General features: G+C 57.4%; 43 protein-coding genes. 6 read left to right on the top strand and 37 right to left on the bottom strand.

Annotation, left to right across the window (positions count from 1 at the left end; genetic code table 11):
* On the top strand, positions 1-653 hold a 653-nt coding region (locus LPA37_RS16145; RefSeq protein WP_229013094.1), incomplete at its 5' end, for an SIS domain-containing protein.
* 228 nt (positions 654-881) lie between these two features.
* Here LPA37_RS16145 and LPA37_RS16140 read toward each other — a convergent pair.
* From LPA37_RS16140 to rfbB, 19 genes are all read right to left on the bottom strand, one after another.
* Positions 882-1,868, bottom strand: a complete 987-nt coding sequence (locus LPA37_RS16140) for an MraY family glycosyltransferase (protein WP_229013093.1) — start codon at positions 1,866-1,868, stop codon at positions 882-884.
* A 1-nt stretch (position 1,869) separates the two neighbouring features.
* Positions 1,870-2,823: an NAD-dependent epimerase/dehydratase family protein gene (locus LPA37_RS16135; RefSeq protein WP_229013092.1), complete on the bottom strand. Its 954-nt coding sequence runs from the start codon at positions 2,821-2,823 to the stop codon at positions 1,870-1,872.
* Positions 2,824-3,350: 527 nt separating this feature from the next.
* On the bottom strand, positions 3,351-5,240 hold the full coding sequence (locus LPA37_RS16130) for a polysaccharide biosynthesis protein (protein ID WP_229013099.1): 1,890 nt from the start codon (positions 5,238-5,240) through the stop codon (positions 3,351-3,353).
* 612 nt (positions 5,241-5,852) lie between these two features.
* Positions 5,853-6,857, bottom strand: coding sequence for an acyltransferase (locus LPA37_RS16125; RefSeq protein WP_229013091.1), 1,005 nt, complete (start codon positions 6,855-6,857; stop codon positions 5,853-5,855).
* Positions 6,812-7,078, bottom strand: coding sequence for a hypothetical protein (locus tag LPA37_RS16120; RefSeq protein WP_229013100.1), 267 nt, complete (start codon positions 7,076-7,078; stop codon positions 6,812-6,814). The genes LPA37_RS16125 and LPA37_RS16120 overlap by 46 nt, the downstream gene beginning before the upstream one ends.
* A gap of 326 nt (positions 7,079-7,404) precedes the next feature.
* On the bottom strand, positions 7,405-8,421 hold the full coding sequence (locus LPA37_RS16115) for a polysaccharide biosynthesis protein (RefSeq protein WP_229013090.1): 1,017 nt from the start codon (positions 8,419-8,421) through the stop codon (positions 7,405-7,407).
* 224 nt (positions 8,422-8,645) lie between these two features.
* Entirely contained in the window at positions 8,646-9,872 is a 1,227-nt protein-coding gene (locus tag LPA37_RS16110; RefSeq protein WP_229013089.1) for a glycosyltransferase family 4 protein, read from the bottom strand.
* Between the two features lie 766 nt (positions 9,873-10,638).
* Positions 10,639-11,277 carry a glycosyltransferase gene (locus LPA37_RS16105; protein WP_229013088.1) on the bottom strand — a complete coding sequence of 213 codons (639 nt, stop codon included), beginning with the start codon at positions 11,275-11,277 and terminating at the stop codon, positions 10,639-10,641.
* A gap of 411 nt (positions 11,278-11,688) precedes the next feature.
* The gene (locus LPA37_RS16100; RefSeq protein WP_229013087.1) at positions 11,689-12,963 is read right to left on the bottom strand and encodes a glycosyltransferase family protein; all 1,275 of its coding nucleotides are present in this window, start codon (positions 12,961-12,963) and stop codon (positions 11,689-11,691) included.
* A 629-nt stretch (positions 12,964-13,592) separates the two neighbouring features.
* The gene (locus tag LPA37_RS16095) at positions 13,593-14,819 is read right to left on the bottom strand and encodes a glycosyltransferase family 4 protein (RefSeq protein ID WP_229013086.1); all 1,227 of its coding nucleotides are present in this window, start codon (positions 14,817-14,819) and stop codon (positions 13,593-13,595) included.
* 145 nt (positions 14,820-14,964) lie between these two features.
* Positions 14,965-16,881, bottom strand: a complete 1,917-nt coding sequence (locus tag LPA37_RS16090; RefSeq protein ID WP_229013085.1) for a methyltransferase — start codon at positions 16,879-16,881, stop codon at positions 14,965-14,967.
* Between the two features lie 271 nt (positions 16,882-17,152).
* The gene (locus LPA37_RS16085) at positions 17,153-18,532 is read right to left on the bottom strand and encodes an ABC transporter ATP-binding protein (protein WP_229013084.1); all 1,380 of its coding nucleotides are present in this window, start codon (positions 18,530-18,532) and stop codon (positions 17,153-17,155) included.
* On the bottom strand, positions 18,522-19,352 hold the full coding sequence (locus tag LPA37_RS16080) for an ABC transporter permease (RefSeq protein ID WP_229013083.1): 831 nt from the start codon (positions 19,350-19,352) through the stop codon (positions 18,522-18,524). The genes LPA37_RS16085 and LPA37_RS16080 overlap by 11 nt, the downstream gene beginning before the upstream one ends.
* Complete coding sequence (wecB, locus tag LPA37_RS16075) at positions 19,349-20,473, bottom strand: non-hydrolyzing UDP-N-acetylglucosamine 2-epimerase (protein WP_229013082.1); 1,125 nt, start codon at positions 20,471-20,473, stop codon at positions 19,349-19,351. The genes LPA37_RS16080 and wecB overlap by 4 nt, the downstream gene beginning before the upstream one ends.
* Positions 20,474-20,853: 380 nt before the next feature.
* Positions 20,854-21,708 (bottom strand): dTDP-4-dehydrorhamnose reductase family protein, encoded by an 855-nt coding sequence (locus tag LPA37_RS16070; protein WP_229013081.1) that lies wholly within the window; start codon positions 21,706-21,708, stop codon positions 20,854-20,856.
* Positions 21,709-22,613: 905 nt separating this feature from the next.
* Positions 22,614-23,513 (bottom strand): dTDP-4-dehydrorhamnose reductase, encoded by a 900-nt coding sequence (gene rfbD / locus LPA37_RS16065; RefSeq protein ID WP_229013080.1) that lies wholly within the window; start codon positions 23,511-23,513, stop codon positions 22,614-22,616.
* A gap of 42 nt (positions 23,514-23,555) precedes the next feature.
* Positions 23,556-24,104, bottom strand: coding sequence for a dTDP-4-dehydrorhamnose 3,5-epimerase (rfbC, locus tag LPA37_RS16060; RefSeq protein WP_229013079.1), 549 nt, complete (start codon positions 24,102-24,104; stop codon positions 23,556-23,558).
* The gene (rfbA, locus tag LPA37_RS16055) at positions 24,101-24,982 is read right to left on the bottom strand and encodes a glucose-1-phosphate thymidylyltransferase RfbA (RefSeq protein ID WP_229013078.1); all 882 of its coding nucleotides are present in this window, start codon (positions 24,980-24,982) and stop codon (positions 24,101-24,103) included. The genes rfbC and rfbA overlap by 4 nt, the downstream gene beginning before the upstream one ends.
* 10 nt (positions 24,983-24,992) lie before the next feature.
* Positions 24,993-26,054 carry a dTDP-glucose 4,6-dehydratase gene (gene rfbB / locus LPA37_RS16050; protein WP_229013077.1) on the bottom strand — a complete coding sequence of 354 codons (1,062 nt, stop codon included), beginning with the start codon at positions 26,052-26,054 and terminating at the stop codon, positions 24,993-24,995.
* Between the two features lie 379 nt (positions 26,055-26,433).
* Here rfbB and LPA37_RS16045 point away from each other — a divergent pair, with 379 nt between their 5' ends.
* On the top strand, positions 26,434-27,276 hold the full coding sequence (locus LPA37_RS16045; RefSeq protein ID WP_229013076.1) for a symmetrical bis(5'-nucleosyl)-tetraphosphatase: 843 nt from the start codon (positions 26,434-26,436) through the stop codon (positions 27,274-27,276).
* Positions 27,277-27,282: 6 nt separating this feature from the next.
* On the opposite strand, the gene LPA37_RS16040 is transcribed toward LPA37_RS16045, so the two are convergent.
* The 10 genes from LPA37_RS16040 to LPA37_RS15995 form a co-directional block, all read right to left on the bottom strand.
* A complete protein-coding gene (locus LPA37_RS16040; protein WP_407672538.1) occupies positions 27,283-28,188 on the bottom strand; it encodes a GDP-mannose 4,6-dehydratase in 906 nt (301 codons plus the stop codon).
* A complete protein-coding gene (gene gmd, locus LPA37_RS16035) occupies positions 28,172-29,206 on the bottom strand; it encodes a GDP-mannose 4,6-dehydratase (RefSeq protein WP_229013074.1) in 1,035 nt (344 codons plus the stop codon). Before gmd ends, LPA37_RS16040 begins: the two co-directional genes overlap by 17 nt.
* Before the next feature lie 88 nt (positions 29,207-29,294).
* Positions 29,295-30,083 (bottom strand): lysophospholipid acyltransferase family protein, encoded by a 789-nt coding sequence (locus LPA37_RS16030; protein ID WP_229013073.1) that lies wholly within the window; start codon positions 30,081-30,083, stop codon positions 29,295-29,297.
* Between the two features lie 45 nt (positions 30,084-30,128).
* The gene (locus tag LPA37_RS16025) at positions 30,129-31,406 is read right to left on the bottom strand and encodes a dihydroorotase (RefSeq protein WP_229013072.1); all 1,278 of its coding nucleotides are present in this window, start codon (positions 31,404-31,406) and stop codon (positions 30,129-30,131) included.
* A 66-nt stretch (positions 31,407-31,472) separates the two neighbouring features.
* Entirely contained in the window at positions 31,473-32,495 is a 1,023-nt protein-coding gene (locus tag LPA37_RS16020; RefSeq protein WP_229013071.1) for an aspartate carbamoyltransferase catalytic subunit, read from the bottom strand.
* A gap of 117 nt (positions 32,496-32,612) precedes the next feature.
* Entirely contained in the window at positions 32,613-33,146 is a 534-nt protein-coding gene (gene pyrR / locus LPA37_RS16015) for a bifunctional pyr operon transcriptional regulator/uracil phosphoribosyltransferase PyrR (protein ID WP_229013070.1), read from the bottom strand.
* Positions 33,133-33,573 (bottom strand): Holliday junction resolvase RuvX, encoded by a 441-nt coding sequence (gene ruvX, locus LPA37_RS16010; protein ID WP_228973606.1) that lies wholly within the window; start codon positions 33,571-33,573, stop codon positions 33,133-33,135. The genes pyrR and ruvX overlap by 14 nt, the downstream gene beginning before the upstream one ends.
* Positions 33,570-34,148: a YqgE/AlgH family protein gene (locus tag LPA37_RS16005; protein ID WP_090532060.1), complete on the bottom strand. Its 579-nt coding sequence runs from the start codon at positions 34,146-34,148 to the stop codon at positions 33,570-33,572. Before LPA37_RS16005 ends, ruvX begins: the two co-directional genes overlap by 4 nt.
* A gap of 326 nt (positions 34,149-34,474) precedes the next feature.
* Positions 34,475-35,908, bottom strand: a complete 1,434-nt coding sequence (locus LPA37_RS16000; protein WP_229013069.1) for a hypothetical protein — start codon at positions 35,906-35,908, stop codon at positions 34,475-34,477.
* A gap of 269 nt (positions 35,909-36,177) precedes the next feature.
* Complete coding sequence (locus LPA37_RS15995) at positions 36,178-36,348, bottom strand: rubredoxin (RefSeq protein WP_013338354.1); 171 nt, start codon at positions 36,346-36,348, stop codon at positions 36,178-36,180.
* Positions 36,349-36,583: 235 nt separating this feature from the next.
* On the opposite strand from LPA37_RS15995, the gene LPA37_RS15990 reads away from it, so the two are divergent.
* Entirely contained in the window at positions 36,584-37,447 is an 864-nt protein-coding gene (locus LPA37_RS15990; protein ID WP_228973603.1) for a hydroxymethylpyrimidine/phosphomethylpyrimidine kinase, read from the top strand.
* Positions 37,448-37,608: 161 nt separating this feature from the next.
* On the opposite strand, the gene groL is transcribed toward LPA37_RS15990, so the two are convergent.
* The 3 genes from groL to LPA37_RS15975 all read right to left on the bottom strand — a co-directional run bounded on the left by groL (position 37,609) and on the right by LPA37_RS15975 (position 40,241).
* Complete coding sequence (gene groL / locus LPA37_RS15985; RefSeq protein ID WP_229013068.1) at positions 37,609-39,249, bottom strand: chaperonin GroEL; 1,641 nt, start codon at positions 39,247-39,249, stop codon at positions 37,609-37,611.
* Between the two features lie 54 nt (positions 39,250-39,303).
* Positions 39,304-39,594, bottom strand: a complete 291-nt coding sequence (groES, locus tag LPA37_RS15980) for a co-chaperone GroES (protein WP_007178996.1) — start codon at positions 39,592-39,594, stop codon at positions 39,304-39,306.
* Between the two features lie 503 nt (positions 39,595-40,097).
* Positions 40,098-40,241, bottom strand: coding sequence for a hypothetical protein (locus LPA37_RS15975; RefSeq protein ID WP_229013067.1), 144 nt, complete (start codon positions 40,239-40,241; stop codon positions 40,098-40,100).
* A gap of 439 nt (positions 40,242-40,680) precedes the next feature.
* Here LPA37_RS15975 and LPA37_RS15970 point away from each other — a divergent pair, with 439 nt between their 5' ends.
* Complete coding sequence (locus LPA37_RS15970) at positions 40,681-41,736, top strand: Dyp-type peroxidase (RefSeq protein ID WP_229013066.1); 1,056 nt, start codon at positions 40,681-40,683, stop codon at positions 41,734-41,736.
* The gene (locus LPA37_RS15965) at positions 41,729-42,532 is read left to right on the top strand and encodes a family 1 encapsulin nanocompartment shell protein (protein ID WP_229013065.1); all 804 of its coding nucleotides are present in this window, start codon (positions 41,729-41,731) and stop codon (positions 42,530-42,532) included. Before LPA37_RS15970 ends, LPA37_RS15965 begins: the two co-directional genes overlap by 8 nt.
* A 41-nt stretch (positions 42,533-42,573) precedes the next feature.
* Here LPA37_RS15965 and LPA37_RS15960 read toward each other — a convergent pair whose 3' ends face one another.
* Positions 42,574-43,563 (bottom strand): LysR family transcriptional regulator, encoded by a 990-nt coding sequence (locus tag LPA37_RS15960; protein ID WP_229013064.1) that lies wholly within the window; start codon positions 43,561-43,563, stop codon positions 42,574-42,576.
* Positions 43,564-43,903: 340 nt separating this feature from the next.
* Here LPA37_RS15960 and LPA37_RS15955 point away from each other — a divergent pair, with 340 nt between their 5' ends.
* On the top strand, positions 43,904-45,331 hold the full coding sequence (locus tag LPA37_RS15955) for an aminotransferase-like domain-containing protein (RefSeq protein WP_229013063.1): 1,428 nt from the start codon (positions 43,904-43,906) through the stop codon (positions 45,329-45,331).
* A 39-nt stretch (positions 45,332-45,370) separates the two neighbouring features.
* On the opposite strand, the gene LPA37_RS15950 is transcribed toward LPA37_RS15955, so the two are convergent.
* From LPA37_RS15950 to LPA37_RS15935, 4 genes are all read right to left on the bottom strand, one after another.
* Positions 45,371-46,282, bottom strand: coding sequence for a bestrophin family protein (locus tag LPA37_RS15950; RefSeq protein WP_229013062.1), 912 nt, complete (start codon positions 46,280-46,282; stop codon positions 45,371-45,373).
* Between the two features lie 68 nt (positions 46,283-46,350).
* Positions 46,351-47,358, bottom strand: a complete 1,008-nt coding sequence (cydB, locus tag LPA37_RS15945) for a cytochrome d ubiquinol oxidase subunit II (RefSeq protein ID WP_229013061.1) — start codon at positions 47,356-47,358, stop codon at positions 46,351-46,353.
* Positions 47,359-47,362: 4 nt separating this feature from the next.
* Positions 47,363-48,751, bottom strand: a complete 1,389-nt coding sequence (locus LPA37_RS15940) for a cytochrome ubiquinol oxidase subunit I (protein WP_229013060.1) — start codon at positions 48,749-48,751, stop codon at positions 47,363-47,365.
* A 269-nt stretch (positions 48,752-49,020) separates the two neighbouring features.
* On the bottom strand, positions 49,021-51,303 hold the full coding sequence (locus tag LPA37_RS15935) for an FdhF/YdeP family oxidoreductase (protein ID WP_229013059.1): 2,283 nt from the start codon (positions 51,301-51,303) through the stop codon (positions 49,021-49,023).
* Positions 51,304-51,421: the final 118 nt, after the last annotated feature.

Raw genomic sequence — 51,421 nt, 5'->3', positions numbered from 1 at the left:
CGGGGCGCGAGATTGGCGTGGCGTCGACCAAGGCGTTCACGACGCAGCTCGTCGCGCTGTTCGTGCTGGCCGCGACGCTCGGCAAACTGCGCGGGCATGTCGATGCCTCGCTTGAAGCGCAATACGTGCGCCAGTTGCGCCATCTGCCGGCAGCACTCAACAGTGTGCTGGCGCTGGAGCCGCAGATCATCGCGTGGTCGGAAGATTTCTCGCGCAAGGAAAACGCGCTGTTCCTCGGGCGTGGCCTGCATTACCCGATCGCACTGGAAGGCGCGCTGAAGCTCAAGGAAATTTCGTACATCCACGCGGAAGCGTATCCGGCGGGGGAGCTCAAGCACGGGCCGCTCGCGCTGGTGACCGAAGCGATGCCCGTCGTGACGGTTGCGCCGAACGATGCGCTGCTTGAGAAGCTGAAGTCGAACATGCAGGAAGTGCGTGCGCGCGGCGGTGAGCTGTATGTCTTCGCCGACTCGGACACGCGCATCGTCAGCGAAGAGGGGCTGCATGTGATCCGGATGCCGGAGCACTATGGGCTGCTGTCGCCGATCCTGCACGTCGTGCCGCTGCAGTTGCTCGCGTATCACACGGCGTGCTCGCGGGGCACGGATGTGGATAAGCCGAGGAATTTGGCGAAGTCGGTTACTGTGGAGTGAAGGGCCGTAAGATTCTAGACGACATAGCAACTTCGAATAGTTTCACTTAACGCGTTCGGAAACGCTTCACTTAATACCACTCGATTCCTCGCAAATCGAAGCGAGGCGTGGTTTCGACAATAACTGGTGCGAAAACAGATACGTACCATCGCCGTCGGTCGCGAGCGAGGCCAGTGCTGACGGCGCATCTCTCCAAGACGCGCACAAACACGCGTGGCGATTTTCGTTCTAGACCCCATTAAATCGCCGCCAGCGTTGATCGATCTGCAGGCCGATCACCGCCAGCACCACATACCAAGTCACGAGTATCGCCCATTGAAGTATGACCGGCACCTGCAAGGCGAGCAGTGCAACGAAACCACCAACCAGCATCAGCCAATAGTAAATCAGCGCAACATAAACGTGCCCACCGGTCATCTGCACGAGTCGCTGATAGTAGTGCTCTCGATGCGCCTGCCAGGGCGTCTCGCCGCGCGCGATTCGACGCAACAGCGTAACGGTGGAATCGGCGATAAACGGTGCGAACACGAGGGCTGGGAACCACAATGGCCACGCGCCGTGTTGCCACCCCCAGAAGCCTAACGCACCGGCAAGAAAGCCAAGTGGAATAGAGCCAACGTCACCCAGAAAAACCTTTGCTTGCGGAAAGTTCAGAACGAGAAATCCGACAGCCGCACCCGCCACGGCGGCAGCGGTGAGGGCGAGTGATGGCTGCGACTCCGCAGCAGCGATGGCATACGTGCCGAAGCCGAACACCGCCATACCACCTGCAAGACCGTTTGAGCCATCCATAAAGTTGTACAGATTCACCACCCATACTATCGAAACACCGATAAGAATCGCGAACCACCATGCAACGTCGACCGCGCTGACGACAACCACCACCGCGACCACAATAAGGTGTGCTGCAAAGCGAACGCGCGCGGACAACCCACGACGGTCGTCGATTTGAGACACAATCCCGAGTACCGCAGCGCCCGCCGCGATAGCCCACAACGGCGACGCAAACAGCGCGACGATCAACAGAACGGCCGGCACGATACCCCAGCCGCCGATTCGCGGCACAGGCCTGTCATGCAGTGAGCGATGGTTCGGGATATCGACGGCGATGTCCCACGCCCAGCCGGTACGTAACAAGATCAACAGGATCGCGAAGCAAAGGATGGCCGCAATCACCGCCGCTGCGGGGAGCGGCAAAGAATGAATCGACGTCATGTCAGCGCGCCGCCTTGAAAGCACGAGCCGTTTCGGCGAGCCCTTGTAAGACGGACCATGGCGGAGTCCAGCCGAGCTCACGGCGCAACCGGCTGCTGTCGACTCGCAACGAGCTCGTCAGCCTGTCGACTTGCGCAGTCCTTCTTGTCAACCGCCCGATGCCACGCAACCACAAGACCGGTACGGGAAGTAGGCGCAGGGGCCGGCCGAGCGCGCGAGCCAGCGCCTCAACCATATCGGCCACCGTCAGATCATCGCCATCGGTGACGTGGTAGATGCCTTCGACCGGTTCCAGCCGCGTAGCGACCGTCCGGATCGCATCGGCCAGATTGCCGACATACACCATGCTGCGGCGCGCGTCGATCGCGCCGAGCGGCAGCGGAATGCCGCGATCCACCGCGCGCATGAGCCCGTGGAAATTGGCGCGCACGCCGGGCCCATACACGAGCGGCGGCCTGATGACGACGACCTCAATACCATTCGTGCGCCCAAACGCGAATAGCGCCTGTTCGGCTTCGAACTTCGAGATCCCGTACGGATCGACGGGCGCTGGTATGTCGTCTTCGCGCCATGGGCGACCGGGCTCCCGATCCCCGAGCGCCTTCACGCTGCTCACGAACACGATCCGCCGCGCCCCTGCGCGTCGTGCTGCTGCCGCTGCGTTGAGCGTGCCGTCGACGTTCGCAGCGCGATAGGCCATAAGCGGATCGACGGCATCGTCCTGCATCATGTGCACGCGCGCCGCGAGATGCACGAACACGTCACAATGCTTCAGTTCCGGCTGGCCGGCCGCGATACTCGCGAAGTTGTCGTCTGGAATTACGCATTCGCGCGCGCGCGCAACACCTACGCCGGCACGCCGCACAAGCGCGTTTACATCATGCCCCGCGTCGCACAGCAGTGCGCATAGCACCCGGCCAACAAACCCATTTGCACCACTGATTGCTATCTGCATAGTCTCGTTCCTTGCTGCCGGACGCGTGACACGGACGATGTCCCCAACGTGCATGCCGGCCTGTGTCATGTGCGCTCACCCGCCTATCACCCGGGAAACATTGCATGTTTTTCTACGGTTATATCCCACGTCAAACTGGCCGCGCGGCGCAGGCCTTTCTCTGCCCGACAGATTACGCACGGCGCGCAACGCCATTGCAGTGATCAGTGATTCCGTCTCAAAACAAGGAAACTTTGCCAAGCGCCGCGCCATAGGACATTAACGCGATCAGGCTCTCTCGTTTGTACACGTCCGATCGACCCAGGCCCCGACATCGTCGACGTCGCTCTGCTCCCGCAAACGCTGGGAGCAATACTCGACGCCGCTTTTGGCCGGCCGGAGGGAGCTCCGGTCGAAGAGGATTCTCATGCAGCAGTCGATTGGGACAAGGTATCGATCAGTATGCGCTTCGCAGAAGCGCCGATGGCAGCGAAAGCCGCCATCGTAAGGGAATCACGGATGGGTTTCGCAGCGCGCTGTGCACCGGTTTATCGGCCGTTAATCTGCGACTGCCTGATCGGTGCGACGCTCTTTAGCGACGGCGTGCTTGTCGGCTGATATTCCGGCACCCAGCGGCGCAGATCGCGGCGCACCTCGTCGTCTGCCAGCACGCGGTGTTGCATAAGCCACGGCAGCAACTGATCGAGCAGATCGTTGGGCACTTCGCGCGCCTGAGCGATACGCAGCTTCGGATGCGGTGTGCGTGTCGTCGTTTCATCGTCAGCGAGCAATTCTTCGTACAGCTTCTCGCCAGGACGCAGGCCCGAAAAAACGATGCGGATCTGATCTTCGGTGAACCCGTAGAGACGGATGAGGTCGCGCGCGAGGTCGACGATCTTGACCGGCTGCCCCATGTCCAGGATGAAAATCTCGCCGCCGCGGCCCATGCTCGATGCCTGCAAAACCAGTTGCGACGCCTCAGGAATGGTCATGAAAAAGCGAGTGATTTCCGGATGCGTCACCGTAACAGGACCACCCTTCGCGATCTGCTGCTGGAACTTCGGAATCACGCTGCCCGCGCTGCCAAGTACATTGCCGAAACGTACCGTTTCGAACTGCGTGCGCGGGCTGGTTTGCTGTAATGCCTGACACGCCATCTCCGCGAGCCGCTTGCTCGCGCCCATCACGTTGGTAGGATTGACCGCCTTGTCCGTCGAGATCAGCACGAAGTGCCTAACGTCCCGACGTATCGCCGCACGCGCGACGCGGTATGTGCCCAGTACATTGTTGCGCACCGCCTGCCATGCATTCAGTTCTTCCATCAGCGGCACGTGCTTGTACGCGGCCGCGTGAAAGACAATGTGCGGCGTGTGACGCGACATCACCTGATCAAGCAGCAACGAGTCTTTCGCATCGCCGATCACGGGAATGACGGAAACATCGGGGAAGCGCTCGTGCAACTCTTCCGTCAGCCGGTACATCGCGTATTCGGACAGGTCATATGCAATCAGTTGCGCCGGTTCGAACCGCAGAATCTGTCGACACAGTTCGGAACCGATCGAGCCACCCGCACCGGTGACCATCACCATGCGCCCGCGCAGCAACGTCTCTACATGTGGCGTGTCGATCTTGATCGCGTCGCGGCCCAGAAGATCTTCCAGGTCGATCTGGCGCACTCGAGACAGGAATGCCTGCCCTTGCGTAAGCGTGGTGAGCGCGGGCAGCACCATCGCGCGTACACCTGCACGCACGCACAGTGTAGCAACGCGACGCTGCGCTTCAACCGACGCCGACGGAATCGCAATAATCGCGGAATCCGCTTTCAGTTCGGCGGCGATGCGCGGCAATTCATTGATCGAGCCCAGTACCTTGTAGCCATAAACTTCGCGGCCCTGTTTGGCGGGATCATCGTCGAGCAGGCCGATGAGACGCCATTCGCTTGATCGCGACAGTTCGCGGGCAAGACTCGCTCCGGCGGCGCCCGCGCCCAGGACGATCACCGGCTTGCCTTGCGCGACAAGCCCACCGTATAAATAGAACTCTTTGGCCGTGCGATAGAGCGCGCGCGAGCCGCCCATCGCAAGGAACAGCAGCAGCGGCGAGACGACCAGCACCGAACGTGGAATGACCGGCAACGGCTGCAGCATGACGGCGCAGATCATCACGATAACCGCGCCCGCCGCCACCGCCTTCGAAATGCGTACGAGGTCGGGCAGGCTCGCGAAGGCCCACATTCCACGATATAGACCGAAGATGCGAAACATGGCCGCGTAGGCAACGACAACCCATGCCAGCGCATGAAGGCCGCCGTGCCAGTATTCGAGTGGCACAATTCCGTTGAAACGAATCGTGTACGCCACCAGCCACGCTGTGGCCACCGCACACGAATCGAATGCGAAGGCGCTCAACGATAGTCGAGACGACTTGAAGCGGATCATTTTCATTACACCTCGGAACGGCTCAATCTACTTTGAGATGGCACAGCCGGTACCCCTTTAATAATTGTAAAAAACAGGGGTGCATGATACTGGCGCAGTCTAAATTGCCGACGCATGTTGAAATCAGGAAAAATCGCCCGATTGCATAACATGCGCCGCTGAGGAAGCGCGCTTATTATGCCGATACTCGGAGGCAAACACCATGCTTGACTGACGCGAGCCGACCATGATGAACCGGCTGAGGTCCCCGCGCGGCGGGCGCCAGTCCGATTGCAGAAGATCCTTCCGTATTTTGAGACTGATGCGCGCCGACAACAAGAAAACCACCATTCGCGTCATTTCCGCATCACATCCGCATCAAGCAACGGATTCGTCTACGACTCCTGCAGCATCTCCATACACATTGCTGCTCGCGATCAGGTCATTTCGAGTACAGCATCGATCGCCACAAGGTAAGCGCTCCGTGGGACGGGTTTCATCGATCATGCACCGGTGGCGCGTGTCACATCGTGTGTGCACAAACTCAAATCATAGAGCGCCGCTTGAGATTGCCAGCCATCAACCTATCCATGCAGCACCCTTAACGTTAGCTCCGATTGATAGTGCGGTCGCTTAACTAACAAATCTTCCGATTTTTGTCAGACGCACACCATAAACCAATACCATCGATATTAGAAAGCCACCAATTGCCATAAGTGGTGCCGTCAGCCAGACGTCCCGTCCCTCTGCACCAAATCCCATTCTCGGAAATATTCCTCCGATAATCAACACATGGAGACAATACGTCCCCAACGTGCAGTCGGCAACTCGCGCTACGAACGCGGATGGTGCCTTGGGTTTCGTGGAAAGAAACATAGAGAAAAAGCCTATAGAGGCTAAGATTATAAATGGCGAAGTATATTCGTAAAACGCTTGGCAAACGGATCCGATCCTGGCTGTTTGCCAACAGGTCGCTAGTAGCGCCAGCAGGGAGCCAGCTACGAACATAATCATGCCTGCGCGACCGCTAATTTTGAACTCATTGAGCATCGCGCCGAGAAGCAGAAAGCCGGCATAGCTTCCAAAGACGCTCAGTTGGTAGATGCCAATCCACGTGGCTGGGAAAGTGGACATGCAAGTATCCGGCGAGAGCGCTTTGGAGACTGCAGGCCAAGCAGATCCCACAGCCAACCATAAGGAAAGCGCCCACAGCTTCTCCGCTCGCGTCGCGCCTTGATAGAACCTTCGCATCACTGGCACCAGTGCATACAACCCTATGACGGCATACAGATACCATAGGTGATACATCGTAGGTCCCTTGAGAATCGCGAGAAACCAATTGCTAGTCTCAATGCCATTGTAGGAAAGCCAGGCGAGGTAGACGCACGACCAAAACACTAGTGGAGGCACAATTCGTATAAGCCTCTTTCTTACAAAAACAAGGAGCGGCTCGCTTTTTGTCAGCAGGGATACTCCCGATATCATCAGAAATATTGGTACACAAACGTGCGAGGACGCATTGTAAATATTGGCAATCAACCATCCTGGACCAACATGCACCGCCTGCTCCCCAGAGACATGAAGCAGGACAATCAGAAAGCATGCAGTAATTCGAAGCCACGATATTCGAGCGTCCATCTGAGTTCCTTCAGTTTTGATCGAATGATTATATTTTTGCCTCCTGCGACTTTCGCAATGCGGCTACGAACCGATGCGATCAGCGCCGGCAAGAACAGTTCGATCACAAGTCGGAATGAGAGCACCGGAGAAATGCGTACGATGTCGTCTGCGATCACTGCGCAAGCGCGATATCCATAAACAACCGTTGGAATGAATGGAGCGGCAACTACTTTACTCACGCCGCCTGTGCAGGATAAACGACGTTCGGATGATCGAAAGGATCAGTTGCAATCCCGCCCTAGGTTACGGAGTCATCTCCGATTGATGCGGCATGCGACGACTTAGTTACGCCGTCGCCGGCGGCGAGCCCTAGAACTTCTATATATTCGATGTCAATCTGACAAGGAAATTGTTCATAAGAGCAAAGCATGTCGCGATCGGATAAATCCAGAAACGGTTCACCTCTGAAGTTTCCTGCAACGATCAATTTTTGCTCACCTAAGTTTCAATTTCTTCACTTATCTGCTCGTGCGCATTTTCGAAGCGCTGCTCGCTCCTAGCAACCTCAGTGCTCACCTGCAAGTTGTGCCTGAACATAATCGAGACTCAACAGCAACCGCTTCACCCCCTCAACATCATGACGCTCTGTATTGTGTGAAGTATAGTCGTCGATATCTGATATCTTCGTTTCGCCCTCAACAAAATATTTGTTGTAGTTTAAATCTCTGTCGTCGGCGGGAATACGATAGTACTGTCCCATATCTTCTGCACGAGCCATTTCTTCGCGAGATATGAGCGATTCGTAAAGCTTCTCCCCATGCCTCGTTCCGATGACACGGATCGGGTTGTTCTTTCCAAAAATATCGCGCAATGCAACTGCCAGATCGCCGACCGTTGAAGCTGGGGCTTTTTGGACAAAAATATCACCTTGTCGAGCATTTTCGAATGCATGTAGCACCAAATCGACCGACTCGTCCAACGACATCAAAAATCGAGTCATGCTTGGATCGGTGACCGTTAAATCTTTATTCTCCTTCAACTGGTTAATGAACAGCGGAATGACAGAGCCACGCGATGCCATCACATTCCCATAGCGCGTAGCGCATAGCACTGTTTCTTTTTCATTCAATTGTCGCGACATTGCCACCATTACCTTTTCCATCATTGCTTTGGAAAGGCCCATCGCATTAATCGGGTATACGGCCTTATCGGTGCTCAGCACCACGACACGCGCCACTCCATTTGCAACAGCTGCGCGCAGTACATTTTCGGCCCCAAGGACGTTGGTGGCAACAGCCTCCATCGGATAAAATTCACATGACGGAACCTGTTTAAGCGCTGCCGCATGAAATACATAATCGATACCACGCATAGCGGCATGCACGGAATCATAAGAACGAACGTCCCCAATATAAAACTTTACCTTCGGATTATTCAAAGCAATCCGCATATCCTCTTGCTTCTTTTCATCACGACTGAAAATTCGAATTTCCTTCACATTTGTGCTCAAGAACCGCTTCAGCACCGCATTACCAAATGAGCCGGTGCCACCTGTAATCATCAAAGTTTTATCTTCAAACACTGTAACCTCTGCCACCTAAAGTTGAACACATGTGATACCCGAATTCTCGCCATGTATGCGCACAGCGAGGCTTGGAACATTGAGTCGGCCTGCATCGATCAACCGATCAATGCTTATCCGGCGCCCCACTCGAATATACAGTTGACGCAAAATCCATGCATCTCCTCCATGAGGAAAGAAAATCAAATACTGTAACTGCATTAAACTGGTCGAAAAAGTTTCGCTCAAGTTCTTGTGACATTAATAATTGATTGAAATTTTTCAATCAATTCCTTCGTAAGTCTATTGCTTTCGAAATTTTCCTCGAAGTACCTTTTCCCGTTCTCTCCAAGTTCCGCCCGGTCATTAGCGGACATTTGGTAAAGTCTTTCAACCTGCAACACGAGCCCGTCTACGTCCATCGCCCCACAGGTTAACCCGGCTTTCGCTTCGTTGATCACGCGCGAGCCTTCCCCGTTGATGCAACCAATGATGGGTCTCCCTGCAGCTAGGTAAGACTGTACCTTGCTCGGAACCGTTCTAGCAAAAATTGGATCGTCGGTCAGCGTCACCAACAACGCGGACGCATTTGCGAAAACGCTTGGCATTGCCTCAACCGGATAGCGCCCCGCAAGCACAACGTTGGTCAATTGTCGCACCTTAACCTGCTCGCTGAGCCACTTGGAACGGCTGCCATGACCCACGAGGAAAAACCTGATTGACTTTTCACCCGCTAGCCGCTCCGCTGCATCGAGGACTACCCCCAGCGCCTGCGCGGTGCCCAATGCTCCCGCGAACACGATCGAAAAATATTGCGTCAGGCCTGGTATCGGGCACTCAGATTTAGCACTGCTTGATGCGACCACATCTTCCGCCGAATTCGGGTAATAAAATATCTTTTCTCGTGCACATAAATTTGACACTGGCTCAATAAATGCATTGGATTGGACAAGAACAACATCGGCACGACTATAAATCCATTTTACGCAATGACCAACCAACCCAAGAATTAACTTATTTTTTACAAAACCTGTAGCCTCAAGACTATCCGGCCAAATATCCTGCACCCAAATTACCAGCTTCGCTCGCTTCTGCCATTTCAAAAAAATAGCCGGGATTGCTTGCAGAATCGGAGAAATTCCATAAACAAATATCACGTCTGCTGGCCGTCTAAAAGTTAGCGCGGGTCCCAGCAAAATCCCCCAAAAGACGAATGAAAGATAATTTGCTGCCAATTGCAACGCTCGACCAGCCTTTCTCGGTACAAGTGGAATACGAAGGATCTCGATGCCATCCATCGTTTCCCGCCCAAAGGACCATGTTGAATAGCCCTCAAAAATCTCTCCGCCAGGATAGTTAGGCTTGCCAGTCAGGACGGTCACATTTACCCCTTGCTCTGATAGGCGCCGTGACAGATCATTTATTCTGAAATCTTCAGGCCAGAAATATTGAGAAACAATTAGCAAATTCATACCGACCTTTTCGGATTTTATTTGAATAAATCGTCTCCAACTGTCCGATCAAATAATCGAAAATCCGGCAATTTACCGAAAATTCTGTCACCCGCTTCCAATGATCTACTCTTGTGCAGCGCCCCCAATCATGGATCACATGAAATTGGAAAAATCCGCTCCCGCATAAGCGTACTATACACTTGAATATGTCTTCATTTTATCAGATAGGAGAAAACACTATACTCGAGAAATTCTCATGCAACAGATTCGTGATTTATTATCATCGACAGGCCTGAGTCACCTCTCATTGGAGTTCAAACTCATGAGTTGAACATCGACACCGCCGCGGGAGGATTTTCCTCGCCCCCTCTTAAACCATTGAGACGGTGTGGCGAGAGGACCTGTTGGACAATTGGCCATGGACCATTGGTCGAATCGACCCGCCCAGCATCAAAGGTCGCACTACACTGCGCATCCCGACACGCTGCCGGGAGGCATATCGGTTACCCCTTGCAGCGAACGAGCAGCCGGCCATTGTTTACTCTCCGTTGACGTTGATGCAGCCAACGCAACTGAAACGCTTTGCAGCGGCAATGTTTTATACGCGTGAAACAGAGGCTTCCAAACGGCATAGATCCACGCGTAGAAGCTGTTTCGGATTCCGCCACGGGCCTCTGCATACCAACCCAAGGACGCGCCTGCCGACTCAGCTGCTCCAACGACGAGTTTGTTGAACGCCGTTACGGGCGCAATTGTCGGCACACGCCCGGCTCGGTTAGTATCTTCATCGCAATATTTCCTCTAGAAATTGCTTAGGAGAGTGAATTTCAATCAAATCATCTGGAACATTCATAAACCGCCGCACAGCGCGAGCGATCGATACAGGAGAATGTGGATCAAATGTCTCGACCGGCCGCACAATGTCACGCACATAATCCAGTTCAGCGGCAATCACAGGAAGACCAAGTCGAGTGGCTTCGATCAATGGCAGACCAAACGACTCGATTATTGAAGGGAAGATGAGCGCAGAAGACGAACGATAGAGATCGGCTATATCAGACTGCTGAAGCGGCCCGACATTCACGATATTTAATCCCAGTTGGACAATATGCCATGAAATACGATCCGAAAGATCCCGATAGGTAGAAGAATCCACGGTTAAGGTCAACGACGGTCTAAGCCCCGCTTCCGCCAGCAGCCGCCATGCATCCAAAAGGTTTCTGTGATTTTTGTGACTCTCGCCGCTCGCAACATACACGAAATCAAATTTCGACTTCCGATCATCCGAAGCCGACGTATAAGAATGATCATCTGACGTAAATGGAACTACAGAGACCGGCACGTCATAGCGCAGCCAGCGTTTTAGCGAAGCAGCCATAGACGGCGTCTGCACGATATACCGCGAACATCTGTGCTGAAGCATGCTACTCCATCGTCGCTCTACCAGGATCCGAAGTCGTACCTTGAGCGGATATCCGGCGAGGCTAACGGATCCAATAAGTAGTCGATTCTGAATCAGAACTATCACCTCGGCACGCGACGTTAGCAGTGGCGGTAAACCATGAAAGCAGAATAGACGTGTATCTTTATCTACAGCATCCCGGACCATGAACTCTGCCCGCAAACGCGATGTGAGACGCGGCTCAACCCATGTCACATCCGCCATCGCAGGCAGCGTCAAACGCTTGCGAGCCCGAATGTCCAAAAACGCACGTAGCGACTGCTCCGCTGGCCAAGCAGCCAGCAATGCACGCAACAAAACGTAACCTCCGCCCGTGTGCACGTTCGGCGCGTAAAGGACCAGGTCCGGTCGCATATTAATACTTTCCCGTCGTCACAACGATAACTTGGCGACAATGTCGGTAAACGCGCGAGCTACGCTTGTGCCGCTGAAGGCGTTACGATAAGACTCGTCACACCACGAGACGTCGGGACGATTCATGACATGCATCAGTGCCTCTTCGACCGCTTGCGAAATCCTATCGATATCGTTGGGGCGAGAATGCCAGCAACCCAATTGCTGTAGCGCGTCCTCCGAACTGCCCGGAGGTACAAGACCGACTATCGGCGTACCTGCTCCCATGTAGTCCGATAACTTGCTAGGCATGAATAGATTCTTACGAATATCAGCCTCAATTAGCAAAAGAATGTCTGCGTCATACATTTTCTCCAACGACTCGACAAACGACACGCTGCCAACCGTACTGATTGTGCCCTCTGGTAGACTGAGTGCGGCAGCGGTCTGAAGCATTTCCGGTGGGACCAGACCAACTAGTTCCACATGAAATACATCGCGCAAGTCGGGACGACGCGCGAGCAGCTTGACCAATGCCTGAAACAAGGGTTCCGGCGAACGGCGACCGTATAGCACCCCAACATAGCGAAGGAGAATTCTGTCATTCGTTGCTTTGGCGCGTCGAGGAAAGAGTGCCTCATCATAAGCATGCGGAATCACAGCAGTTTTGCGTCGATTCTCCTGCGGATGATTCTTCAACATTAAATCAAGTGAATAGGGCGAACTGTGCACTATGAAGTTGGCGGCATTAACTGTACGCGGTTCATGGCGCTGATTCCAGAATTTGGTGAAACGACTCACCTCAAGTGGGTTTCCCGCCCAAGGATCGCTAAATTGAGCAATCCAGCGCACGTTGCGGCGGGCCCTCTTAACACGCTCCATAACAGCGTTAATCGAATGGAAAGGAGACCAAGTCATGACGGCATCGTATTGACCCAAGTCCAAATCCATGAGCGATTCATAGGCAGATTCCTGCAAAACCGTCATTAGATCTGGCACGCGGGAGAACACGCGGGAAGACGAACGCAAGCGACTTACGAGTCCCCTAGACGGAGTCAACCGCGTAATCGTTGAAAACGTTTTCTCTGCGAATGGCAGGAGACTGTCGTCGAGCGGTAGTTCCTTGCAGAACGAATCAGCACATACAACGTCAACGGCAAAACCGGAGCGTGCGATAGCTGCCATCGGCTTGTATACCGCGGCCGTCATCTGAACCTGCATCGGCGGGAAAGCGTAGCTAAACAGCAAAATCCTGCCACGATTGACGAGCGTCCTCTCTTGACCGGAGATCAAATTGCCAGTGCCTACTGTCACTCTATCCTGCAACACGACGAACTCCCAAAACAGGCCATGATGACCGCGACGCTCTGGAGACTGAGTACAAGCGTCGCGACAGCAATGGGGAGAATGACAAACACCATTCTAAAATTGGAGGCGAAAGCTCGACATCAAGACGCAATATCGACGACTCCGAATATTTCACCAGCACCCTCATCCACGGGGTCAATAGGAACATCGCGCCTGACGTTCGCTGTCGGCGTAGACGACATAATAACGACCGTCTTAGCGAAATGTGGAGCGATATACGAGTCGGCAATTCCAAGACCTAGACGGAGACAATATCAGGAAGTCGCCGAGTACCGGAGGAATAAAAACATCGCGTGTGAATATCTCAGATATGATACCGTAGATGAGCGCCGCGCGACACAGCACCACCAACCATTCAGCCTAAAGCCCCGGTGAGTAGTCCGATATCCAGCGACCAGATCAGGCCAAACTGCTATAGCGCCGACAAGACTGCAACTCTCTCCTGCGAGGCGCGCCTTTCAAAATGGCGTCTCAACAATCGCTAGCACACTGGCTCAGCAACCGCTCGCGCTCGGCCCGATCCGATTGCCTCGCACACTACATCCAACAAAGACTCGCACCTGTCACCTCGCAACTCAGGCCGCCTTACGATTCGCGACGACCTGACGATAAACGTCTACCATGTGTTCAGCCTGTCTGCGAATGTCATAGTGCTGCTCGGCAAGTTGCCGTGAGCGGTGCCCCCGCTCCTCTCTTTCCTCTGGCGTATGAATTAGTCGCTCGATGGTATTGGCCAGCGCAGCAGAGTCACGTGACGGCACTGCGATCCCAGCATGAGGCGCGAAAAGCACCTCCGGCAATGCCGTCCCCTCAAAACATACGGATGGTTTACCAAAAGCCATTGCTTCCACCGCCATCAAGCCAAACGAATCCGCCAACGACGGCATCAGGAACAAGTCTGTCGCGTCGTATACATCGCGCATGACATCATCGTCATTGGTCCAGCCCAATTCAACAACCTGGAAGCGCTCCTTAAATCGATCAACCCGCCCTTTGTCGTTCAGCGTCAGCAGGCATATAGGCACGTTAACCTGAATGCGATCTAACGCCTCGATAACATATTGCAAGCCCTTGAAATCGTTCATGACCGAGCGAAAACACAGAACCAGACGGCCCGGCTCAATTCCTAGGCGCGCTTGAGCCTGTGCTTGATCACGGGCTTTGAAGAAATCCAGGTCAAGCCCAAATGGAAGTCTATGGACTGGCACCCCGTCGAACAGTGGCGACTGGTGAACCATATTTTCCATCCATGTGGACGCAACGATCACTTCGAAATTTGACCGTTTGTACGCAAACTGTTTCAGCCGGAAATTAAGTGCCGTGGTGTCAAAATTAATCTTGAAGTCCGTATTAAGGTCCGGGCAGTGACCGCAGCCCGTTTTCCAGCGCTGACAGGAAAAAGGGTGAATACAGTGGCCAGTCATGGCCCACGGATCATGCAGTGTCCACACTGTCGGCTTTAGCGCCGTCAGAGCGGGCAGAGACTGCATGCTCAGAAATCCAGAATGAATAATGTGATAGTGAACCAAGTCTGCTTCACGGAATTCTGGCAGTCGCGCAATTCGAGCGCCGTTGGTATAGAGCTGTGATTGCAAAGACAGTGTGCGCTCAATCCCGCGTGTCAAGCGATTTATCTTGCGCACCATCTTATCCTGCAAGCTGACTACATCGGCCTCCAGGCAGTCTTGCTCCCAGACTAGCTGCTTGGACGAAACGCCTAGCGTTGCCAGATATGGCTTCAGGGATAGACCGTTAAAACGCCGGCCTGGAGATTGATAGCCATTCACCTGTAAAACATTCATATCAACTCGCCTGTTCAGCGATCAGTTCAAACCGCAGGAAAAAAGAATTTTATCTGGACTTGCGCCTTCGAGGCATCACATCGCAACAATCTTTGCAGAAAAACTGCGCATACAGATCTCTTCGGCACGTTACGTTGGGGCAACGCTACCGGAGACGAAGTAGCCTCCTGACCAAATAAGCGACGCGTGATCGGAGCCTATTATTCCGAGCGGTTTGCTCCGCCCGCATTGCTTCAAGCTGCCCTTCTAGTCCATTCAGGATGTGCGCCTGCCGTGTAAGTTGCGCCTGGGCCTCTTCGAGCTGCGCCTGCATTTGCGCCTCCGACTGCGCGTGCAATTGCGCCTGTGTGTGTGCTTTCCGTTGATCAATGCGAAAAACTAACGTCGCTTCTTTTACGTACTTGACCCATAGATCATTGACAGCACCATCCACACCTTTATTTATCCAGTGTTGAATACAGGATTCCTGAGCAATATACGTCTCGACGTGATCGTCGGTGATCACAATTCCCTGCAATTTCAGAGCTTCCCGCAAAAGATCAATAATCCGCAGCGGCGTACCCGGTGCCGCTTCTGCACAACTGGCCACGCTGGCCAGACTCCCAAACAAGCCGCGCACAATCAGATAGGACAAGGAGAGACTAGACCGGATTTCCCATTCCTTATCAAAAAAACGCAACGTATTGTCGGGCATCTGGACGCAATTCATCGGCGTCCAATCAAACATCGTCCCCGACACATCCTTGTCAAGAGACAGTGCAACTGCGGGCCCGAGATTCGCCTGCTCGCACAATACATCAAGCCAGCGGCGGGCCCACGAACACACGTCGGTGACGGACCACCCTGGTTTATTAACAATTTCTACAAGCACATCCCACCACAGGACGCCGTTGAGATATTGCTCGTTCTCGACATGATGTGTCACTGGTACGCTCGGCGCAAGCTGAGGCGCGAGCAGTTCACGAGTGACAACAACAGTATCTTGCTCAAGCGCGAACCGCTTAACGGTAGCGAATGCAGGATGGCGCTCGACACTGTAGTGCCAAGCGAAGTTCCTTCGCCGCTGTAGAAAATTGAGAGCTTGCTCGTTCCTCCCCGCCACGATGAGAAATGAGTTCGCCAAGTCTGGAGCCAGACCGTTGCTATAGATGGATTTCCAAACTTGCTCCAGCGAAAACGACGGGGCAATCCAGTCGGGACGAGCCCGATCGCGACCCACCGAGAGTTCTAGCAGCGTCTGTCCGGAAAAATGGGGATTGGGTATCGATCCCGATGACGACAGGATCGATACCGGCATGTGATAGTCCGGCAGCGGTAACAGGAGCTGCTGACTTTGCAAACCCATAGAGTCCAGAATGCCGCGAATTTCTTCCAAACCGAAACGAATAATGGTATCGGAGCCGTATCGGTTCTCGATTCCATAATTCGGCAAATCTACATTTGGCTCAGGAAAGCCTGAAAAGTATTTGAGTCCTAATTTATTCTGAATGGCAATTACTAGAATTCCATCGTCCTTCAACTGGCGTGCCGCATTAGCGAGAAGCTCAAGTTCAGCACGCTCTCCACAGCGCGAAAATATTCGTGCGTACTGGAGCACGCCAATCATTGTCACAACGTCGAATTTCTCGATCGAGTCGAATTCTTCGATGCGATCGCACACCACTTTAACGTTCGGCAAATCCACTGTACGTTGTCGCGTAATGGAGGCGCGCAACGACGATGCTTCTAATGCAACGACATCTCCCCCCAACTCTCCCAGGAAGCGGGTAATGACCCCACAACCGGAGCCCAATTCGAGTACCCGGCCACGGCATGCCTCCTCCAATGGTCGAAGAATGTTGGCCCTAACAGGAGACAAATGACACGTCGAGCGCCAATCCCAACTAGCCGCGCTTAATTCGGCCGAAAACAGGGAGCGGTCTGACGCTTCAGAAATTATCCGCTCTATGGTGCGCTCGAATTCTTCCCCATCGGAGTAAGAAAATAAATCTTCCTGCTGATCATCCCGACGCGGCACGTGTATATCGTCAACAACCGCATATTGATTCGGATAGCTTCTCATTTTCTTCGCCAACAATCACTTTATTCAATAAAAATTCCCGCATAGCCTCCCACGCTAGACTGGCCACGCAGAACTTTAGACTCGTAATTTCCCACTCTAAATATCAGATTATCGTGATCCTGCAGTCACAATGCTTCAAAACCGGTGCCGTATCGCTTTTTCAATGAAGATACATTACTTAAAATCACGAAATTTAATTCACCGCTTCAAAAGCCCCCCTTTTTTGGCGGCACAGCAAAAAAACAGCGTTATCCAAATTCAAATTTAATTTTCAAAGCTGAATCGTTCGCAATTGAAATCCCAAATCAACTAGGGCGGTTGCCGCACTAGGTTCATCTGGAATAACTCTAAATACAATTGCATCAACAATACGATGGTGCAACGATCCATCGATACCCTGAATTGCAAAGTTACAGAAATAGGTTGCAGGAGTGAGCAAGCACGTGAACTCAAAATCAAGATTCAGTATGGTGCCCGCCGCTACATCAATGCCAGGCTCTCCCTGTAGGGGATGTGCACAGCCGGCCAAATCAACGCCTGCCGTGGTGCGAATCAGAGCAAAAAAGCGGACTCCATAGCAATCCTCTTCGAAGTGGGCTGTGCAGGTTAGTTTGTAATTTCCTCCCTGCAAAATGTGATTAACCTTTTCGCCAGACGAAGTGCACAAACTAGGCTGTTCTATGCGCGCGCCCACCGCCTTATACGCGGAGAAAGTTTCTGAAACGAAACTGGCATCCAGAAAAGGTTTGATCTCATGGTCCGCCGTCTTTGACCGAACATCGATATTTGCGTCAGTTATCGCTGATTCCGGTTTATTGGGCAGTAGCGTATAACCATCGACGTCTTCCCTACGGATTTCTTCGATTAGATGCGTTGTAGCCGGAGTCGGAAGATTACCCAATTTTTGGGAAAAAAATACGGCTCGCTTGGGGACACCTGTAAATAGTCGCTCACCCCGATTCAGTAAAATAGCCCGATCACATAAATTGATAATTGTGCCGCCAGAATGAGAAACGAATAAAATTGTCCCTCCATCGCTCTTGATCTTATTGATTCGAGCGAAACATTTCCGCTGGAAAGGTTCGTCGCCGACCGAAAGCGCCTCATCCACAACCAAAATATCAGGATCGACACTGATGGCAACTGCAAAAGCTAACCGAGCATACATCCCGCTGGAATAGTGTTTAACCGGCTGTTCTATGAAATCACCGATATCGGCAAACGCCGCTATATCGTCAAAGCGAGCATCAATTTCCTCATGCTGTAATCCGAGAACAGTCGCGTTCATGTAGACGTTCTCGCGCCCGGTAAACTCCGGATTAAAGCCCGCCCCCAACTCCAACAACGCAGCCACACGGCCGCGCGTTTCCACTCGTCCTGTCGTTGGTGCCAAAGTGCCGCAGATTATTTGGAGCAGTGTCGATTTTCCCGAGCCATTGCGTCCAATAATACCAATTGTTTCTCCTCTGCCTACTTCAAAAGACACATCCTTAAGCGCCCAAAACTCCCGGTAATAAGCCTTGGGAGCGCGACCAACGAGCGCGTGAAGCTTAGGCATAATAGACTGTCTGAGACGATCCTGCGGTCGCTCGTAGATCTCATAGCATTTCCCCAAATTATCCACTTGGATCGCAATATCTTCAGAGAACATCGGCGAACCCCCGGCGCATCTTCTGAAACCACCAAAAACCAGCCCATGCGAATATCATACTCACGAATAGATAAACACCCAGTCCTTCCCAATTCGGAGTTTGACCAAATAACAATACTTTCCGAGACTCTTCAATAATGAGTGTGAGAGGATTTAACATAACGAAAGGTCGCACCTTTGCCGGCAACGCCGAGGCGGGGAAAAACACTGGTGAAACAAACAGAAGAACAGATGTAATCAAGCCGGTTGTCTGACTAACATCTCTAACAAACACCCCAGTTGCCGCCAGGAACCATGCAAATCCCAATGTGATCAAAATGAACGGCGCCACTACGATTGGAAACAGTAAAACTGTCCAATACAGCCCACCGGAAATAATCAACTGAAGCAGTAACAAAACGAAGACACTAATTAATGCATGAAAGATAGCCGAGCCAGCCGCAATCCAAGGAAATATTTCCAGTGGAAAAACAACTCTCTTTACATAGCTTACATTGCTATTAATTAGCGTCGGAGCGCGATTAACGCACTCCGAAAAGAAATTGTGAATGATCAATCCAACAAATAGCACAATTGCAAAATTAGCGCGCCCGGATTCATTTCCCGAGCCCCAGCGACTTTTAAATACGTATGAAAAGAAAAACGTATAAACAGCAAGCATCAACAGAGGATTAAAAAATGACCAGGCAAGACCCATCACCGAGCCCCGATAACGCCCCAAAACCTCCCTCTTCGCCATGTGAAAAATTAACTTTCGATTTCTGACAAAACTGGCGTATATTTCAAATAGGTTTGTCTTATAGGCTTGATGTGGGTTCATTTGGACCACACTACTCTGTTAACAAAATCCACATAGCTCAATACGACACGGAGAATTTTCTGTGAAACCTCACCGCCGGCGTAGTCGGAAACCAGTTTGATCGGCCTTCCGTCTACACGACGCTGTCGCATCACTACGCTCACTGCGTCGAGCACTCGATCGGTTTTTAGTCCACTCATGATCAGCGTTCCCTCGTCCATTCCTTCGGGACGTTCGTGCGCATTTCGAATGGTAATCGCCGGCAAATTCAACAACGAGGCCTCCTCGGTGATCGTCCCGCTGTCGGACAGCACGCAGAGCGCTTCCATTTGTAATTTGACATAGTCAAAAAACCCGAAAGGCTTGAGAAACTGAATTCTAGCATCTACCCCTCCCACGCCAAGCGCCTCCAGGCGCTGACGTGTGCGCGGATGGGTGGATACGATAACTGGAATGTCGTACTTCTTTACCAGAGCCTGAAGAGTGTCCAGTAAATCCTGCAAATTACTCGGCGAATCAACATTTTCTTCGCGGTGAGTACTCAGCAAAAAATATCCGCCAACCTTTAACCTCAATCGTTCCAAAATGTCCGATTTAGCAATTTTCGGCATGTAATACTGGAGTACTTCCTGCATATGCGAGCCGGTCTTGATAATTCTATCGGCGGGTATCCCCTCTGCCAATAAATAGCGGCGAGCATGTTCGGTAAGTACCAGATTCATGTCGCTGAGATGATCGAGCACCTTGCGGTTAAGTTCTTCCGGCACTCGCTGATCGAAACAACGATTTCCCGCCTCCATATGGAAAACAGGAATTTTTCGACGTTTTGCCGAAATGACTGAAAGACATGAATTGGTATCTCCGTACAACAGGAGGGCATCTGGCCGCTCCTCTGCAAGTACCGCGTCGGCCTTTTCGATTACTCGTGCGATGGTCTGAGCTGCACTGTCGCCAACGGCACCCAAAAAATGGTCAGGGCGGCGGATTCCGAGATCATCAAAAAATACTTGATTCAACTCATAATCGAAATTCTGACCAGTATGGACCAACACGTGCTGGGTATACTCATCAAATTCCGCAATAACACGAGACATTTTGATAAGTTCAGGCCGCGTACCGACAATGGTCATTACCTTAAGCATAAAACTATTCCTGAGTATAATTTAACTTGAATATCCGCCTTCTGACGTCTTACGATCTGCGTCCGCCTACATATACATACGGCGGTTATCCAGATTCATCATCGTGCCTTTGACAAAGGCACGTCAAGGCATCCGACGTCGATTGTGGGTGGAATCATAATCACTTTTGAGGATCCTTTTAAAATCACCCAACAGTGTTTTCGAGCCCAATAAGAAGGAGTGAGATCTTGCAGCTCCGAGATTCAACATATTTTCCCATCTCCTCTTAGCTAGAAAGGCTAAATCGCTTGATCTCGGGGAAAAACACAGCAATATGGTATTTCTTGAGAGTTGCCCTGCAAGCATTGGGTTTTTCCGGCGCTCACTTTAATATCCATCGACTATTTGAATGCGTGCATGCGTTCAACAAGGACAGGCCAAGCAGGAGGTAAGTAACCTGTAGCTTCCTTGAAACGATCCGAGTTCAGCGAACGATCAATAACGAAATCCTCGACAGGATCAATCTGGATAGTTTTGCCATACACATTAGCAATCTGCCGCAACAATTCGTATTTATTGATGGGATCGGAAGAAATATGATAAAGACCGCAGAGTTCTGGGCGTGGTAATACGAAGTCCCGTATCGCGCCGGCCAGTTCTACCGTTGGTAAACCCGAAAAAACCGCACGAGCAAAACCTTTCACCGTGCCTGTCTGAGCAAGAAACCAGTTCAGAAGACTCCGCTGACCCGTCAATTCATGGCCGATAATCGAGGTACGCAGAGTAATGGCGTGCGGATAGTCCACTTCACCCAAAAACTTGGAACGACCATAGAGATCATTCGCATCCGGAAAATCCGTTTCTAGATAATTGCCTTGTGCACCGGAAAAGACACAGTCCGTACTAATGTGGATAAGGCGTGATTCGGTAGCTTTACACAATGCGGCAAGGCGATGAGGTAACAGCGTATTGATGGGAACTGCCTGCAAGGGATCGTTAGCATCGGCCAGCTGCTTGACCAGACCGATGCAGTTTACGACGACATCAGGTTGTACGGTCGCAAATGCCCGCACGAGGGAATCATGATGCTCAACGTCAACGCCGGCGATGATTCGGCCGGAAAGAGCGCTAAGGGGATGCTGCCGCGAAATTTCCCTGCGAGTCGTACCAAAAACGATCAGGTCAGGGTTCGCAGATAAAACGCGGAATACCGCATTTCCTAGCATCCCAGTTACACCAAATACCATTACTTTCATTGCGCGTCCAAAATTGTCGTTGCCTCTTCAAGGCTGACATGATCAACAGATGTCAAGACTAAGGAGGAAAACTACCTTTATTCAGCAAATCAGCTTAAAACCGAAGCAGTGCATCCTGCCCCGGAACACTGTACGACTTCATTGCCCGTCATTCCCACCTACTCCGGCCAACGAGAAACCGACGGTCACCAATGCCACGCTCAAGCCAGGCATGCTCCACACATCCGGACAATTTGTGGCCGACGACGAGTTTTGGTACCCGACTCATCGTGATCTGTGTCTTGGGAACCCACTCCCGTGACGCGGGCTCCGCGCGTCACGCCCCAAGATCGTTCATCGACAATTGCACAAGATTTCATCCTCTACGGCTCCGGAGTATCCATGCGTGATGGTGCCGCTGAAGTGGATAAAACTCAAGCGCACTCATCTTCACCCCCGGTTATCATGGGAAAGAAGGGACCGTCTCGCATGCAAGAACCGCGCCGCGCTCACAAAAATATAGATGGAATAACCGTCCAGCACCATCTGGTGGCGACGCACGTGGTCGCGAATACGGTGGGGGCCCCACTCGACGCCGAGGTCGATACAACATCTACAAGTACGCAAAACGGAAAACAGCCTTGTGAAGTCGCTTCGCCGACCAACCAGTTGGTTCGGTGAGCAAACGAAATGTCGAATCTGATATCGCGAAGCACAAAATACGCATTCAAACGAACGACCAAATGGCGCACGAGCATCGCGTAGAGCCAAGATGCGGCAATTGGGTTCTCGAGCACTTATGAGCTTGCTCAACCCTACGGGAGTTATCACAGCCTCAACAGGATCGCTAACGCCGTTCAATTGAGCGAGAATTGTACAGCGCCAATCGGTCACCTGTCTCGTGAGAACACGGCCCGCTCCTACGCTCAGGATATCTCTAGACAAAGTCGTAGGGCGTCCTGCCAGTTCTCCATGTTTAGACCAAAAATCGATGATATTTTTTTATTCGACAAGATCGAATTGGCGGGCCGCTGCGCCCGCGTCGGGTATTCAGAACTCAATATCGGAATCACACCCGGACGAAATTCACGTTGCTCCGCGTCGAAAATCGCCTCAGCGAATCCTGCCCACGAAGTCGCACCGCGTGATGTCAGGTGATAGATACCCGACCTCTCATCCCACCACTCGTGGTTTCGAGCACTGGACGCAATTCCTTGCGATACGATATGCGTGGTTGCAACTGCAATCGCCCGGGACCATGTGGGCGCCCCGGTCTGGTCAGCCACTACGCGTAGTTCGCGTTGTTGCGCTCCGAGCCGCTGCATTGTCAGCAGAAAATTCTTGCCGCGCGTCCCATAAACCCAACTCGTTCTGAGAATCAAGTGAGCACACCTGCTTGCCACAATGGCTTCTTCGCCAGCAAGCTTGCTACGTCCATACACATTTTGCGGATTGGGAGCGTCTGTCTCGACATAGGGTGACGACTTTGTACCGTCGAACACATAGTCGGTCGAAAAATGGATCAGTACAGCATTCACTTGTCGAGCTTCTTCCGCAAGAATCTCAGGAGCATCGCCATTGATGCGTTGAGCGGCGCCTTCCTCATCCTCGGCCAAATCGACGGCAGTGTAGGCTGCCGCGTTAATGATCAGTGCGGGCTTCGTCATTCGCACCACACGTCGTATGTCATCAGGGTTTGTTAGATCGAGTTCGTGTCGGTGCGGCGCAACGATTCGACCCAGGCCCTGAAGGCTGCGTACCAGTTCGAAGCCAACTTGGCCTGTTGAGCCCGTGACGAGAAGCGTTCGGTCAGGTGATGTGGTCATTGGTCAATCCAAAAAACGAGAAATGGATTTCGAACCGCCTTGTCAGTCAATGCTCAACTCGCTGAGTGGCCGACCAGCCGCATCTTTCGCCGCCAATATCGGTTCGCTCTGAATTGGCCACTCAATCCCAATGTTGGGATCATTCCAAAGCAAACATCGCTCGTGTTCAGCAAACCAATAATCCGTTGTCTTATACAAAAACTCCGCCGTTTCCGACAACACGGCAAAGCCATGTGCGAACCCTGTCGGAATCCACATTTGCCGCTTGTTTTCTGCGCTCAAGCGCTCGCCCACCCATTTACCAAAGTTCGGGGAATCAGTCCGAATATCGACAGCCACATCAAATACTTCTCCCGAGACTACGCGCACAAGTTTCGCCTGCGGATGCTTGACTTGAAAATGTAATCCGCGCAACACGCCTTTGACCGATAGCGAATGATTGTCCTGCACAAACTTCACCGCCTCACCCACTGCCTCACTGAACTCCCGCGCATTGAAGCTCTCAAAAAAGTAGCCGCGCGCGTCCCCAAACACCTTGGGTTCGATGATTTTTACTTCGTGCAGCGAAGTCGGATTGACGGTGATTTTCATACACTAGGATCCGAAAGTAACTTGAGTAAATATTCGCCGTAACCGTTTTTCGCTAACGGCTTAGCGAGACTCACGACCTGTTCCGCGCCGATCCAATTCTGGCGAAACGCAATTTCTTCGGGACACGCGACAACCAGCCCCTGGCGCTTTTGCAGCGTCGCAATGAACGTTGCTGCTTCGATCAATGAGTCGTGCGTACCTGTATCGAGCCAGGCATAGCCGCGCCCCATGATTTCGACGTTGAGTGCCGACATCTCCATGTAACGCGAATTGACATCGGTAATTTCGAGTTCACCGCGCATGGACGGCTTGATGTCCGTGGCGATGTCGCATACTTGGTTGTCGTAGAAGTATAAGCCCGTCACTGCATAGTTGGACCTCGGCTTGGCGGGCTTTTCCTCGATCGAGACCGCGCGGAATTGCTTATCAAATTCCACAACGCCGTAGCGCTCGGGGTCATTCACGTGATACGCGAACACGGTCGCACCCGACGTTCCGGCGCTTGCCCGTTCGAGATGTTTCGCGAGATCGTGACCGTAGAAGATGTTATCGCCAAGAATCAGTGCAGACGGGTCGTTGCTGATGAACTGACGCCCGATCAGAAACGCCTGCGCCAGCCCATCCGGCGACGGTTGAACAGCGTACTGAATATTCATTCCCCACTGACTACCATCGCCGAGCATCGCTTCGAAGCGCGGCGTGTCCTGCGGCGTCGAGATGATCAGCACATCGCGGATTCCCGCAATCATCAGCGTCGACAGCGGGTAGTAGATCATCGGTTTGTCGTACACAGGCAGAAGCTGCTTCGACACGACGTGCGTGATCGGATAGAGCCGTGTACCGGACCCGCCCGCGAGAATGATGCCTTTGCGTGCCATCGTTGCTCTCTTACGCGCGTTGCGCGTAGTTGGTCTCGACCCACTTCCGGTACTCACCGGAAGCCACTTCGTCCGCCCATGCCTGATTGTCAAGGTACCACTGGACCGTCTTTGCAAGACCCGTTTCGAACGTCTCGGCCGGCTTCCATCCGAGTTCACGCTCGAGCTTGCGCGCGTCGATCGCATACCGGCGATCGTGACCTGGGCGATCCGTCACATACGTGATCTGGTCGCGATACGTGCCGCCCGCCTTCGGCTTCAGGCGGTCGAGCAGATCGCACAGCGTGTTTACAACATCGAGGTTCTTCTTCTCGTTCCAGCCGCCAATGTTGTACGTCTCGCCCGGTGTGCCGAGCGCGAGTACTTCGCGAATCGCGCTGCAGTGGTCGCCAACATACAGCCAGTCGCGCACGTTCTGTCCATCGCCGTAAACCGGCAGCGCTTTTCCCGCCAGCGCGTTTGCAATCATCAACGGGATCAGCTTCTCGGGAAACTGATACGGACCGTAGTTGTTCGAGCAGTTCGTCGTCAGTACCGGCAAGCCGTACGTGTGGTGATATGCGCGCACCAGATGGTCGGAACCTGCCTTCGTCGCGGAATACGGGCTGTTCGGTGCATAAGGTGTGGCTTCCGAAAACTGCGGATCCGTGGCGGACAGGGACCCGAATACCTCATCGGTGGACACATGCAGAAAGCGAAAAGCCGTCTTCTCAGTGTCGCCCAACGCGTTCCAATAGCTACGCACCGCTTCGAGCAACGTAAAAGTGCCGACCACGTTCGTCTGCACGAAATCCGCCGGACCATGAATCGAACGATCAACGTGGCTTTCGGCCGCGAAGTGCAGCACGGCGCGCGGCTTGTGTTCCGCCAGCAGGGTATCGAGCGCGGCGCGATCACAGATATCGGCGCGCACGAAAATGTGCTTCGGACTGTCCTGTTGCGACTTCAACGTCCCCAAGTTGCCGGCGTACGTGAGCTTGTCCACATTCAGAACCGGCTCGTCCGAACCATTCAGCCAGTCAAGCACGAAATTGGCACCGATAAAACCGGCGCCGCCCGTTACCAGGATCATGGGATTCCTTTCAAGAATGCGTGACGAATACGCCCCGATATGTCGACCCCGCCACCCCGTATTGCGGTGAGTGATTCCTGTGAACGCCCGGCGCCACATCATTCAGGCGCTAATCAGACGCTCGGTCACTGATTTTTATGAATACGAGATTATAAAGCGACCAGTAGCAAAAACTAGAACCCTAACAACTTGAAACAGCTTGACAATGTTCACATTCAATCAGGGCGCTGGTCGCAAGAAAATCCTCCGGAGGGCGGATTGCGCCGGAGTTCCTGCCCATAAAGGCTGAGACTGGTTAATAATGACCGTTCATCATGGTCTATGAGCCGGTCTTCAATCGGGTTCGGACGCCTCACCGCACCCCTGACTTACGATAAACATGTCCAACGCTCCTGCCCCGCTTGCCTTCGGCGACCTTCAGGGCTGCCGCACCCAGTTCCAGCAACTCCTGGCGAAAGCCGCCCCTTCCGACGACACGCCACTGTGGTTTGCCGGCGACATCGTCAACCGCGGCCCGGAATCGCTCGCCACGTTGCGTGATCTCGTCGCGATGGGCGATCGCGCGATCGCAGTCCTCGGCAATCACGACCTGCATCTGCTGTCGGTTTCGGCGGGCATCCGTAACGCGAAGAAAGGCGATACGATCGACGAAATCCTCGCCGCTCCGGACGCCGAAGACCTGCTGGAATGGGTGCGTCACCGTCCGATCGCGCACTTCGAGAACAACATGCTGCTCGTCCATGCGGGCGTGCCGCCGCAATGGGACGCTGCATTCACGATGGAAATGGCCGGCGAACTGGAACGCGCGCTGCGTGCGCCGACCTGGAAGGAAACGCTCGCGGGCCTGTACGGCAACGAGCCGAATCGATGGAAACCGGGTCTGAAAGGAATCGACCGGCTACGTCTGACGTGCACCGCCCTCACACGGATGCGTTTTTGCAACGCGGAAGGTTCGATGGACTTCACGTCGAGCGGCGGAGTGAATTCCGCGCCGCCGGGTTACATGCCCTGGTTCGACGTGCCCTCGCGACAATCGGCCAGCACGACTGTCGTTTTCGGCCACTGGGCAGCGCTTGGCCTGATGGTCCGCGATAACGTGATCGGGCTCGACTCGGGCTGCGTCTGGGGTAACCAGCTTTCGGCAATACGCCTGACCAGCGATCCCGCGGGCCGCGTCGTCACGCAGGTGGACTGCTCGGGGTGTCGCGGGACAGGTAACTAACCGGCATCACGCGTCTAACATCCATCTCACCGTATCCCGGAAGTCGAGCGGCTCGACGTCCGGTACGAGCGAGCGCAGCTTCGCTGGCGACCCGGCGAGTACCTTGACGTCGCTCTGCCGCACGAAAGCGGGGTCCACCCGGACCTCCAGCTGGTGGCCTGTCAACCCTGCCGCCATATCGAGGATCTGCTTCAACGTATACGGCTGCCCCGTGCAAACGTTCACCGTCTCACCAACAGCTTCCGATTCCAGCAACGCCTGATAAACCCGCGCCACATATCGCACGTCGGAAAAATCTCGCGCGACATCCAGATTCCCAAGCGATATCGACGTCTCACGTCGCGCGAAATGATCGACGATCTTCGGCACCAGGAAGTTCGGCGACTGGCCCCGCCCGGTGTAATTGAACGGCCGCGTAATCAGAATCGGCAACCGGTCGAACCACGTTCGAACCAGCGATTCCATCGCGGCCTTGCTCGCCGCATAGTGATTGACGGGCGCCAGGGGAAACGTCTCGTCGATGACGTCGCTCGCGACGTTGCCGTAGACATTCGCGCTGCTCGCGACCAGCACCTTACGCGGGGTATGGCCGACTTCCGCGCAGGCCTGCAGCAGATTGAGCGTACCCAGCACGTTGACGCGATAGAACGCGAGTGCATCGTCGTGGCCGACAAAGCTGATCGCGGCCAGATGCACGATGTAATCCGGACGGACCGCGTCGATTACCCTGCGGCACTCCTCGATCGACACAATATCGAGCCCGGACGCCCCCGGCTGTTCGCCCGCCGCCGGCGGCGCGGCGTCCGCGATCGCGTGGCCGGCCGCAGCCAGGTTCCCGACCAGATATGAACCGGTGAATCCGCTCGCTCCTGTAACCAGCGTGCGGATCGGCCGCTCAGAATGAAGATCCAACCTTGTTTCTCCTGATATCTGCATCGACCATCATTTCGCAAAGGGTCTCGAGGGACGTGTCCGGTTTCCAGCCAAGTGTGGAGGCCGCCTTGGACGCATCCCCAATCAAAAGATCGACTTCCGCCGGTCGATAGAATTTCGGGTTCACCCGCACAAGGACTCGCCCACTGTCGGGCTCGATGCCCACTTCCTGTTCGGCTCGACCTCGCCATTCAATGTCCATTCCCGCGCCTTTGAAGGACATGGTGACAAAATCCCGCACGGTCTGTGTCCTGTTCGTGGCCAGCACGAACGTATCAGGCTGGTCGGCCTGCAGCATCCGCCACATCCCGTCGACGTACTCTTTCGCGAATCCCCAATCCCGCTTCGCGTCGAGGTTGCCCAGTTCAAGTACGTCGAGCTTGCCGAGTTTTATCTTCGCGACCGAATCGGTAATCTTGCGCGTCACGAACTCACGGCCTCGCAGCGGTGATTCATGATTGAAGAGGATGCCACTGGCCCCAAATATTCCGTACGACTCGCGGTAGTTCACGGTCATCCAGTGAGCGTAGAGCTTGGCCACGCCATATGGACTTCTCGGATAGAACGGCGTGGACTCCGTTTGCGGCACAGCCTGCACCTTGCCAAACATCTCGGAGGTCGATGCCTGATAGAACCGGATGGACTGATCGAGTACGCGGATGGCCTCTAGCAGATTGACGGCGCCGAGGCCCGTGATTTCCGCCGTTGTGACGGGTTGATCAAACGACACGCCCACGAAGCTTTGCGCAGCCAGGTTGTAGATCTCACGCGGCTTGGCCTTTTCGACGAGGCGAAATGTCGAACCTGGATCTGTCAGGTCGTGTTCGATCAGATGCAGATTCGGATGACCCAGCACCCCCAGTTCTTCCATCCGCCAGAAATTGACAGAACTGGTCCGTCTGTACGATCCGTAGACGGTATAGCCTTTTTCCAGTAACAATTGGGAAAGGTAGGCACCATCCTGACCCGACACCCCGGTTACGACAGCGCTCGTCATCGAATCTCCATTTCCAAGGATTTAAATATGCCCTGAACACCCTCTTGCAGTCTCGTCGCCCAGCAAAACTATAGCTTAACGAAATTCATCAAAAATTCACTGCTTCGCGGTCTGGGAATTTCACGCCTTTTGCGGTCTGCCCAACACCCTGCATCCCCCTCAACGCCCGCCCCACCACCGCCTCCGCTTCCGCCGCCAGCGACCGCCTGTCAGCCCCCGAAGCCAGCGGCGCCCCGACATAAACATGCGCGGTCAGCGGACCGCCTTTCAGCATCGCATTCAACGAATCGCTGAGCGTGAGATCGTCGATATACGCAGGCGTCGTCGACTGCCGCCCCTGCGCATCCTCATACATGAGACACACCGGCTGCACAGGGCAAGAAGCCGACACCGCCGCCTGAAACAGGTTCGCATGAAACGGCAGCAGCGCGAGACCATCGGACGTCGTGCCCTCGGGAAACACGCACACCAGTTCGCCCGCGCCCAGCCGTTCAGCCAGTTCATGCACGATCCGTCTCGCGTCGCTGCGTTTCTCGCGCTGGATAAACACGGTGCCAAGCTGCTCGGCCAGCCACCCCACCACCGGCCAGTTGCGAATCTCGGCCTTCGACACAAACGGCGTCGGTCGCCATGCGTTGATCACGTAGATATCGATCCACGAAACGTGGTTCGCCACGACAAGCGCGCCCGCATCGAGCCGCGCCTCGTCGTTATGCACGACGAGGTGCATGCCGCACAGCCGCAGCATCTTCAGCGACCACGCGCGGTTGAGTTCGAGCCGCTCACCGGCGGATGCGCGCGGAAAACGCGTCGCAACCGTCCACATGCCGTGCAACAGATGCGCAACCAGTCGTGTCTTGCGAAACGCGAGCTTCATGTTCGACGCTTTCCGTTCCTGTATCGATGTTCTGTCAATCACGCATCAACGCTGTTCGAACGCGAGATGACCCGCGACGATCGTCGCGCGCACGCGCGCCGGCAGTTCGTAGCCGAGGAATGGCGTGTTGTGCCCCTGGCTCTTCAGCGCACGCGGCTCGACGCGCCAGTGCCCGTTCGCATCGAACACGCACAGGTCGGCCACGGCGCCCACGGCGACGCGCCCGGCAGGCAGCTTCAGCACGTCAGCCGGCGACGACGTAATGCGGTTCAACGCCTTCGCCAGCGGCACATTCGCTTCGCTCGCCCACTTCACCGTCAGCGACAGAAAGAGTTCGAGTCCGGTCGCTCCCGGCGTGGCTTCGGCGAACGGCAGCAGTTTTTCGTCGTCGTCGACGGGCGTGTGGTCGGAGCAGATCGCATCGATCGTGCCATCGACGAGGCCCGCGCGGATCGCTTCGCGATCGCGCTGCTGGCGCAGCGGCGGGTCGAGCCGGTACTGCGCATCGAAGTAGCCGATATCGACGTCGATCAGATGCACGTGGTTCACGGTCACGTCGCACGTCACCGGAAGCCCTTCGGCCTTCGCCGCACGCATGAGCGCGACGCCGGCCGCCGACGACACATGCGAAAGATGCACGCGCGCACCCGTCACGCGGACGAGTTCGAAAATCGTATGCAGCGCGATCGTCTCGGCGGAAACCGGCACACCCGACAAGCCGAGCCGCGAAGCCAGCGCGCCGCTCGCCGCCACGCCACCCTTCGCGAGATACGCATCCTGCGGACGCAGCCACACGGTGTAGTCGTACGTGCTCGCGTATTGCAGCGCGCGCAGCAGAACCTGCGTATCGATCACCGGCACATCGGCCTGCGAAAAGCCGATACAACCGGCTTCCGTCAGCTCGACCATTTCGGTGATCGTCGTGCCCTTCAGGCCGACGGTCAGCGCGCCGAGCGGATACACATGCGCCTGGTTGAGCTTGAGCGCGCGAAACTTGAGCATCTCGACGAGACCCGGTTCATCGAGCGTCGGATCGGTATCGGGCGGGCACACGAGACTCGTCACGCCGCCCGCGAGCGCCGCGGCCATCTCGGATTCGAGCGTCGCCTTGTGCTCGAACCCCGGCTCGCGCAGACGCGCCGACAGATCGACCAGACCCGGCGCGATCGACAGCCCTTTGGCATCGATCGTCTTCGTCGCATGAAAATCCGCAGGCGCGTTGCCAAGGGCGACGATCTTGCCGGCTTCGATGTAGATGTCCTGCCGCTGTTCGGTGCCCGCTACCGAATCGATCAGCGTGCCACCCTGGATATGAATCTTCATTTGCTGCCTTTTTTCTGCGTTTCGTTGCGTGCCGCGTGTTCGCGCAAGAAGTTCGGTCGTCGCATTTCAGCCGTGATTGCCGGCGACAATGCCCATCACCGCCATGCGCACCGCGATACCGAACGTCACCTGATTCAGGATCACCGACTGCGGACCATCCGCCACCTGCGAATCGATTTCGACGCCGCGGTTCATCGGGCCGGGGTGCATCACGATCGCATCGGGCTTCGCGAGCGCAAGACGTTCGGGCGTCAGCCCCCAGCTCTTGAAGTACTCCTGCGCCGAAGGCAGCAGCGCGCCGCTCATCCGCTCGTTCTGCAGACGCAGCATGATGATCACGTCGACGTCCTTCAACCCTTCGTCGAGGTTGTGGAACACGCGCACGCCCATCTGTTCCAGCCCGCCCGGCAGCAGCGTGCGCGGGCCGATGGCGCGCACTTCCGGCACGCCGAGCGTGGTGAGCGCATGAATGTCAGAACGCGCGACCCGCGAATGCAGGATGTCTCCGACGATCGCCACACGCAGGTTCGTGAAATCCTTCTTGTAGTGACGGATCGTGTACATGTCGAGCAGACCCTGGGTCGGGTGCGCGTGACGTCCGTCGCCTGCGTTGATCACATGCACGTGCGGCGCGCAGTGCTCGGCGATCAGGTACGGCGCGCCGCTCGACGCGTGACGCACGACAAACATGTCGGCGTGCATCGCGGAGAGGTTGTTGATCGTGTCGAGCAGCGACTCGCCCTTGCTCGTCGACGACGCGTTGATGTTCAGGTTGATCACGTCCGCGGAAAGACGCTTCGCGGCGATCTCGAACGTCGTGCGCGTGCGGGTCGAATTCTCGAAGAAGAGATTGAACACCGACTTGCCGCGCAACAGCGGCACCTTCTTCACCTCGCGATCCGTCACGCTGACGAACTGCTCGGCCGTGTCGAGAATGTGATTGACGATCGACTTCGGCAAGCCTTCGATCGTCAGCAGATGTTTGAGCTCGCCGTTTTTGGTGAGCTGCGGGTTGTCCTTCAGAAAGCCGAAGCGGAACCGGTCCGCGGCGGCGCTGCTGTCGGTGGAACCTGGGGTCGCGGTGTTCATCGTGTACCTGCTGCGTTAAAACGTGTGCTGGAATGTGTGCGTTGGCGCTCGCCGCTTGCCTGGCAGCGCGCGCGGCCGCCGGAGAAAGCCGCGGCGATCCGCATCCGGTTCGCCCGCTCAGTCGGCGCGCGCTTCCGTGTGAAACGTGAACGTCGGGTCGTCGCCTTCGCTGCGTGCCAGGACAAGCGTCGCATCGGCCGGCACGTCGACCGTGCCGCCGGTAAAGCGCGCGGCAATCGGCAACTCGCGCCCGCCACGATCGGCGAGCACCGCCAGTTCCATCGAAGCCGGACGTCCATAGTCGTACAGCTCGTTCAACGCGGCGCGTACCGTGCGGCCGGTGCCGAGCACGTCATCGACGAGCACGATCCTGCTGCCGTCCACATCGAACGGCAGCGAAGTCGGGCTCGCCTGCGCGTGCAGACCGCGCTTCGCGTAGTCGTCGCGATGAAGCGCCACGTTGACGACACCAAAACTCGCCATCTTCAGGTCGCGGGCGAGCCGTTCGGCGAGCCACGCGCCGCCGCTGTAGATGCCGGCGAGCACGATGCTGCCTTCGGCGCCTGCGGGTGTCGTGATCGCCGCGCCATATGCCGCGCGAATCTGTTCGAGGACGGCGCGATACAGCGCCTCGGCGTCAATGGAACTCATGATCGTCGGGTAGTCCGTCTAGATATTGCTGGAGGATGATGCTGGCGGCTTCGGCGTCGAGCATGTCGGCGCGGCCGTTGCCGGCACGGATCTCCGCCTTCGCCTCGACCGACGAATAGCGTTCGTCGACCCAGGTGACCGGCAGATTGAAGCGCCCATTCAGCTGGTTGCCGAAGCGTTTGGCGAGCTGCGTCATTTCATGTGGCGTGCCATCGGGATGCATCGGCAGGCCGACGACGAGCGCATCGGGCTTCCATTCGCCGATCAGTTTGCCGACGGCTTCGAAGCGGTATTCACGGCTGCGGTTCTGCACGACGACGAGCGCCCGCGCATGACGCGTCAGCAAATTGCCGACGGCGACACCGATACGTTTTTCGCCATAGTCGAACGCAAGGAGCGTTGCCTCACGTCCGCCTGAAAGGCTCATGCGTGGCCTGCTTCGCCCGAAAGCATCGACAGATTGATGCCAAGCAGCGACAGCGCCGCTTCGAGCCGCTCTTCGGCGGGCACGTCGAAAACGATCTTCGGATCGGCTTCGACAGTGAGCCAGCCGTTCTTCGAGATTTCTTCCTCGAGTTGCCCCGCGCCCCAGCCGGCATGGCCGAGCGTAAGCAGGAAGCGCTCCGGCCCCGTACCGCTGGCGACGGCTTCGAGCACATCTTTCGACGTGGTCATTTCAAGCCCGCCCGGCACCGACATCGACGACGTGTACGGCGTACCGTCTTTCGGATCGTGCAGCACGAAGCCGCGCTCGGTTTGCACCGGGCCGCCGAAGTACACGGGAACATGCAGCAGAGGTTCGATCTCGAGCTTCAGATCGATGCGATTGAAGAGCGCTTCCAGGTCGATATCGGTCGGCCGGTTGATGACGAGGCCGAGCGCGCCGCGCTCACTGTGATCGCACAGGTAGACCACCGTGCCTGAAAATGTGGGATCCGCCATGCTCGGCATGGCAATCAGGAACTGATTGGTCAGGTTGATGCGATCGGTACTCATGGACATGGTTCGAATTTTAGCAAAGACGGTGCGGAATGGCGGGCTTCGAGCGTACGCAGGAACGCATGGAAAAGGCGCGTGGGCGACACGGTTCGCAGGGCTCCGTCGACGGCGTGGATATTGCACTTTATCACGCGTGGAGCGGCGGCCTGTCAGGCACTTCGCGGGCTACCCGCGTTCCGGCTCGCGAGGTTTCATGGGCCGACAGTTCAGCTGTTACACGCGGTGCTGTCTGCGCTGGTTCCGTGGTGTTTCCATCGCGGTTCCCTTGTTAACGGCACGCGTCCGTCATATAGCAGGGTTCGCGCCTGCGCCGCGCTTCATTTTGCGGCTCACGCCGCGCCGGCCCGCGCCGGGTCGGGCGCGCCGCCCTGCTCGATCGCGCGCGTGAGCGCGGCGAGCGCGGCGCTGCTGTCGGCCGGTGCGACGCCTGCCGCTATCTTGTGCAACATCGCCCGCAACGCCTCGGCGGCGTGATCCAGCGAACGGGCGTCCGGGGCGTCGACGATCGTGTGCGAGCGCACCGCCGGCGTCGTCACGCCCGCATGTGCGCGACGCCGCCACGCAAGCCCGAGCGCATCCGCCAGCAGCGCGACGTGGCCAAGACCCAGCGCACAGGCGGCCGAACCGAGCCGATACGCTGCGTCGCCGGCCTGCAACGCAGCGCTGGGGTCGGCTTTCTCGGGATTGTCGGCCTGCCGGGCATGGTCGGATAACGCGACGATCGCGGCGTCGGCGGTCTGGAGGAAATCTTCATACGCATGCGCGTTCACCGTCAGCACGCCGAGGTCGCGGGTACGCGCGGTACGCACGGCGGCTGATTCGGCCTGGGCGGTTTCCGCCTCCCACAGCGCCTCCGACGCCTGCGTGCCCGCCACATGCCAGTCGACCGTCAAGCCGTAGTCGTGCAGCAGTTCGACCTGACCGGCATCTTCGGCCGAGGCGCCGAAGAGTGCGTAGTCGCGCCAGAGCGTGGCGAGCGTCGCCCGTACGAGCGAGCGCGGCGCGAGCGGCGTGCCGCGCGCGTGATCGGCGAAGACAAGATTGCAGCGGGCGTAGAAATGACGGGCGCTACCGGACGCGTCGGCGGCGTTCCCGCCCGCGCGCAGCGCGCGGGCGCACGCCGCGGCGAGACGCCAGAAATCGTATGGATCGGGGCCGGCAGCCTCGGCGAGACAGGCATCGAGTTCGTCGAGCGCACCGTGAATATTCGGCGGCGGCGCACCCTCAAGCGGATGCGCGCGCAGAACGGGCAACAGCGCGCGTTCGTAGCGGGCGCGCAGATGCGCCAGCGTGCCGGCCGGTTGGGCATGCAGCGTAACGGGCGGCACGGGTCGAGCAGCGAGCGCGAGATCTTCGAACGTCGTGGCATACCCGGGCGTGTGCTGGGCGATCTGCTGGCCAAGCGCGCGATAGTGCGCGAACAGCGCCGGCGAACACGACAGCTCGCGCAGGTTGTGCCGGCCAACGGCCTCGCGGAATACTTCGAGCGCATCGCTCAGCGCGGTGCGATTCCTGTCGTCGTGGGGCGCGTCGGCTTGCGCCATCGAAGAGGCCAGCGCAAGCGCATTGGCGAAGCGATGCGCCGCCAGCCAGCCCGCCTCGCGCAGTGCGCGCGCAGCCTGGAGCAGCGGCGCAGTGGGATCCTCGCGCTGCACCAGCGCGAGCCGCGCTTCGGCAAGCGCGGATTCCGCACTGCGTACGATGCCGCCGCGCGGATTAGGCAAGGCTTCGAAGGAACCGGTGGTAGCGTGGCTAGCGAACATGGATAGTCGACGAAGACACCTGTGGGCCCTCTGCGCTCCGGAAGGTGACGCGCGTCCAGCGGTGCGCGTCGCGCGTCGGCGCGTAGACGGTACGATGAGCACTACCCTTGCGACACAGCCAGAACGACGCCGGTCCCGGCGCGTCAATGCGATACCCGGCCGGCAACGACGAGCGCAGCGGCCTCGCACCATTGCCCGCGAATACCTCAGGCATTACGCAGCGACAGGCACAACCCAGGCACACGCAACGTATCCGACCGGCGAACCGGTCAGATCTGGACCATCTCGAAGTCTTCCTTGCGGGCGCCGCATTCCGGGCAGGTCCAGTTGATCGGGACGTCTGCCCAGCGGGTTCCCGGCGCGATCCCTTCATCTGGCAAACCGGCTTCTTCGTCGTAGATCCAGCCGCAGATCAGGCACATCCAGCTTTGATATTCCATTCTTATGCCGCGTCGAAAAGTCTAAAAAGTCGGTTGAATCAGGACCATGATGGTACCGTGTTGCTGCCCCCATGCCTAGCGATCCTGGCCAGGCCCGCGCGTGATTCAGGTCAACCCGGGCATGAATTTGCACTGGCGCTCGAAAAAACGCCCTGGCATCAGATTAGGCCGCATAATTGGGGCAACCCCGGGCCACGTGCCTGGCACCCTTTTTGATCAATCCAGCAAGATTTTCATGCCCAGCGACACTCCTCCGATCGTCCTCACCTTCGGCCTCTCCGATCCGACCGGCGGCTCCGGCATCCAGGCGGATCTGATGACGCTGGCCAGCATGGGATGCCACGGCGTCTCCGTACTTACCGGTTACACCGTACGCGATTCGGCAAGCTGCGATGAGGTCACCGGTCTCGACCCCGAGGTCGTCGCCACGCAGGCGCGGATGCTGCTCGAAGACATGCCGATCGCCGCGTTCAAGGTCGGCGCGGCGACGCGTGCCGAAGTGGTGAGCGCCATCGCCGAAGTGGTTGCTGACTACGACGACATTCCGCTGATCCTCGCGCCCGACTTCACGCTCGACGACGAACATGTGCTCGCCGCCGACGAACTGCGCGAAGCCATCGCCGATCTACTCGCACCGCAAACCACGCTGCTCGTCGCCGATTTCGCCACCCTGCTCGCGCTCGCGCAACCCGATGGCGACGCCGAGGCACCGAGCCTCGATGCAGCGATCTCCCATTTGTTGTCGCAGGGGTGCGAGTACATCCTGTCGGCGGAAACGGGCACGCATCGCCTGGTCAACACGCTTTTCAGCGAAGACGGCCAGTTGCGTCAGGATATGTGGGATCGCGGCCCGAACCGCATCATGGGCATGACCGATACGCTCGGCGCGGCGATCGCCGCGTTGCTCGCCAATGGTCAGGATCCAGCTGAAGCCGTGCGCGAAGCGCAGGAGTACCTGTATCAGGCGACGCGCGCCGCGTTTCGTCCCGGCATGGGCGCGTATATGCCCGACCGTTTCTTCTGGGCACGCAGCAATGAAGACGAAGAAACGCCGCGTGCAAGCGGTAAGGGCGCGCCGCCGGACGAAGCGCGTCACTGAGCTTTTCGGCTCTTCCCCGCGCGAGACGGTTTGATGAAACAACAAACCGTCCGCGCAGAAAAAAACCCGCATTTCTGCGGGTTTTCTTTTTGGGCCGCGCATCTTTCGACGCGCTTCCCACATGTGTTCCAGACCGGGCCGCGAAGGCCCGGGAACCGGAATTACATGTCCATGCCCATGCCGCCCATGCCGCCGGGCATACCGCCGCCCATCGGTGCATCTTCCTTCGGCAGTTCGCAGACAGCTGCGTCCGTCGTCAGCAGGAGACCGGCGACCGAAGCTGCGTTTTGCAGCGCCGTGCGCGTCACCTTCGTCGGGTCCACAACACCTGCGTCGACCAGGTCGACGTACTCGCCCGTTGCTGCGTTGTAGCCGTAGTTGCCCTTGCCTGCTGCAACTGCTGCCACCACGACGCTGGCTTCTTCGCCGCCGTTCGTGACGATCTGGCGCAGCGGTTCTTCCATCGCGCGCAGCACGATCTTGATACCTGCGTCCTGATCGGCGTTAGCGCCCTTCAGACCAGCGATAGCCGTGCGAGCGCGGATCAGCGCAACACCGCCACCTGCCACGATGCCTTCTTCCACAGCCGCGCGCGTTGCGTGCAGTGCGTCTTCGACACGTGCCTTCTTTTCCTTCATTTCGACTTCGGTCGCAGCGCCAACCTTGATCACCGCAACGCCGCCTGCCAGCTTGGCAACGCGTTCCTGCAGCTTTTCACGGTCGTAGTCCGACGTTGCTTCCTCGATCTGCATACGCACTTGCTTCACGCGTGCTTCGATCGTTGCACCTTCGCCAGCGCCGTCGATGATCGTCGTGTTTTCCTTGCCCACTTCGATGCGCTTCGCCTGGCCCAGTTCGGCCAGCGTTGCCTTTTCGAGCGTCAGGCCGGTTTCTTCAGCGATGACCTGGCCACCCGTCAGGATAGCGATGTCCTCGAGCATGGCCTTGCGACGGTCGCCGAAGCCCGGAGCCTTCACAGCAACGGTCTTCAGGATGCCACGGATGTTGTTCACCACCAGCGTTGCCAGTGCTTCGCCTTCGACGTCTTCAGCGATGATCAGCAGCGGACGGCCAGCCTTGGCGACTTGCTCGAGCACCGGGAGAAGGTCACGAATGTTCGAAACCTTCTTGTCGTGCAGCAGCACGAACGGGTTTTCGAGCACAGCGACCTGCTTGTCCGGGTTGTTGATGAAGTACGGCGACAGGTAGCCGCGGTCGAACTGCATGCCTTCGACAACGTCCAGCTCGTCTTGCAGCGACTTGCCGTCTTCGACGGTGATGACGCCTTCCTTGCCGACCTTGTCCATCGCTTCAGCGATGCGGTCACCGATCGACGAATCGCTGTTCGCGGAGATCGCGCCAACCTGGGCGATTTCCTTGTTCGTCGTGCACGGCTTGCTGATCTTGCGCAGTTCTTCGATAGCGGCCGTCACAGCCTTGTCGATACCGCGCTTCAGGTCCATCGGGTTCATGCCCGATGCGACGTACTTCATGCCTTCGCGAACGATCGATTGCGCGAGAACGGTTGCCGTCGTCGTGCCGTCGCCTGCGTTGTCGCTGGTCCGGGAAGCCACTTCCTTGACCATCTGTGCGCCCATGTTCTGGAGCTTGTCTTTCAGTTCGATCTCTTTTGCGACCGAAACACCGTCCTTCGTGACCGTCGGGCCGCCGAAGCTGCGTTCCAGGACCACGTTGCGGCCCTTCGGACCCAGCGTGACCTTCACAGCGTTCGCGAGGATGTTCACGCCTTCAACCATCTTGGCACGGGCGGAATCACCGAATACGACGTCTTTAGCTGCCATCTTCAAACTCCTTGAATTCTCTGGGATATAGCCGGGATTTCAGCGATTTTTCGCTTACTTCTGCACCACGGCCATGATGTCTTCTTCACGCATCACCAGCAGTTCGTTGCCATCGACCTTGACGGTCTGGCCAGCGTACTTGCCGAACAGGACGCGATCGCCCACTTTCACGTCGAGTGCGATCTGCGCACCCTTGTCGTCACGCTTGCCCGGGCCGACTGCGAGGATTTCGCCTTGATCCGGCTTTTCCGCTGCGGCTTCGGGGATCACGATGCCCGACGCAGTCTTGGTTTCCTGGTCAAGACGCTTGACGATCACGCGATCATGCAAAGGACGAAGGTTCATACATACTCCTCTCTGGATTGAGACTGAAGAACGCTGAGAAAACCCGGCTGGCAGGGCCAACCGGAAATGTTGTTAGCACTCTCGTGCAGCGAGTGCTAATTATATGGACGGGCGGTGACAAATTCAAGAAGGGGCGCGGGGATTGTTTCGCCAGGGGCTGCTCAGCGGGAGTGTTGTTCGTCTCGAACCTGAATCTCGCGGCGCGGCAAATCTGGGTAGATCGGAATAATTCCCTTTTGAAACAGTGGCCTGTCTGTAGACGCGCGCCGATGTCACGCGAGATATCGATCATTTGTAGCCGACTGCCTGGCGATTCAGGTTCACTGAATTTTTCTTAGTGATCGCGACCTGGGGAAATCCCTTAGTCCGCAGATAGCAGGCGATATTTCCACTCCGCGCGGACGCGCGAGAACTGCAAGGGTCGCGAGAACATCAACGCAGACGACTGCCCGGGATGATCGGCACGCAGCCTGGCTTCGATCCAGCGGCGTCGATCTGCAGTGTCACCGGTGCATTGCCGCGGCGACGAGAAGATGGAACGGTAGCGCGAGGAGCGCCGCCCCGGCGACGCCGAGCAGCCACAACGCAACGAACCATATCAGGCGTTGACGATACGTCTTTCCGGTATCACGGCTTGTTTCAGACATCGCGTCTCCTGTCGGCCCGGAGTTAGCGCCAATCGATCAAGGTTTAGTCCATTCAAGGCAATCAGATGATCCGTTCATACCGTTTTGGAATCCATATTAATTTTTGACCGCACTCCTGCCTTGATAGCGAAAACGGCCCGCCTGCATCGATGGTAACGATACCGCAGGAGAAAAAGAAATCGCCGGACCCGATATGAAGTATCGAAATAAACAGTGAATTGAGAGGGGACGGCCCTGTCCCGCATCCGGACGCGTCGCAAAGCCCTTCTGCAGTTTCCATAAGACAGCCTCACGGTATAACATCTGCGAACACAACAGCAAACCTGCTTCGGTCCTTCGGAAATGCGACGCGTGTCCGTTTCAGGCTCATCATCGCGAAGCGGGAAACATTCGTTCGGCTGTTGCCGGAATCCATAACGGTTTATCAACATCCAGTCCCATGCCCAAAGACACGCCAGAATCGCAAGCCGTTTGCAATAACGTCGTCACGCGTAGCGCGATCTTCATCGTCGCGACCCTTGTGGGCGGCGATGAAGCAGCCGGCACGGTGCGCGCGTGGTGCGCGGATATCGCCGCCCTCGTGCGCTCGGTCGGCAAGCGCGTCCCCGCAGGCAACCTGTCGTGCGTGTGCGGCTTCGGCTCCGACGCGTGGGACACGCTGTTCGGCACTCCGCGTCCCGCTGGGCTGCATCCGTTTCGCGAATTCGGCGAAGGCGAACGCCACGCCGTGGGCACGCCCGGGGATATCCTGCTGCACATCCGCGCAGACCAGATGGATCTCTGTTTCGAGCTCGCCACGCAGCTGACAGGGCGGCTGCGCGACGCGGTCTCGGTGGTGGATGAAGTGCATGGTTTCCGCTACTTCGATTTACGCAGCATGGTGGGCTTCGTCGACGGCACCGAAAATCCGACGGATCGCGAGGCCGCCGATTTCACTCTCATCGGTGACGAGGATCCGGACTTCGTGGGCGGCAGCTATGTCCTCGTGCAGAAGTATCTTCACGACATGACTGGCTGGAATGCGCTTTCCGTCGAGACGCAGGAGCGCATTATCGGTCGCACGAAGTTGTCCGACATCGAACTCGACGCAGCGGTCAAACCGTCGTCATCGCACAGCTCGCTGACAACGCTCGAAGAGAACGGCGAGGATGTGAAAATCCTGCGGGACAACATGCCGTTCGGGCGTCCCGGCGCGGGCGAGTTCGGCACCTACTTCATCGGTTACGCGCGTTCGCCCGCGCCGATCGAGCAGATGCTGGAGAACATGTTCGTCGGACGGCCGCCGGGCAATTACGACCGGCTGCTCGACTATAGTCGCCCGGTCACGGGTGGCCTCTTCTTCGTGCCTTCGGCCGACTTGCTCGAGGCGCTCGCTGACCGCGATCCGCAAACCGCCGTTGCCGGCCAGCAGTCCGAACCGTCTTCGTCCATCGCGCCGCATCACGACGGCTCGCTGAATATTGGCTCTCTCAAAGGAAGCTCACAGCATGAATAACCTGCATCGCGAACTTGCCCCCATCTCCCGTGCCGCGTGGTCGCAGATCGAAGAGGAAGTAGCGCGCACGTTCAAGCGCTCCGTCGCCGGCCGTCGCGTGGTCGACGTCAAGGGTCCGGGCGGCGCGGAACTGACGAGCGTCGGCACGGGGCATCAGACCACGGTCGCCTCGCCGCAGCAAGGCGTCGTCGCGAGGCTGTCCGAGGTCAAGGCCTTCGTTCAGCTGACCGTGCCGTTCGAATTGCAGCGCGATGCGATCGACAGCGTCGAGCGCGGCGCGAAAGATGCCGACTGGCAGCCGGCGAAAGATGCCGCCAAAGAGCTCGCCTATGTCGAGGACCGCGCGATCTTCGACGGGTATCAGGCTGCGGGTATCGGCGGCATTCGCGAAGGTTCGTCGAATCCGTCGCTCGCGCTGCCGGCCGACGTCAGCGACTATCCGGGCGCGATCAGCACCGCGCTCGAACAACTACGGCTCGCCGGTGTCGACGGCCCCTATTCCGTGCTGCTCGGCGCCGATGCGTACACAGCGCTTGGCAAGGCAAGCGATCAGGGCTATCCCGTCATCGAGCACATCAAGCGGATCGTGAACGGCGACATCATCTGGGCGCCCGCGCTCGCGGGCGGCTGCGTGCTGTCCATGCGCGGCGGCGACTTCGAGCTACATCTTGGCGAAGACCTGTCGATTGGCTACGCGAGCCATACCGACTCAGTCGTGCGTCTCTATCTGCGCGAGACGCTGACCTTCCTGATGCTGACGAGCGAAGCATCGGTCTCGGTGACGCAGGCGGAATAGGCGGCGTCTGTCCAGATCCGCTCGCCGTCACCGTTGCGGGCTCAGGCCCGCAACGGTGATTTCAGAAGCGTGGAAACATCATCGTCGGGAAGTACGTCAAGGCAACCTGTCGCTTCGTCACAGTCGACGTGTACCCTTCCGACGATTTCCGGAATGCACGTCTTTAACATCGTCACGACCATCCGTACCCGTGGCGGCACCGGACGCTGCGCCTGGGTCAGCACGTTCAGCTCGAAAGGGCGCACGTCGAACTGCGGCAGTATGCGGACCAGCCGGCCCTCTGCAAGCGCATCGACGCACGCCGGCTCTTCCAGCACCCCGATGCCGACGCCCGAGAGAATCATTTCATACATGGGCCGCCAGTGACTGGTCTTGATCGCCGTATGGATCGGTGCGCTCTCCACGACGCTCGCCAGGTGTCTGAGCGGCAACTGGTCCGTGCCGAACATCCCCTGGACGCGAATGAACGGGTGGCTCACCAGGTCACCCGGCCCGGCAACCGGACCATGCTGGCTCAAATAGCCCGGCGCGGCAACGAGGATGCGCCCAACCTGGCCGAGCTGACGCGCAACGAACGCCCCCTCTCCGAGTTGCCCAAGACGGAAGGAGATGTCGACCCCCTCCGTCACGAGATCGACGATCCTGTCGTTCAGGACCAGTTCCAGATTCAGTTCGGGCCACGCTGCACGAACCCGCGTCAACGCCTCCGGCACAACCGTCTCGCCAAAGCAGTGCGGCGCCGCGATGCGAATCGTACCCTTAAGGATCTGCTCATCGTTCGACACCGCGGCGATAGCCTGCTCGACGGCGCCCAGAATCTTCCTGCTGTGCTCGTAGAAGGTGACGCCCTCGGGCGTGCAGTTGAACGCGCGTGCGCTACGGAGCAACAACCGGCAGCCAAGGTGTTTCTCCAGCCGCTCGATGCGCTCGCTCGCGGCCGGCTGCCCGATGTTGAGGTCTCGTGCCGCGCTGGAGATACTTCCGCGCTCGACTACCCTGACGTAAATGCGCATGGCTTCCAGCAGATTCATGATGCGCAGCCTGCTCTCGCGCCGCCATCGCTGTCAGCGCCCCGGCCTGCGGACCGCTGACGGCATGCGTTGCCGCTTCCCTTCGGTTTTACCTCTTCCATGCCCTGGCTCCAGTATTACGCGCAGCAAGGTCCCGGCATCGGGACCCTGCACCGCCTGTTCAATGGAAGAAAGAGTAAGACCGCAGAGGTAGTCGCGGAGTGCACAAATCGGGCCGCCTCGCACCAGTACAGTTCTGCTACGATCCCGGCACCGGGCGAACGCCTGCCGGTGCGAGCGCGGACAGGCCATCAGGAGGCCATGACAACTTGTCGCAACGAAACGCCAGGGGAATCGTCGGATGAATCTCTATGAGAAGCTTGCAGACGACATCGAGAAGTCGATCCGCCAAGGCGTGTACGTTCATGGCGAACGCCTGCCGTCGGTAAGGCAGACCAGCCAGCAGCACCGGATCAGCGTCACGACGGCTATCCGCGCGTATCTGCTGCTCGAAAGCCGCGGCCTCGTGACAAGCAGGCCCCAGTCCGGCTATTTCGTCAACTTCCAGAACGATGAGGGCGAGCGAAAGACGCTTGAACTCCGGCCGTCGAAACCGGTTCCGATTTCGTCGCCGGTTGACGTCAGCCGGCTGGTGCTTTCGACGCTGCGCTCGATCGGTGTCGACGATGCGGTGCCGCTCGGTTCACCCTACCCCGACCCCAGTCTGTTTCCATTCGACAGGATCAACCGGTACGCCTACGACGCGGGCCGAAGCAACACGCAGTGGGGCGTGACGGACGCGCTACCGCCCGGCAACGCGAAGCTCGTGCGGCAGATCGCGCGTCGCTACCTCGAGAACGGCATGGCCGTCGATCCGAACGAGATCATCATCACGGTCGGTGCGACAGAGGCGATCAATCTCTGTCTTCAGGCGGTCGCGAAACCCGGCGACGTGATCGCCGTCGAGTCGCCGACGTTCTACGCGATGCTTCATGCGATCGAACGGATGGGCATGAAGGCGATCGAGGTATCGACGCATCCGGAGCATGGCATCGATATCGAGGCGCTCGCTGCGATCGTGGAGACGCAGCCTGTCGCCGCCTGCATGGTCATGCCGAACTTCCAGAATCCGCTGGGCTTCCAGATGCCTGACGAGCGCAAGCGCGAGCTGGTCGGGTTCCTGACGAAGCGGGATATTCCGGTCATCGAAAACGGTGTCTACAACGAACTGCACTTCAGCGGCACGCACCCCAGCACGTTGAAGTCTTTCGATACGAAGGGACTGGTACTTCATTGCTCGTCGTTCTCGAAGAGTCTGACGGAAGCCTACCGGATCGGCTGGGCGTTGCCGGGGCGCTACCGCGATCAGGTCGAGAAGCTCAAGTTCCTGAACACGTTGACCTCTCCGGCGATTCCGCAACTGGCGATTGCGGAATTCCTCGAACGCGATGGTTTCGAGCATCATCTGCGAAGGGTGCGCAAGGCGTATGCGCAGCAGGCAAGGCTCATGAAGGCGACCGTCTCGCGTTTCTTTCCCGAGGGTACGCGCATGTCCAACCCCGCGGGCGGCTACGTGCTGTGGGTCGAACTGCCGCCGCAGGTCGACGCGATGCGGCTCTACAAGCTTGCTCTCGACCAGGGCATCACCATCGGACCGGGCTACATGTTCTCGGTCTCGGAGACGACCTACCGCAATTTCATCCGCCTCAATTACAGCAGCCCGTGGTCGAACGAAATCGAGCAGGCGGTGATCACGGTCGGCAAGCTCGCCGCGATATGCGCCCGCTAGCGGCACGCTGGACACTGACGGATGCGTCGATGCGCCCTTTTACGTCAGTTGATAAGCGCGCACCGGTGCGACCTCGTCGGGAATGTCACACCCGCACAGTTCGAGAATCGATCGCTCGATGTTGCGGGTCATGGCGTCGAGCGCCAGCGCATTCGGCGCGAGACTGAACGGCTCCGCGACTTCACTGGCAATCGCTTCGAGCGCAATCAGCGTATAGGCGAAGAAGACGCAAAGCAGCGGCGTGAACAACTCCGTCGAATCGACAAGACCGAACGGCAGCAAAACACAATACGCGTAGACGGTTCGGTGAAGCAGCACGCTGTAAGCAAACGGAATGGGCGTGGACGCGATCCGCTCACATCCTCCAACGGTCTTTCCCAATTCGTTGATCTGAGCGTCGAGCATCCAGAGCTTCGTGTCCGTTATCGATGCCCGGCATTGCAGATCGGCGAAGTCGCGACGAAGCTCATTGAGAAGCACAGACGGCTTGTAGCAGGTGTGCTGCAACGCCTCGGTTCGCGTGCGCCCGAGCAGGCGAAGGAGGTCTGGCGTCGGGTCGGTTCTTCGCAACTGGTGCTTCAGCGCATAGACACTCGCAATCAGGATACGGGCCGTGGCAAGCCTGTCGGCGCTGTCCGGGACGTAACACAGCATCTGCGACGTCAGCGCCCGCGCGGCGTTCAACAGGTTGCCCCAGAGATGGCGCGCCTCCTGGAACCGCTCGTAGCTGGCGTTATTGCGAAACGCCAGAAAGATCGCGAGCGCAAGACCGAATAACGTGAAGGGTGCCGTATTGAGCGGCACCTTCTCGCCGAAAATGCGCCCTTGCGTCAGCACGGCGAGACTGCTGATCACCCCCATGAAAATCAGCTGGGGAATAATCGATTGCAACACAGAACCGTTCCAGACAAACAGCAGCCGGAGCCAGTTTTCCTTTGGCCTCACAATCATGATGTGCTCTTGTAGTGTACTGACTGGCGGATGGCCGCCCGGGTCATTCAATCGTTGTGCCGTCATCCTCAGTGGTAGCCGGCGTCGCCTTCCCGCACCTTGCCCCGGAACACGCGGTACTGCATTGCGTTGTAGACGAGGATAACCGGCAGCACGATCACCGTGCCGACCAGCGTAAACAGCTGGCTCGAGTGGCTCGACGATGCTTCCCATATCGTCAGCGACGGCGGAACGATGTTCGGCCAGATGCTGATGAGCAGGCCGCTGTAGCCAAGAAAGCACAGTCCGAGCGTGAGAAGAAACGGCGTCGCCTCATGCCGCACTCGCAGCGAGCGGAAGATGCCCCACACACAGGCGATGACAAGGACCGGCACCGGCAGGAACCAGCCGAGATTGCCGCTTCCGAACCAGCGATGCGCCACCGCCGGCAATCCGATCACGGTCCATAGACTCACGACGGCCATCACCCCGAGCAGAACGCTTACGAGCGGCCGCATCACCTCGCGCATCTTGCGCTGCAGCTCACCATCCGTCTTCAGGATGAGCCAGCCGCAGCCGAGCGTCGCATACGTGAAGAGCACGCCGATTCCGCAGAACAGGCTGAACGGCGAGAGCCAGTCGAACGGGCCGCCGGCAAAACGGCCATCGACGATCTTGATGCCCTGCAGCAGCGACCCCAGCACGATGCCCTGGCAGAGCCCCGCGAGCGCGGAACCGCCCATGAAAGCAAGGTCCCACGCGTGCTGGGTCCGGACGGCCTTCGCGCGCAGTTCGAAGGCGGCGCCGCGAAAGATCAGGCCCACGACCATCAGGATCAGCGGCAGATAGTTCGCCGGCAGCAGCGTCGAATAGACCACCGGGAACGCCCCGAAAAGCCCCGCGCCGCCGAGCACGAGGAACGTCTCGTTACCGTCCCAGACCGGTGCGATGGTGTTGAGCATCACTTGCCGGTCACCCTTCGCCTCGAAGAACGGGAACAGCAGGCCGATGCCGAGATCGAATCCGTCCAGCATCACGTAGATGAAAACGCCGAGTCCGATGATCGCGGCCCACACGACAGGAAGATCGATTTGCATGGTGTCATTCTCCTTCCAGGGCGTCGAGCGCGCGATTGTTCAATATCGGATGCCGGCGGGACTTGCGCCCTTCGATATGTTCTTCAGGTCCGCGCTTCATCATCTTCATCATGTAGTAGAAACCCATGCCGAACACCAGGAAATACACCAGCACGAAGATCAGCAATGAGACACCTGCCTGCTGGGCGCTAATCGGCGAGAGCGAGTCTTTAGTACGCAAGACACCATAAACTGTCCAGGGCTGGCGGCCGACCTCCGTCGTGATCCATCCAGCCAGTAGCGCCACGATTCCGGAAGGACCCATGCACAGCACGAAAACCTGATACCACCGCGTCTCGTAGAGGCGTCCGCGCAGTCTGAGCACGAGGCCGACGAGCGCCGTCAGTAGCATCAGCATGCCAAGACCCGCCATGATCCGGAATGTCCAGAATACGATCGGCGAATACGGACGGTCCTGCGGGGGAAACTCCTTGAGACCGCGGATTTCTCCGTTCCAGCTATGGGTCAGGATGAGGCTGCCCAGATGCGGTATCTGGATCGCGTAGCGCGTCACTTCCGCATCCATGTCGGGCAGACCGACCAGATTGAGCGCGGTGCCGCCTTTCTCGGTGTCCCACAGTCCTTCGATCGCCGCGATCTTGGCCGGCTGATATTCGCGTGTGTTGAGGCCATGCGCATCGCCCACGACAATCTGTATCGGCGTCAGGAAAAGCAGGATCCACAGCGCCATCGAAAAACTGCGCGTGACGGGTTTGTCGCGGCGGCCTTTCAACAGATGCCACGCGCCGCAGGCAGCAACGATGAAACCCGCGACGATGAATGCCGCGATGGTCATATGCGCGAGGCGATACGGAAACGACGGGTTGAAAATCACTTTCATCCAGTCGACCGGTACGATACGGCCATTCTCGATGGCGAATCCTTGCGGCGTCTGCATGAAGCTGTTCGACGCGAGAATCCAGAAAGTGGAAATGAGCGTGCCCGCCGCAACCATGAGCGTTGCGAAAAAGTGTGCGCGTGGACCGACGCGTTGCCAGCCGAACAGCATGACGCCGAGAAAGCCGGCCTCGAGAAAGAACGCCGTCAGCACTTCATAAGTCAGGAGCGGCCCCGTGATATTGCCGGCGACGCTGGAAAATCCGCTCCAGTTGGTGCCGAACTCGTAGGCCATCACCACACCCGAGACCACCCCCATGCCGAAGCCGACCGCAAAGATCCTCGACCAGAAGAGAAACATCTCTTTGTAGGCAACGTCGCCGGTCAGCAACCAGCGCCATTCCAGCACGGCGAGGAAACTGGCCATGCCGATGCTGATCGCGGGAAAAATAATATGAAACGAAACCGTGAACGCAAACTGCAACCTGGCAAGGTGGAATGCATCGAAGATTTCCATGATTGGTCAATGGCTCCAGGTGACAACAGCATTTGCGCAAAAACGGACGCCATGTGGCGACGGGGCGACCGCGCGACTCATCGAGCGCGATAACACACGCTCTGCTGGACAACAGGTTGAACGGGAATCGCACGCATGTGCGGCAATGCGGATACGCGATCGCCGCAGGATGTTTCTGGCAGGACAGCGTGCCCGTTCGGCCTGTGTATATCGTGTCGGTCAACCGGACGCGCACGTCCGCTTGATCGACACGTCAGGCCCGGCACCCCTCAGGCTTCTGCGGAGCGCACGACGTGCACAGGAACAGACTTGTACGAAGGCGTCCCGCTCTCCTTGTCGATGAAGTCGAGCGGCACCAGCACGTTGGCCTCCGGATAGTAGGCCGCCACTGAACCCGGTGCGATGTCGTAGGCGATGGCAGTGATCTGCTTCAGGCGAAGCTGTCTGCCCGCCGAAATGGTTTCGATGTCGACCAGATCGCCATGTTCGAGTCCCCGGGCGGCAAGATCGTCCTCGTTCATGAACAGCACGTCACGCCGGCCGAACACGCCCCGGTAGCGATCGTCCATCGCATAGATGGTGGTGTTGTACTGGTCGTGGCTGCGGATCGTGATGAGACGCAGCACATTCTCAGCGCCCAGCACGTCCGCGTCTTCCTTTACGCCACCGTACACCGAGAACATCGCTTTGCCCGACGGTGTGGGCCACACGCGTTCGGTCGGGGGAAGTGGCATGCGGAATCCTCCCGGCACCCTGATTCGTGCGTTGAATGCCTCGAATCCCTGCACGGTTTGCTCGATCAGGTCGCGAATCCTGTCGTAGTCGGCAACCAGGTCCGACCATGCCACCTTGCTGGCCGGCAACGTTGCTCTCGCGATACCGGCGATGATCGCCGGCTCGGATAGCAGGTGTTCGGACGCGGGCGTCAGCTTGCCCGAAGAGGCGTGGACCATCGACATGGAATCCTCGACCGTAATGGACTGCCGGCCGCTCGCCTGGATATCGAGTTCCGTGCGCCCAATAACCGGCAGCACGTAGGTTTCTTTTGCCACTAGCAGATGCGAACGATTGAGCTTGGTACCGAGGTGGACGCTCAGATCGAGCCTGTTCATCGCGGGAAAGGACTGCCCGGAATCCGGCAATGCAACCGCGAAGTTTCCACCCAGGCAAATCAGGGCCCTGGCTGTGCCGGCGATCATCGCCTGCATCGCCTGGACCGCATCGTGCCCGTGTGCCGCGGGCGGCGTGAAGCCGAACACATCTTCGATCTGCTTGAGGAAGGTGGCGGACGGTTTTTCCGTGATGCCAACCGTGCGGTTCCCCTGCACGTTCGAATGCCCGCGCAAAGGACAGATGCCTGCGCCAGGCTTGCCGATGTTGCCGCGCAATAACAGCAGATCCGCAATCAGACGGACATTGGCAGTCCCCTTGTTATGCTGGGTAACGCCCATGCCGTACGTGACGATCGTCGCGTTCGATTTTGCGTAGGCAACGGCAACCTCATCGAGATCTTCGCGGGTGAGTCCGCTTGCCTTTTCGATATCGTCCCATGACGTCGCTTCCAGATCGGCGGCGAACGCCTCGAACCCCTGGGTATGCGTGGCAATGAACGCGTGGTCGAGGACGGTATGACCCTGTTCCGCGTCCATCGTGAGGAGCGCTTTCATGACGCCCTTGAGGGCGGCTGCGTCTCCGCCGGCGTCGAGCTGAAAATAGGTCGACGCGATCCGGGTCGATCCGAACGTCGCCATTTCGATGACACTCTGCGGATCCGCGAAACGTTCGAGCGCGCGCTCGCGCAGCGGGTTGAACACGATGATCGGAACATTGCGGCGCGAGCATTCGTGGAGCGTCCCCATCATGCGCGGGTGATTCGTGCCGGGATTGTGACCGATCGAGAGGATGAGTTCGGTCTTGTCGAAATCATCCAGCGATACCGTGCCCTTGCCGATCCCGATCGACTGGGGCAGGCCAACGCTGGTCGGCTCGTGGCACATGTTCGAGCAGTCGGGGAAATTGTTCGTCCCGTACTCCCGTGCGAACAGTTGAAAGAGGTAGGCGGCCTCGTTCGACGCCCGGCCTGACGTATAGAACTCGGCCTCGTCGGGAGAGGACAAACCGCGCAGCACTTCACCGATGCGAGCGAATGCATCCTCCCATTCGACCGCCCGGAACTTGTCCGTGGCGCGGTCATAGACGAGCGGATGCGTGAGCCGGCCGAGATCCTCCAGTTCGAAATCCGTGCGTTGCAGCAGCGACGACACTGTGTTGTTTTCGAAAAACGCCGGCGTCACCCGCTTCGTCGTCGCTTCCCATGTGACCGCTTTGGCACCGTTTTCGCAGAACTGGAACGTCGACTTGTGCTCCTTGTCCGGCCATGCGCAACCCGGACAATCGAAGCCGTCGGGCTGATTGGTCCGTAGCAGCGCAATCGGCGCCTCGATGCTTTCCATTTGTGTCCGGACGGCCTGAGCTGTCGCCCGAAGCGCTCCCCACCCGCCAGCGGGTGCGTCATACGGCCGGATTCCCGGCACTTCGCGTCGCGTGGTCATATGAGACTCCATGAACTGCTCCAGGAAACCTGGAGGCTGCCTTGCCTGGGTTACGCCGCATCACGGCGTAACGCCTGAATACCGTTTTAGTCTAATTGGGCCAATGCGCCGTGAAGGG

This window comes from Paraburkholderia gardini (assembly GCF_907164545.1).
In the GTDB taxonomy this organism is placed as follows: domain Bacteria; phylum Pseudomonadota; class Gammaproteobacteria; order Burkholderiales; family Burkholderiaceae; genus Paraburkholderia; species Paraburkholderia gardini.
This window is presented reverse-complemented; position numbering and strand designations above follow the sequence as displayed.

Bases quoted from the DNA above. Each gene is read 5' to 3' on its own strand.
- LPA37_RS16140 (WP_229013093.1), bottom strand. From the start codon at position 1,868: ATGACGTCGATTCATTCTTTGCCGCTCCCCGCAGCGGCGGTGATTGCG.
- LPA37_RS16135 (WP_229013092.1), bottom strand. From the start codon at position 2,823: ATGCAGATAGCAATCAGTGGTGCAAATGGGTTTGTTGGCCGGGTGCTA.
- LPA37_RS16130 (WP_229013099.1), bottom strand. From the start codon at position 5,240: ATGATCCGCTTCAAGTCGTCTCGACTATCGTTGAGCGCCTTCGCATTC.
- LPA37_RS16125 (WP_229013091.1), bottom strand. From the start codon at position 6,857: ATGGACGCTCGAATATCGTGGCTTCGAATTACTGCATGCTTTCTGATT.
- LPA37_RS16110 (WP_229013089.1), bottom strand. From the start codon at position 9,872: ATGAATTTGCTAATTGTTTCTCAATATTTCTGGCCTGAAGATTTCAGA.
- LPA37_RS16105 (WP_229013088.1), bottom strand. From the start codon at position 11,277: ATGCTTCAGCACAGATGTTCGCGGTATATCGTGCAGACGCCGTCTATG.
- LPA37_RS16095 (WP_229013086.1), bottom strand. From the start codon at position 14,819: ATGAATGTTTTACAGGTGAATGGCTATCAATCTCCAGGCCGGCGTTTT.
- LPA37_RS16090 (WP_229013085.1), bottom strand. From the start codon at position 16,881: ATGAGAAGCTATCCGAATCAATATGCGGTTGTTGACGATATACACGTG.
- LPA37_RS16085 (WP_229013084.1), bottom strand. From the start codon at position 18,532: ATGTTCTCTGAAGATATTGCGATCCAAGTGGATAATTTGGGGAAATGC.
- LPA37_RS16080 (WP_229013083.1), bottom strand. From the start codon at position 19,352: ATGAACCCACATCAAGCCTATAAGACAAACCTATTTGAAATATACGCC.
- wecB (WP_229013082.1), bottom strand. From the start codon at position 20,473: ATGCTTAAGGTAATGACCATTGTCGGTACGCGGCCTGAACTTATCAAA.
- LPA37_RS16070 (WP_229013081.1), bottom strand. From the start codon at position 21,708: ATGAAAGTAATGGTATTTGGTGTAACTGGGATGCTAGGAAATGCGGTA.
- rfbD (WP_229013080.1), bottom strand. From the start codon at position 23,513: ATGACCACATCACCTGACCGAACGCTTCTCGTCACGGGCTCAACAGGC.
- rfbC (WP_229013079.1), bottom strand. From the start codon at position 24,104: ATGAAAATCACCGTCAATCCGACTTCGCTGCACGAAGTAAAAATCATC.
- rfbA (WP_229013078.1), bottom strand. From the start codon at position 24,982: ATGGCACGCAAAGGCATCATTCTCGCGGGCGGGTCCGGTACACGGCTC.
- rfbB (WP_229013077.1), bottom strand. From the start codon at position 26,054: ATGATCCTGGTAACGGGCGGCGCCGGTTTTATCGGTGCCAATTTCGTG.
- LPA37_RS16045 (WP_229013076.1), top strand. From the start codon at position 26,434: ATGTCCAACGCTCCTGCCCCGCTTGCCTTCGGCGACCTTCAGGGCTGC.
- gmd (WP_229013074.1), bottom strand. From the start codon at position 29,206: ATGACGAGCGCTGTCGTAACCGGGGTGTCGGGTCAGGATGGTGCCTAC.
- LPA37_RS16030 (WP_229013073.1), bottom strand. From the start codon at position 30,083: ATGAAGCTCGCGTTTCGCAAGACACGACTGGTTGCGCATCTGTTGCAC.
- LPA37_RS16025 (WP_229013072.1), bottom strand. From the start codon at position 31,406: ATGAAGATTCATATCCAGGGTGGCACGCTGATCGATTCGGTAGCGGGC.
- LPA37_RS16020 (WP_229013071.1), bottom strand. From the start codon at position 32,495: ATGAACACCGCGACCCCAGGTTCCACCGACAGCAGCGCCGCCGCGGAC.
- pyrR (WP_229013070.1), bottom strand. From the start codon at position 33,146: ATGAGTTCCATTGACGCCGAGGCGCTGTATCGCGCCGTCCTCGAACAG.
- ruvX (WP_228973606.1), bottom strand. From the start codon at position 33,573: ATGAGCCTTTCAGGCGGACGTGAGGCAACGCTCCTTGCGTTCGACTAT.
- LPA37_RS16005 (WP_090532060.1), bottom strand. From the start codon at position 34,148: ATGTCCATGAGTACCGATCGCATCAACCTGACCAATCAGTTCCTGATT.
- LPA37_RS16000 (WP_229013069.1), bottom strand. From the start codon at position 35,908: ATGTTCGCTAGCCACGCTACCACCGGTTCCTTCGAAGCCTTGCCTAAT.
- LPA37_RS15995 (WP_013338354.1), bottom strand. From the start codon at position 36,348: ATGGAATATCAAAGCTGGATGTGCCTGATCTGCGGCTGGATCTACGAC.
- LPA37_RS15990 (WP_228973603.1), top strand. From the start codon at position 36,584: ATGCCCAGCGACACTCCTCCGATCGTCCTCACCTTCGGCCTCTCCGAT.
- groL (WP_229013068.1), bottom strand. From the start codon at position 39,249: ATGGCAGCTAAAGACGTCGTATTCGGTGATTCCGCCCGTGCCAAGATG.
- groES (WP_007178996.1), bottom strand. From the start codon at position 39,594: ATGAACCTTCGTCCTTTGCATGATCGCGTGATCGTCAAGCGTCTTGAC.
- LPA37_RS15975 (WP_229013067.1), bottom strand. From the start codon at position 40,241: ATGTCTGAAACAAGCCGTGATACCGGAAAGACGTATCGTCAACGCCTG.
- LPA37_RS15970 (WP_229013066.1), top strand. From the start codon at position 40,681: ATGCCCAAAGACACGCCAGAATCGCAAGCCGTTTGCAATAACGTCGTC.
- LPA37_RS15965 (WP_229013065.1), top strand. From the start codon at position 41,729: ATGAATAACCTGCATCGCGAACTTGCCCCCATCTCCCGTGCCGCGTGG.
- LPA37_RS15960 (WP_229013064.1), bottom strand. From the start codon at position 43,563: ATGAATCTGCTGGAAGCCATGCGCATTTACGTCAGGGTAGTCGAGCGC.
- LPA37_RS15955 (WP_229013063.1), top strand. From the start codon at position 43,904: ATGAATCTCTATGAGAAGCTTGCAGACGACATCGAGAAGTCGATCCGC.
- LPA37_RS15950 (WP_229013062.1), bottom strand. From the start codon at position 46,282: ATGATTGTGAGGCCAAAGGAAAACTGGCTCCGGCTGCTGTTTGTCTGG.
- cydB (WP_229013061.1), bottom strand. From the start codon at position 47,358: ATGCAAATCGATCTTCCTGTCGTGTGGGCCGCGATCATCGGACTCGGC.
- LPA37_RS15940 (WP_229013060.1), bottom strand. From the start codon at position 48,751: ATGGAAATCTTCGATGCATTCCACCTTGCCAGGTTGCAGTTTGCGTTC.
- LPA37_RS15935 (WP_229013059.1), bottom strand. From the start codon at position 51,303: ATGACCACGCGACGCGAAGTGCCGGGAATCCGGCCGTATGACGCACCC.